Origin of the sequence: Streptomyces niveiscabiei, assembly GCF_033794345.1 — a bacterium.
GTDB classification, from domain to species: Bacteria; Actinomycetota; Actinomycetes; order Streptomycetales; family Streptomycetaceae; genus Streptomyces; species Streptomyces niveiscabiei.
In genome coordinates, this window is record NZ_JARAYJ010000003.1 from 230,687 (window position 1) to 288,357 (window position 57,671).

The 57,671-nt window shown below is 71.5% G+C and carries 48 protein-coding genes and 1 tRNA gene (2 of these 49 running past the window's edge); 32 read left to right on the top strand and 17 right to left on the bottom strand.

Annotated features, from left to right (window positions below; all coding sequences use genetic code 11):
• Window positions 1-161, top strand: the 3' end of a protein-coding gene (locus PV682_RS05405) for an SDR family oxidoreductase (RefSeq protein WP_319724555.1). 535 nt of this gene lie to the left of the window's left edge; the window shows 161 of its 696 coding nt (coding positions 536-696); the start codon falls outside the window, past its left edge; it ends in the stop codon at window positions 159-161.
• 49 nt (window positions 162-210) lie between these two features.
• On the opposite strand, the gene PV682_RS05410 is transcribed toward PV682_RS05405, so the two are convergent.
• The 3 genes from PV682_RS05410 to PV682_RS05420 form a co-directional block, all read right to left on the bottom strand.
• Window positions 211-1,047 (bottom strand): aldo/keto reductase, encoded by an 837-nt coding sequence (locus tag PV682_RS05410; RefSeq protein WP_319724557.1) that lies wholly within the window; start codon window positions 1,045-1,047, stop codon window positions 211-213.
• 95 nt (window positions 1,048-1,142) lie between these two features.
• Window positions 1,143-2,969, bottom strand: coding sequence for an AMP-dependent synthetase/ligase (locus PV682_RS05415; protein WP_319724860.1), 1,827 nt, complete (start codon window positions 2,967-2,969; stop codon window positions 1,143-1,145).
• Window positions 2,970-3,178: 209 nt separating this feature from the next.
• Window positions 3,179-4,042 (bottom strand): LysR substrate-binding domain-containing protein, encoded by an 864-nt coding sequence (locus PV682_RS05420; protein ID WP_319724560.1) that lies wholly within the window; start codon window positions 4,040-4,042, stop codon window positions 3,179-3,181.
• Window positions 4,043-4,221: 179 nt separating this feature from the next.
• Here PV682_RS05420 and PV682_RS05425 point away from each other — a divergent pair, with 179 nt between their 5' ends.
• A complete protein-coding gene (locus PV682_RS05425; protein WP_319724863.1) occupies window positions 4,222-5,247 on the top strand; it encodes a bile acid:sodium symporter family protein in 1,026 nt (341 codons plus the stop codon).
• A gap of 2 nt (window positions 5,248-5,249) precedes the next feature.
• On the opposite strand, the gene fdhD is transcribed toward PV682_RS05425, so the two are convergent.
• Window positions 5,250-6,098, bottom strand: coding sequence for a formate dehydrogenase accessory sulfurtransferase FdhD (gene fdhD, locus PV682_RS05430; protein WP_319724562.1), 849 nt, complete (start codon window positions 6,096-6,098; stop codon window positions 5,250-5,252).
• 138 nt (window positions 6,099-6,236) lie between these two features.
• On the opposite strand from fdhD, the gene PV682_RS05435 reads away from it, so the two are divergent.
• The 4 genes from PV682_RS05435 (at window position 6,237) to PV682_RS05450 (ending at window position 9,593) form a co-directional block, all read left to right on the top strand.
• Window positions 6,237-7,562, top strand: coding sequence for an OFA family MFS transporter (locus tag PV682_RS05435; RefSeq protein WP_319724563.1), 1,326 nt, complete (start codon window positions 6,237-6,239; stop codon window positions 7,560-7,562).
• Window positions 7,540-7,665, top strand: coding sequence for an MFS transporter small subunit (locus PV682_RS05440; RefSeq protein ID WP_262414566.1), 126 nt, complete (start codon window positions 7,540-7,542; stop codon window positions 7,663-7,665). Before PV682_RS05435 ends, PV682_RS05440 begins: the two co-directional genes overlap by 23 nt.
• A 139-nt stretch (window positions 7,666-7,804) precedes the next feature.
• Window positions 7,805-8,743: a beta-ketoacyl-ACP synthase III gene (locus PV682_RS05445; RefSeq protein ID WP_055720411.1), complete on the top strand. Its 939-nt coding sequence runs from the start codon at window positions 7,805-7,807 to the stop codon at window positions 8,741-8,743.
• Window positions 8,744-8,918: 175 nt separating this feature from the next.
• Complete coding sequence (locus tag PV682_RS05450) at window positions 8,919-9,593, top strand: GntR family transcriptional regulator (RefSeq protein WP_319724569.1); 675 nt, start codon at window positions 8,919-8,921, stop codon at window positions 9,591-9,593.
• A gap of 64 nt (window positions 9,594-9,657) precedes the next feature.
• On the opposite strand, the gene PV682_RS05455 is transcribed toward PV682_RS05450, so the two are convergent.
• Window positions 9,658-10,089, bottom strand: a complete 432-nt coding sequence (locus PV682_RS05455) for a DUF4231 domain-containing protein (protein ID WP_319724571.1) — start codon at window positions 10,087-10,089, stop codon at window positions 9,658-9,660.
• A 247-nt stretch (window positions 10,090-10,336) separates the two neighbouring features.
• Here PV682_RS05455 and PV682_RS05460 point away from each other — a divergent pair, with 247 nt between their 5' ends.
• The 14 genes from PV682_RS05460 to PV682_RS05525 all read left to right on the top strand — a co-directional run bounded on the left by PV682_RS05460 (window position 10,337) and on the right by PV682_RS05525 (window position 29,462).
• Window positions 10,337-11,518 (top strand): ROK family transcriptional regulator, encoded by a 1,182-nt coding sequence (locus tag PV682_RS05460; RefSeq protein WP_055720414.1) that lies wholly within the window; start codon window positions 10,337-10,339, stop codon window positions 11,516-11,518.
• Window positions 11,519-11,675: 157 nt separating this feature from the next.
• Window positions 11,676-13,193 carry a sugar ABC transporter ATP-binding protein gene (locus PV682_RS05465; protein ID WP_319724575.1) on the top strand — a complete coding sequence of 506 codons (1,518 nt, stop codon included), beginning with the start codon at window positions 11,676-11,678 and terminating at the stop codon, window positions 13,191-13,193.
• Window positions 13,190-14,209: an ABC transporter permease gene (locus tag PV682_RS05470; RefSeq protein ID WP_319724577.1), complete on the top strand. Its 1,020-nt coding sequence runs from the start codon at window positions 13,190-13,192 to the stop codon at window positions 14,207-14,209. The genes PV682_RS05465 and PV682_RS05470 overlap by 4 nt, the downstream gene beginning before the upstream one ends.
• Window positions 14,210-14,227: 18 nt before the next feature.
• Window positions 14,228-15,274 (top strand): substrate-binding domain-containing protein, encoded by a 1,047-nt coding sequence (locus PV682_RS05475; RefSeq protein WP_319724579.1) that lies wholly within the window; start codon window positions 14,228-14,230, stop codon window positions 15,272-15,274.
• A gap of 77 nt (window positions 15,275-15,351) precedes the next feature.
• The gene (locus PV682_RS05480) at window positions 15,352-16,566 is read left to right on the top strand and encodes a Gfo/Idh/MocA family protein (protein WP_319724580.1); all 1,215 of its coding nucleotides are present in this window, start codon (window positions 15,352-15,354) and stop codon (window positions 16,564-16,566) included.
• 12 nt (window positions 16,567-16,578) lie between these two features.
• On the top strand, window positions 16,579-17,577 hold the full coding sequence (locus PV682_RS05485) for a sugar phosphate isomerase/epimerase family protein (protein WP_319724582.1): 999 nt from the start codon (window positions 16,579-16,581) through the stop codon (window positions 17,575-17,577).
• Between the two features lie 304 nt (window positions 17,578-17,881).
• Window positions 17,882-20,377 carry a PQQ-dependent sugar dehydrogenase gene (locus tag PV682_RS05490; protein WP_319724584.1) on the top strand — a complete coding sequence of 832 codons (2,496 nt, stop codon included), beginning with the start codon at window positions 17,882-17,884 and terminating at the stop codon, window positions 20,375-20,377.
• 16 nt (window positions 20,378-20,393) lie between these two features.
• Window positions 20,394-21,707, top strand: a complete 1,314-nt coding sequence (locus PV682_RS05495; RefSeq protein ID WP_319724867.1) for a ThuA domain-containing protein — start codon at window positions 20,394-20,396, stop codon at window positions 21,705-21,707.
• 74 nt (window positions 21,708-21,781) lie between these two features.
• Window positions 21,782-23,311 carry an inositol-3-phosphate synthase gene (locus PV682_RS05500; protein WP_319724586.1) on the top strand — a complete coding sequence of 510 codons (1,530 nt, stop codon included), beginning with the start codon at window positions 21,782-21,784 and terminating at the stop codon, window positions 23,309-23,311.
• Between the two features lie 536 nt (window positions 23,312-23,847).
• Window positions 23,848-24,789: a sugar phosphate isomerase/epimerase family protein gene (locus tag PV682_RS05505; protein WP_319724588.1), complete on the top strand. Its 942-nt coding sequence runs from the start codon at window positions 23,848-23,850 to the stop codon at window positions 24,787-24,789.
• Between the two features lie 13 nt (window positions 24,790-24,802).
• Window positions 24,803-26,029: an EboA domain-containing protein gene (locus PV682_RS44265; RefSeq protein ID WP_407705603.1), complete on the top strand. Its 1,227-nt coding sequence runs from the start codon at window positions 24,803-24,805 to the stop codon at window positions 26,027-26,029.
• Complete coding sequence (locus PV682_RS05515; RefSeq protein ID WP_319724590.1) at window positions 26,029-26,877, top strand: TatD family hydrolase; 849 nt, start codon at window positions 26,029-26,031, stop codon at window positions 26,875-26,877. Before PV682_RS44265 ends, PV682_RS05515 begins: the two co-directional genes overlap by 1 nt.
• Before the next feature lie 3 nt (window positions 26,878-26,880).
• Window positions 26,881-28,053: a metabolite traffic protein EboE gene (gene eboE, locus PV682_RS05520; protein WP_319724592.1), complete on the top strand. Its 1,173-nt coding sequence runs from the start codon at window positions 26,881-26,883 to the stop codon at window positions 28,051-28,053.
• 239 nt (window positions 28,054-28,292) lie between these two features.
• Window positions 28,293-29,462, top strand: a complete 1,170-nt coding sequence (locus tag PV682_RS05525; RefSeq protein WP_319724594.1) for a sugar phosphate isomerase/epimerase family protein — start codon at window positions 28,293-28,295, stop codon at window positions 29,460-29,462.
• 68 nt (window positions 29,463-29,530) lie between these two features.
• On the opposite strand, the gene PV682_RS05530 is transcribed toward PV682_RS05525, so the two are convergent.
• The 5 genes from PV682_RS05530 to PV682_RS05550 form a co-directional block, all read right to left on the bottom strand.
• On the bottom strand, window positions 29,531-30,901 hold the full coding sequence (locus PV682_RS05530) for an OFA family MFS transporter (RefSeq protein WP_319724596.1): 1,371 nt from the start codon (window positions 30,899-30,901) through the stop codon (window positions 29,531-29,533).
• Between the two features lies 1 nt (window position 30,902).
• Window positions 30,903-32,297 carry an OFA family MFS transporter gene (locus tag PV682_RS05535; RefSeq protein WP_319724598.1) on the bottom strand — a complete coding sequence of 465 codons (1,395 nt, stop codon included), beginning with the start codon at window positions 32,295-32,297 and terminating at the stop codon, window positions 30,903-30,905.
• 122 nt (window positions 32,298-32,419) lie between these two features.
• Entirely contained in the window at window positions 32,420-34,567 is a 2,148-nt protein-coding gene (locus tag PV682_RS05540; RefSeq protein ID WP_319724600.1) for an acetate--CoA ligase family protein, read from the bottom strand.
• A gap of 1 nt (window position 34,568) precedes the next feature.
• The gene (frc, locus tag PV682_RS05545) at window positions 34,569-35,825 is read right to left on the bottom strand and encodes a formyl-CoA transferase (RefSeq protein ID WP_319724602.1); all 1,257 of its coding nucleotides are present in this window, start codon (window positions 35,823-35,825) and stop codon (window positions 34,569-34,571) included.
• Window positions 35,826-35,836: 11 nt separating this feature from the next.
• Window positions 35,837-37,528, bottom strand: coding sequence for a thiamine pyrophosphate-binding protein (locus tag PV682_RS05550; protein ID WP_319724603.1), 1,692 nt, complete (start codon window positions 37,526-37,528; stop codon window positions 35,837-35,839).
• A 440-nt stretch (window positions 37,529-37,968) separates the two neighbouring features.
• Here PV682_RS05550 and PV682_RS05555 point away from each other — a divergent pair.
• The 12 genes from PV682_RS05555 to PV682_RS05610 all read left to right on the top strand — a co-directional run bounded on the left by PV682_RS05555 (window position 37,969) and on the right by PV682_RS05610 (window position 50,805).
• Window positions 37,969-38,056 (top strand) — tRNA-Leu (locus PV682_RS05555).
• A gap of 230 nt (window positions 38,057-38,286) precedes the next feature.
• Window positions 38,287-39,576, top strand: coding sequence for an ABC transporter substrate-binding protein (locus tag PV682_RS05560; protein ID WP_055721221.1), 1,290 nt, complete (start codon window positions 38,287-38,289; stop codon window positions 39,574-39,576).
• Window positions 39,577-39,582: 6 nt separating this feature from the next.
• A complete protein-coding gene (locus PV682_RS05565) occupies window positions 39,583-40,563 on the top strand; it encodes a carbohydrate ABC transporter permease (protein ID WP_319724606.1) in 981 nt (326 codons plus the stop codon).
• Complete coding sequence (locus PV682_RS05570) at window positions 40,563-41,459, top strand: carbohydrate ABC transporter permease (protein ID WP_319724608.1); 897 nt, start codon at window positions 40,563-40,565, stop codon at window positions 41,457-41,459. The genes PV682_RS05565 and PV682_RS05570 overlap by 1 nt, the downstream gene beginning before the upstream one ends.
• Window positions 41,456-44,002: a beta-galactosidase gene (locus PV682_RS05575; RefSeq protein WP_319724609.1), complete on the top strand. Its 2,547-nt coding sequence runs from the start codon at window positions 41,456-41,458 to the stop codon at window positions 44,000-44,002. The genes PV682_RS05570 and PV682_RS05575 overlap by 4 nt, the downstream gene beginning before the upstream one ends.
• A complete protein-coding gene (locus tag PV682_RS05580; protein ID WP_319724611.1) occupies window positions 43,999-45,240 on the top strand; it encodes an ROK family transcriptional regulator in 1,242 nt (413 codons plus the stop codon). Before PV682_RS05575 ends, PV682_RS05580 begins: the two co-directional genes overlap by 4 nt.
• Before the next feature lie 222 nt (window positions 45,241-45,462).
• The gene (locus PV682_RS05585; protein WP_112482488.1) at window positions 45,463-46,656 is read left to right on the top strand and encodes an ATP-binding protein; all 1,194 of its coding nucleotides are present in this window, start codon (window positions 45,463-45,465) and stop codon (window positions 46,654-46,656) included.
• Entirely contained in the window at window positions 46,653-47,054 is a 402-nt protein-coding gene (locus tag PV682_RS05590; RefSeq protein ID WP_010358086.1) for a roadblock/LC7 domain-containing protein, read from the top strand. The genes PV682_RS05585 and PV682_RS05590 overlap by 4 nt, the downstream gene beginning before the upstream one ends.
• Window positions 47,051-47,428, top strand: a complete 378-nt coding sequence (locus PV682_RS05595; protein WP_055722928.1) for a DUF742 domain-containing protein — start codon at window positions 47,051-47,053, stop codon at window positions 47,426-47,428. Before PV682_RS05590 ends, PV682_RS05595 begins: the two co-directional genes overlap by 4 nt.
• On the top strand, window positions 47,403-47,996 hold the full coding sequence (locus PV682_RS05600) for a GTP-binding protein (protein ID WP_319724618.1): 594 nt from the start codon (window positions 47,403-47,405) through the stop codon (window positions 47,994-47,996). Before PV682_RS05595 ends, PV682_RS05600 begins: the two co-directional genes overlap by 26 nt.
• 25 nt (window positions 47,997-48,021) lie before the next feature.
• Window positions 48,022-49,368 carry a cytochrome P450 gene (locus PV682_RS05605; protein ID WP_319724619.1) on the top strand — a complete coding sequence of 449 codons (1,347 nt, stop codon included), beginning with the start codon at window positions 48,022-48,024 and terminating at the stop codon, window positions 49,366-49,368.
• A 288-nt stretch (window positions 49,369-49,656) separates the two neighbouring features.
• Window positions 49,657-50,805, top strand: a complete 1,149-nt coding sequence (locus tag PV682_RS05610; RefSeq protein ID WP_319724620.1) for a tryptophan dimethylallyltransferase family protein — start codon at window positions 49,657-49,659, stop codon at window positions 50,803-50,805.
• A gap of 60 nt (window positions 50,806-50,865) precedes the next feature.
• Here PV682_RS05610 and PV682_RS05615 read toward each other — a convergent pair whose 3' ends face one another.
• From PV682_RS05615 to PV682_RS05645, 7 genes are all read right to left on the bottom strand, one after another.
• A complete protein-coding gene (locus PV682_RS05615) occupies window positions 50,866-52,149 on the bottom strand; it encodes a flavin-containing monooxygenase (RefSeq protein WP_319724621.1) in 1,284 nt (427 codons plus the stop codon).
• 107 nt (window positions 52,150-52,256) lie between these two features.
• Complete coding sequence (locus PV682_RS05620) at window positions 52,257-53,003, bottom strand: GntR family transcriptional regulator (protein WP_319724869.1); 747 nt, start codon at window positions 53,001-53,003, stop codon at window positions 52,257-52,259.
• Window positions 53,004-53,044: 41 nt separating this feature from the next.
• Window positions 53,045-54,046 carry a proline racemase family protein gene (locus PV682_RS05625; RefSeq protein ID WP_319724623.1) on the bottom strand — a complete coding sequence of 334 codons (1,002 nt, stop codon included), beginning with the start codon at window positions 54,044-54,046 and terminating at the stop codon, window positions 53,045-53,047.
• Between the two features lie 151 nt (window positions 54,047-54,197).
• Window positions 54,198-55,097, bottom strand: a complete 900-nt coding sequence (locus PV682_RS05630; protein ID WP_319724625.1) for a dihydrodipicolinate synthase family protein — start codon at window positions 55,095-55,097, stop codon at window positions 54,198-54,200.
• A 50-nt stretch (window positions 55,098-55,147) separates the two neighbouring features.
• Window positions 55,148-56,512: an FAD/NAD(P)-dependent oxidoreductase gene (locus PV682_RS05635; protein WP_319724626.1), complete on the bottom strand. Its 1,365-nt coding sequence runs from the start codon at window positions 56,510-56,512 to the stop codon at window positions 55,148-55,150.
• Complete coding sequence (locus PV682_RS05640; protein ID WP_319724628.1) at window positions 56,505-56,801, bottom strand: (2Fe-2S)-binding protein; 297 nt, start codon at window positions 56,799-56,801, stop codon at window positions 56,505-56,507. The genes PV682_RS05635 and PV682_RS05640 overlap by 8 nt, the downstream gene beginning before the upstream one ends.
• A gap of 43 nt (window positions 56,802-56,844) precedes the next feature.
• On the bottom strand, window positions 56,845-57,671 hold the 3' portion of the coding sequence (locus tag PV682_RS05645; protein ID WP_319724629.1) for an NAD(P)/FAD-dependent oxidoreductase. The gene runs 328 nt beyond the window's last position; only the last 827 of its 1,155 coding nucleotides appear in the window; the start codon falls outside the window, past its right edge; its stop codon occupies window positions 56,845-56,847.

Here is a 57,671-nt window from a genome sequence, read left to right on the forward strand (position 1 = left end):
GCCGCACCGAGACGCCGTTCTGGGACAGCTACGGGAGCCTGCCGCCCGGCCACCTCCTGACGGCGGACCAGATCGCCGACTCGGTGGTCTGGGCGCTGCACCAGCCCGAGGGCGTCGACGTCAACACCGTCGTCGTCCGGCCGGTCGGGCAGCCCGTCTGACGCGAAAGGGGCGGGACGCCGAACGTCCCGCCCCTCACGTCGCCCCAGGTCAGGCGAGGTTGAACTCCGCCGGGTCCGGGCCGATGCGCCGGTCCTCGTTCAGGGCGCTGATCGCCGCCAGGTCCTCGTCGTCCAGGGAGAAGTCGAACACCTCGATGTTCTCCTTGATCCGCGACGGGGTCACCGACTTGGGGATCACGACGTTCCCGAGCTGGAGGTGCCAGCGGATGACGACCTGCGCCGGGGTGCGCCCGTGCTTCTGGGCGATCGCGACGATCGCCGGGACCTCCAGGAGGCCCTTGCCCTGGCCGAGCGGCGACCACGCCTCGGTGGCGATGCCCTGCCGCGCGTGCACCTCGCGCAGCGCGTGCTGCTGGAGGTGGGGGTGCAGCTCGATCTGGTTGACCGCCGGGATCACCGAGGTCTCGGCGATGAGCCGCTCCAGGTGCTCGGCGGGGAAGTTGGAGACGCCGATCGCCTTGACGCGGCCGTCCGCGTACAGCTTCTCGAACGCCTTGTACGTGTCGAGGTACAGGTCCCGCGCCGGGGTCGGCCAGTGGATCAGGTACAGGTCGACGTAGTCGAGGCCCAGCTTGCCGAGGGACTCGTCGAACGCGCGCAGCGTCGAGTCGTAGCCCTGCTCGGTGTTCCACAGCTTCGTCGTGACGAAGAGGTCCTCGCGGGCCACGCCGGAGGCGGCGACCGCCTTGCCGGTGCCTTCCTCGTTGCCGTAGATCGCGGCGGTGTCGATGGAGCGGTAGCCGGCCTCCAGGGCGGTGGCGACCGCGCGCTCCGCCTCGTCGTCCGGCACCTGCCACACGCCGAAGCCCAGCTGGGGCATCTCGACGCCGTTGTTCAGGATGATCGGGGGGACCTTGCTGCTCACGCGCTCTCGATCCTTCGGTTGTCCGTCATGGGTGCTTCCATAGTCAACGATCACGGTACGCGGCGCATTCCTCGCGCCCGAAGCCGGAACCCGGCTCAGGACCGGTACAGCGCCTCGACCTCTTTCGCGTAGGCGTTCTCGATCGCCTTGCGCTTCAGCTTCAGGGACGGCGTCAGCAGGCCGTGCTCCTCGGTGAAGGGCTGCGCGAGGATGCGGAACGTACGGATCTGCTCGGCCTGCGAGACCAGCGTGTTCGCGGCGACGACGGCCCGGCGCACCTCGGCCTCCAGGTCGGCGTCGCGCACGAGTTCGGTGGGGGACAGGCCGGGTTTGTCGCGCATCCGCAGCCAGTGCTCGACGCCCTCCGGGTCCAGGGTGACCAGGGCGGCGACGAAGGGCCGGTCGTTGCCGACGAGGATGCACTGGCCGACCAGCGGATGGTCGCGCACCCGCTCCTCCAGCGGGCCGGGCGAGACGCTCTTGCCGCCGGAGGTGACCAGGATCTCCTTCTTGCGGCCGGTGATCGTCAGGTAGCCGTCGCCGTCGAGGGAGCCGAGGTCGCCGGTGGCGAGCCAGCCGTCGTGCAGGGCCTGGTCGGTGGCCTTCGGGTTGTTGAGGTAGGCGGGGAAGACGTTCTCGCCGCGCAGCCAGATCTCCCCGTCGTCCGCGATGTGCACGGTCATGCCGGGGATGGGCCGGCCGACCGTGCCGTAGCGGGTGCGGCCGGGCGGGTTCGCGGTGGCGGCTGCCGTCGTCTCCGTCAGCCCGTACCCCTCGTAGATCTGCACGCCCGCGCCCGCGAAGAACAGGCCGAGCCGCCGGTCCATCGCCGAGCCCCCGGACACCGCCTGCCGGACCCGGCCGCCCATCGCGGCGCGGACCTTCGCGTACACCAGCTTGTCGTAGATCTGGTGCTGCATCCGCAGCCCGGCGGACGGCCCGGGGCCCGTCCCCCACGCCTTCGCCTCCACGGCCTCCGCGTACGCGACGGCGATGTCCACGGCCTTCTCGAACGGCCCCGACCTGCCCTCGCGCTCCGCCTTGCGGCGGGCGGCGGAGAAGACCTTCTCGAAGATGTACGGCACGGCCAGGAAGAACGTCGGCCGGAACGCGGCGAGGTCGGGCAGCAGGACGGCCGCCTGCATCTGCGGCTGGTGCCCGAAGCGGACCTTGGCCCGGAGCGCGGCGACCTGCACCATCCGCCCGAAGACGTGCGCCAGCGGCAGGAACAGCAGCGTCGCCGGCTCGTCGCCGCGCCGGGAGCGGAAGATCGGCTCCCAGTAGCGGATCACCGTGTCCGCCTCGAACATCAGGTTGCCGTGCGTGATCACGCAGCCCTTGGGGCGGCCCGTCGTCCCCGAGGTGTAGATGACGCTCGCCACCGCCTGCGGGGTGACGGCCTCGCGGTGGCGGTGGACCACCTCGTCGTCGAGGTGCGCGCCGCCGTCGTACAGCTCCCGTACGACCCCCGTGTCGAGCTGCCACAGCTCGCGCAGGCGCGGGAGGCGGTCGATGACGGTGGCGATCGTCATCGCGTGGTCCTCGTGCTCGACGACGGCGGCGACGCATTCACTGTCGTAGAGCATCCAGAAGCACTGGTCGGCGGACGACGTCGGGTACACCGGCACCACGTGCGCGCCGATCGTCCACAGGGCGTAGTCGAACAGGGTCCACTCGTAGCGGGTGCGGGACATGATCGCGACGCGGTCGCCGAAGCGGATACCGCGCGCGAGCAGGCCCTTGGCCAGCGCGAGGACCTCGTCGCGGAACTCGGCGGCGGTGACGTCCCGCCACTCACCCCCCTCGTCGCGGCGTCCCAGCGCGATGTGCCGGGGGTCGTCCTCGGCGTACCGGAACACGGAATCGGCGAGGCCGCCGACGGGCGGGGGCAGCGCCAACGCAGGGCTGGTGAACTCGCGCAACCTCACACCCCGCTTCTTCCCGGCCGTTTTGCGCGGTGAAAGCTACCCCACGGGGACGAAGGGCGGGAGGGGGCCGAAAGCGGAGTGATGCTCCGATACGGGGTGGTCGGGGCGGGAGAAAGGTGCACACAGGGGAAGAGAACGGACAGAAAACTGACGGTTCGGTAAGTTTCGGCGCCGCAATCTCCACGGAATCTGCGCGCGGCCGATCACTGTCGGTGCAGGCGGACACCGCCCGCGAGGATCGCCGCCGCCAGCGCGTCCGCCGCCTGAGTCGCCGGGGGCCTGCTCCGGCCGTGCACCAGCACGAAGTCCACCGGGCCCAGCTCCGGCAGCCCGAACCGGTCCGGTACGCGGACCAGGCCCGGCGGCATCACCGTCCGCGAGTGCGCCATCACCCCGAGCCCCGCCCGCGCCGCCGCGACCAGCCCGCTCAGGCTGCCGCTCGTGCACACGATCCGCCACGCCCGGCCCTGCCGCTCCAGCGCCTCCAGCGCGAGCGCGCGCGTGATGCCGGGCGGCGGGTAGACGATCAGCGGTACGGGGCGCTCCGGGTCGAGCCTGAGCCGCTCGGCGCCGATCCACACCAGCTCGTCGCGCCAGACCAGCTCACCCCGCGGGTCCTCCAGGCGCCGCTTGGCGAGGACCAGGTCCAGCTTCCCGGCGGCCAGCCGCTCGTGCAGGGTGCCGGACAGCTCGACCGTCAGCTCCAGGTCCACCTCGGGATGTTCGTACCGGAACCCCTCCAGGATCTCCGGCAGCCGGGTCAGCACGAAGTCCTCCGACGCGCCGAACCTGAGCCGGCCCCGCAGCCGCGTGCCCGTGAAGAACGCGGTCGCCTGTTCGTGCACCGCGAGGATGCGCCGCGCGAAGCCGAGCATCGCCTCGCCGTCCTCCGTCAGCTCGACGGAATGCGTGTCCCGGCTGAACAGGGTGCGGCCGACCGCGTCCTCCAGACGGCGTACGTGCTGGCTGACGGTCGACTGACGCAGCCCGAGCCGCCGGGCGGCCTGCGTGAAGCTGAGGGTTTGCGAGACGGTGAGAAAGGTACGCAGGTGGGACGGGTCGTACATGGGGTCCAGGGTAGTGGTTATCGCCGGACGCGATAACAGTGAGTGCCGTATGGCGGATTCCCGATCACGGGCGGAGGGAGCAGCATGGAGAGGGGCGGTTGCGCCCTCGTTCTCTGTACGGACAGCACCTACGAACGCGCACGTGGAGCACAGTGAAACGCCTGCGATGGCCCAGCCGGATGCCGATCGACCCCTACATCCTTCTCCTCCTGGGGACCGTGGGCCTCGCGGCGCTGCTCCCGGCCCGCGGAACGGCCGCCGACACGGTCTCCGGCTTCTCCACCGGCGCCATCGCCTTCCTCTTCTTCCTGTACGGCGCCCGCCTCTCGACCCGCGAGGCGCTGGACGGCCTGCGGCACTGGCGGCTGCACGGCACCGTCCTGGCCTGTACGTTCGTGATCTTCCCGCTGCTGGGCCTCGCGACCGGCGCGCTCGTCCCGACGATCCTGACGCACCCCCTCTACCAGGGCGTCCTCTTCCTCACCCTGGTCCCCTCGACGATCCAGTCCTCCATCGCCTTCACCTCGATGGCCCGCGGCAACGTCCCGGCGGCCATCTGCGCGGGCTCCTTCTCCTCCCTGATCGGCATCGTCCTGACGCCCGTGCTGGCGGCCACCCTGCTGGGCAGCGCGGGCGGCGGCTTCTCGGCGGACTCCCTGCTGGAGATCGTCCTCCAGCTCCTCGTGCCGTTCCTCGCCGGGCAGCTGACCCGGCGCTGGATCGGGGGGTTCATCACGCGGCACAAGAAGGTCCTCGGACTCGTCGACCGGGGCTCGATCCTGCTGGTCGTCTACTCCGCGTTCAGCGAGGGCATGGTCCGGGGCATCTGGCACCAGGTGAGCCCCGGGCGGCTCGGGGCGCTGCTCGTCGTCGAGGCCGTGATCCTCGCGGTGATGCTGGCGCTCACCTGGTACGGCGGCAAAGCGCTCGGCTTCGGCCGCGCGGACCGGATCGCGATCCAGTTCGCGGGCTCCAAGAAGTCCCTGGCGTCGGGGCTGCCCATGGCCAGCGTGCTGTTCGGGGCGCAGGCATCCCTCGCCGTGCTGCCGTTGATGCTGTTCCATCAGATGCAGCTGATGGTGTGCGCGGTGATCGCCAAGCGGCGGTCCAGGGACGAGGTCGCGGACGAGGTCGCGGAGGAGGCTCCGGAGGAGAGCGCGGTCGTGTCGTCCGATCGCGCCCGGCCCCGGATCGAGGCGCGGTAGGGCTATGACAGGTGCGCGACGCCCGCCGTCTCGACCCGTTCCGCCCCCGCGTACACGTTCATGGACTTCCCCCGCAGGAACCCGACCAGCGTCAGCCCCGTCTCCTCGGCCAGATCCACCGCCAGGGAAGAAGGCGCCGAAACCGCCGCCAGCACCGGGATCCCCGCCATCACCGCCTTCTGCGCCAGCTCGAACGACGCGCGCCCCGAGACCAGCAGAACACTGCGGGACAGCGGCAGACCGCCGTTCTGGAGGGCGCGTCCCACCAGTTTGTCGACCGCGTTGTGCCGGCCCACGTCCTCGCGGACGTCCAGGAGTTCACCCTGGTCGCTGAAGAGGGCGGCGGCGTGCAGACCGCCCGTGCGGTCGAAGACCCGCTGGGCCTCCCGCAGCCGGTCGGGCAGCGCGGCCAGCAGGTCGACGCCGATCCGGACCGGCGGGTCGTCGGAGATGGGCCAGCGCGCGGTCGTCCGTACCGCGTCGAGGCTGGCCTTCCCGCACAGGCCGCACGACGACGTCGTGTAGACGTTCCGTTCGAGCGTGATGTCCGGTACGACGACCTGGGGGGTGGTGCGGACGTCGACGACGTTGTACGAATTGCCGCCGTCGACGGTCGCGCCCGCGCAGTACACGATGTTCTGGAGATCCCCCGCGTGCGCCAGGACGCCCTCGCTCACCAGGAAACCCGCGGCCAGCGCGAAATCGTCGCCCGGGGTGCGCATGGTGATCGCCAGGGGCTTGCCGTCGAGGCGGATCTCCAGCGGCTCCTCCGCCACCAGCGTGTCTGCGCGCGTGGACACGGCCCCGTCCCGGATACGGACCACTCTGCGGCGTTCGGTGACTCGTCCCATGCCGTTCATTGTCCCGCAGGGCCCCCGCGGGGCGGAACGATCGGTCCGACCGTTCGGCGCTCGGTGCATACCGCTCACCGCATACGGTCGACTCAGTGCCTTCTCAAGTGGCCGGAAGATTCCTACGGTTCCGGATTCATGAGTCCCCCCATCGCGCCGCCCGGCTGGAGCCGCTGGCTCGTTCCCCCGGCCGCCCTCTCCGTACACCTCTCGATCGGCCAGGCGTACGCCTGGAGCGTGTTCAAGCCGGCGCTGGAGTCCGCGCTGGACCTCAGCGGGACACAGAGCGCGCTGCCGTTCCAGCTCGCCATCGTGATGCTGGGCCTGTCCGCCGCGTTCGGCGGCACCCTCGTCGAACGCAACGGGCCGCGCTGGGCGATGACCGTCGCGCTGGTCTGCTTCTCGACGGGGTTCCTGGTCTCCGCGCTGGGCGCCGCGACCGAGCAGTACTGGCTGATCGTGTTCGGGTACGGGTTCATCGGCGGGATCGGGCTCGGCATCGGCTACATCTCCCCGGTGTCGACGCTGATCAAGTGGTTCCCGGACCGGCCGGGCATGGCGACGGGCATCGCCATCATGGGCTTCGGCGGCGGCGCGCTGATCGCCTCGCCCTGGTCGGCGCAGATGCTGGAGTCGTTCGGCAGGGACAGCGAGGGCATCGCGCTCGCGTTCCTCGTCCACGGGCTGACGTACGCGGTGTTCATGACGCTCGGCGTGCTGCTCGTACGGGTGCCGAGGCCGGCGGAGACGGCGTCGGCGGTCTCCGTCGCTGTCTCGGGGCCGCAGGTTTCCGCGAGCAGCGCTGTGCGGACCCCGCAGTTCTGGTGCCTGTGGGTCGTCCTGTGCATGAACGTGACCGCCGGGATCGGCATCCTGGAGAAGGCCGCGCCCATGATCACGGACTTCTTCGCGAACACCTCGCAGACGGTCACCGCCACGGCCGCCGCCGGGTTCGTGGCGCTGCTGTCGGCCGCGAACATGGCGGGCCGCATCGGCTGGTCGTCGGCGTCCGACCTGATCGGCCGCAAGAACATCTACCGCGTGTACCTGGGCGCCGGCGCGCTGATGTACGCCCTGATCGCGACGTTCGGCGACTCCTCGAAGCCGCTGTTCGTGGTCTGCGCGCTGGTCATCCTCTCCTTCTACGGCGGCGGGTTCGCCACGATCCCCGCGTACCTGAAGGACCTGTTCGGCACCTACCAGGTCGGCGCGATCCACGGGCGGCTGCTCACCGCCTGGTCGACGGCCGGCGTCCTCGGTCCGCTGATCGTCAACTGGATCGCCGACCGGCAGGAGGAGGCCGGCAAGGACGGCGCCTCCCTCTACACCGTCTCCCTGTTCATCATGATCGGCCTGCTCGCCGTCGGCTTCGTCGCCAACGAGCTGGTCCGCCCCGTCCACCCCCGTCACCATGTGACGGCCGCTCCCAAGGAGGCCGCCGATGTCCGAGCAGAGTCCGCCTGACCGGCGTCCGCTGATCGTCTTCGCCTGGGTGTGGGTGGGGGCGCCGCTGGCCTATGGCCTGTACGAGCTGGTACAGAAGGCCACGAAGCTGTTTACCGGCTAGTAGAGCCTTGGGGCGCCGCAGTTGTGAGGGAAGCTGACAACAGGTGCGCCCGTTTCCTGTCGCTTCACCTGCCCGCCTACCCGTGAGTCACTGACCAGACTGGGGAATCCCGCTACCCAAGGCCACGAGGGGACCCCAGATGAACGGCTCTCGCATCGCCGCCGTCGGTCACTATCAGCCCGCCAGGCTGCTCACGAACGCGGAGCTGGCGGGCATGGTCGACACCAGTGACGAATGGATCTCGTCACGGGTGGGCATCCGCACCCGCCATATCGCCGGCCCCGACGAACCCGTCGACGAACTCGCCGCGCACGCCGCCGCCAAGGCCCTCGCCGCCGCCGGGCTCGGCCCGGGCGACATCGACCTCGTGCTCGTCGCGACGTCCACGGCCGTCGACCGCTCGCCCAACATGGCCGCCCGGGTCGCCGCCCGCCTCGGCATCCCCGGGCCCGCCGCGATGGACCTCAACGTCGTGTGCGCCGGGTTCACCCACACGCTGGCCACCGCCGACCACATCGTGCGCGGCGGTGGCGCGAGCCGGGCGCTGGTCATCGGCGCCGACAAGATGTCCGAGGTCACCGACTGGACCGACCGCACGACCTGCGTCCTCGTCGGGGACGGGGCGGGCGCCGCCGTCGTCGAGCGGTCCGAGGAGGCCGGGATCTCGCCGGTGCTGTGGGGGTCGGTGCCGGAGATGGGGCACGCCGTGCGCATCGAGGGGCAGCCCGCGCGGTTCGCGCAGGAGGGGCAGAGCGTCTACCGGTGGGCCACGACCCAGCTGCCGCCGCTCGCCCGGCAGGCCTGCGAACGCGCCGGGCTCGCGCCGGCCGACCTCGCGGCCGTCGTGCTGCACCAGGCCAACCTGCGCATCATCGAGCCGCTCGCGGAGAAGATCGGGGCGGTGAACGCGGTGGTCGCGCGGGACGTCGTCGAGTCCGGGAACACGTCCGCCGCGAGCATTCCGCTGGCGTTCTCGAAGCTGGTGGAGCGGGGGGAGATCTCCAGCGGGGATCCGGTGCTGCTGTTCGGGTTCGGGGGGAACCTGTCGTACGCGGGGCAGGTGGTGCGGTGCCCGTAGGGGGGTGGTGCCTGTGGGGTGCGGTGCCCGTAGCGGGTGCCTGATGGGTGCTCGTGGCGGGTTCGCGGCCTCGGGGCGGGCCGTTTCGCGCCGTAGACTGTAGACGAAAGACAATCGATACTGGCTCTCCGATGCAGGCGCGTGATGCTTGGGGCGCTGCCCAGGAGGGGACGCGATGTTGACGTCTGGACTGCCGCACGGTTCGGTGCCCCGGCTGGAGCGGCCCGGGCCCCTGCGGGACCGCGTCTACGAGGCGCTGCTCGAACTGATCATCACGCGCGCGCTGCGGCCCGGCCAGCACCTCGTCGAGAGCGAACTCGCCGGGCACCTCGGGGTCTCGCGCCAGCCCGTGCGGGAGGCGTTGCAGCGGCTGAACACCGAGGGGTGGGTGGACCTGCGGCCCGCGCAAGGGGCGTTCGTGCACGAGCCCACGGAGGAGGAGGCCGACCAACTCCTCACGGTACGCACGCTGCTGGAGGCCGAGGCGGCCCGGCTCGCCGCCGCGCAGCCGACCGACGCGGGGCTCGCGGAGCTGCGGGACATCCACGAACAGGGCCTCGACGCGGTCGCCCGCGACGACGTGGACGCGGCCGTCGCCCTCAACGCCCGCTTCCACGCGGTCATCATGGACCTGGCCGGCAACACGGTCCTCGCGGGGCTCGCGGCGCAGGTCGACCGGCGGGTGCGGTGGTACTACACGCCGATAGCGCGGCAGCGGGGGCGCAAGTCCTGGGACGAACACCGGGAGTTGATCGCGGCGATCGCGGAGCGGGACGAGGAGCGGGCCACGCGGTTGATGCGGGAGCACACGGAGCACACGCGGCGGTCGTACCACGAGCGGGAGAAGTAGGGGCGCGGGGAAAGGGCCGGGGCGCGGGGAAGGGACCGGGGCGGCCGGGCGGGGCCGGGGGTGGCTACTCCTCGCGCGTGCTGGCCAGTTGGACCCACACGCCCATCTCCTGCTGCTCCACCCTGGTCACCGCCGCCGCCAACCGCCGGTCCCTGGACGCCGGTTCGTCGTACGGTTCGCCGCCCGTCCGGTACAGCCTGCGCTCCGCCTCGATCGCCTCGCGGGCCTGGCTGAAGCGCAGGAAGTCGTCCTGCCAGTGGAAGACCGAGCGCAGCCCGGTGAGGACGACGACCAGCCCGCCCAGGACCGCGGGGACCTTGGCGTCGCCGGGGGAGAGGACGGCCGCCACGGGGATCGCGGCGCCGAACACGATCTGGAGGCACTCGGAGATCCGGTAGTACTTCCGGGCCTTCGTGGCGGCCTCGCGGTACCAGTCGTACGACGCGTTCGCCAGCGCCATCGCGTACCCCGGCTCCTCGCCCGTCCCCTGCGTCATGCGCGCGCCCCCTGTATGTGATGGGCCATCAGCTGTATGCGATGGGCCATCAGCGTAGCCAACTCCCCGGACATTTCCCCCTCTTCGGAACCGGCGGACGATCTCGCACCGATCTTTGTCCTGTGAGTGGAGAAAGTCGGCGGTAATTCCCGCACAACTTCTTCCCAGCTTCGGCGCCCGCTGCTACGTTCCCTTCGAAAGCACGAACGGACGGCCGACGTGAGGCGGGGAGGGGCACGTGAGACGGATGACGGCACGGCCCGCGAACGCCCATCAGGCCAGGCTGCTGCACCTGTTGCGGGACGGCGGCCAGAGCTCCCGGGCCCAGCTCGGCGACCAGGTCGACCTCTCCCGGTCGAAGCTGGCCGTGGAGGTGGACCGGCTCCTGGAGACCGGACTGGTCGTCGCCGACGGCCTCGCTGCCTCCCGGGGCGGACGGCGCTCGCACAACGTGCGCCTCAACCCCGAACTGCGCTTCCTGGGCGTCGACATCGGCGCGACCTCGGTCGACGTCGCCGTCACCAACGCCGAGCTGGAGACGCTCGGTCACCTCAACCAACCGCTCGACGTCCGCGAGGGACCCGTCGCGGTCTTCGAGCAAGTCCTCGCCATGACCGCCAAGTTGAGGGCCACCGGCCTCGCCGACGGCATCGACGGCGCGGGCATCGGCGTCCCCGGCCCGGTCCGCTTCCCCGAGGGCGTCCCCGTGGCGCCGCCGATCATGCCGGGCTGGGACGGCTTCCCCGTACGGGAGGCGCTCAGCCAGGAACTCGGCTGCCCGGTGATGGTCGACAACGACGTGAACCTGATGGCGATGGGGGAGCAGCACGCCGGGGTCGCCCGGTCCGTCGCCGACTTCCTCTGCGTCAAGATCGGCACCGGCATCGGCTGCGGCATCGTCGTCGGCGGCCAGGTCTACCGCGGTACGACCGGCAGCGCCGGCGACATCGGTCACATCCGGGCCGTACCGGACGGCAGGCCCTGCGCCTGCGGGAACCGGGGCTGCCTGGAGGCCCACTTCAGCGGCGCGGCGCTGGCCCGGGACGCGATGGAGGCGGCGCGGCAGGGGCTGTCCGCCGAACTCGCCGAGCGGCTCGCGGTGAGCGGCACGCTGACCGGCGCGGACGTCGCCGCGGCGGCGGTCGCCGGGGACACCACCGCGCTCGACCTGATCCGTGAAGGGGGGAGCCAGGTGGGGCAGGTCATCGCCGGGCTCGTCTCCTTCTTCAACCCCGGCCTGGTGGTGATCGGCGGCGGGGTGACCGGCCTCGGCCACAACCTGCTCGCCGCGATCCGTACCCAGGTCTACCGCCAGTCGCTGCCCCTGGCGACCGGCAACCTGCCCATCGTCCTGGGGGAGTTGGGTCCCGCCGCCGGAGTCATCGGCGCGGCCCGGCTGATCAGCGACCACCTGTTCTCTCCCGCGTAGGCGGCGTCCGCCGCCCCTCTGCACAGCGCCGCTCCCGTTCTGCCGTGACCACTCCGCCGTAATCGCTCAACCGGCATGTCCAGTAACGGAGTTCACCCGTCCGGGAGTTCCGCCACGCCCTGACACCGGCCCGCACCGCCCGCCGAGGGGATCCACCATGGCACCTCAAGCACCGCTGCTCAGCATGTCCGGCATCACCAAGTCGTTCCCCGGCGTCCGGGCCCTGGACGGCGTCGACCTCGACGTCCAGGCCGGTGAAGTGCACTGTCTGCTCGGCCAGAACGGCGCGGGGAAGTCCACGCTCATCAAGATCCTGGCCGGCGCCCACCAGCCCGACGGCGGCACGATCCGCTGGCGCGGCGAGGAGGTCACGCTGCGCTCCCCGATCGCCGCGATGCGCCTCGGCATCGCGACCATCTACCAGGAACTCGACCTCGTCGAGCACCTGTCGGTGGCCGAGAACGTCTACCTGGGCCACGAGCCGACGGCCGCCGGGTTCGTCGTCCGCTCCAGGTCGGCGAAAGCGGCGACCGCCGCCCTGCTCAAGCGACTTGGCCATCCGGAGGTCCAGCCGGGGAAGCTGGTCGGGGAGTTGTCGGCGGCCCAGCGGCAGATCGTGTCGATGGCCCGGGCCCTCTCGCACGACGTACGGCTCATCGTGATGGACGAGCCGTCCGCCGCGCTCGACCCGGACGAGGTCGACAACCTGTTCCGGATCGTCGCCGACCTCACCGCCGACGGGGTCGCCGTCGTCTACATCTCGCACCGGCTGGAGGAGATCCGCCGGATCGGGGACCGGGTGACCGTCCTCAAGGACGGCCGCGCGGTCGCCGGAGGGCTGCCCGCCGAGTCGACGCCCACGAGTGACGTGGTCGCGCTGATGACCGGCCGCAACGTCGAATACGTCTTTCCCGAACGGCCCGTTGACGCACCGTCAGGGACTCCGGTGCTCGAAGTGCGCGGGCTCGCCCGGGACGGCGAGTTCGAGCCCGTCGACTTCGAGGTGCGGGCCGGGGAGATCCTCGGACTCGCGGGCCTGGTCGGCTCCGGGCGCTCCGAGATCCTGGAGACCGTGTACGGCGCCCGCAAACCGACGGCCGGTCACGTCCTCGTCGAAGGCAGGCAGTTGAGGCCGGGCAGCGTACCCGCCGCCGTCCGCGCCGGGCTCGGGCTCGCCCCCGAGGAACGCAAGGCGCAGGCCCTGCTGATGCTCCAGTCCGTCACCCGCAACGTCTCCGTCTCCACCCTCTCCCGCTTCGCGCGGGCCGGCTGGATCGACCGCACCGCCGAACAGGGCGCCGCCCGCGCCGCGACCCGCGAACTCTCCCTGCGCCCCGACAACCCGTCCGCCGCCGTGCGCACCCTCTCCGGCGGCAACCAGCAGAAAGCGGTCCTCGCCCGCTGGCTGCTGCGCGGCTGCAAGGTACTCCTCCTCGACGAGCCGACCCGCGGCGTCGACGTCGGAGCGCGCGCCGAACTCTACGCCGTCGTACGGCGGTTGGCCGACGAAGGGCTCGCCGTGCTGCTCGTCTCCAGCGAGGTGCCCGAAGTCCTCGGCCTCGCCGACCGCGTCCTGGTCCTGCGCGAGGGCCGGGTCGTGCACACCGCCCCCGCCCGCGAACTCGACGAACACCGTGTCCTCGACCTCGTCATGGAAGGAAGCCCCGCGTCATGACGCAGCCCGTCTCCCCGCCGCGGGACAGCGCCGACAAGGTGCCCGCACTCGATCAACACCCCGGCTGGCGCGCCGTGTTGGTCCGCGCGGACGTCCGTACGCTCTCCCTGGTCGGCGTCCTCGCCGTCCTGATCGCCATCGGCGGGATCACCAAGCCCGACGAGTTCCTCGACACCCGCAACCTCCAACTCGTCCTCACCCAGGCGTCGGTGATCGGTGTCGTCACCGTCGGCATGACCTTCGTCATCATCTCCGGCGGCATCGACCTGTCCGTCGGCGCGATCGTCGCCCTCTCCTCGGTGTGGGCGACCACCGTCGCCACCCAGGAGTACGGCTTCGCCGGCGTCCTGTTCACCGCCGTCCTCGTCGGCCTCGGCTGCGGACTCGTCAACGGGGTGCTCATCGCCTACGGCGGGATGGTGCCGTTCATCGCGACCCTCGCCATGCTCGCCTCGGCGCGCGGACTCGCCCTCCAGATCACCGACGGGCAGACCCAGATCGTCACCATCTCCGGCATCCTCGACCTCGGCGAACGCGACTCCTACGTCCTCGGCATTCCGCCGCTCGTCCTGGTGTTCGCGTTCGTGACGGTCGTCGGCTGGCTGCTGCTGAACCGGACCACGTTCGGGCGCCGGGCCGTCGCCGTCGGCGGGAACCCCGAGGCCGCGCGGCTCGCCGGCATCGACGTACGGCGCCAGCGCCTCTACCTCTACCTGCTGTCCGGGCTGTGCTGCGGGATCGCCGCGTTCCTGCTGATCATCCTGTCCGGCTCCGGCCAGAACACCAACGGCAACCTGTACGAGCTCGACGCCATCGCCGCCGCCATCATCGGCGGAACCCTGCTCAGCGGGGGGCGTGGCACCATCGTCGGCTCCGTCCTCGGCGTCCTGATCTTCACCACGATCACCAACATTTTCGCCCTGAACAACCTCCAGACCGACGTCCAGCAGATCGCCAAGGGCGCGATCATCGTCGCCGCAGTCCTCGTCCAGCGCCGAACCGCGAACGCGACCTGAGGAAAGGTTCTCACCGCCATGGCACACATCCCCAGCCGCAGAGGGCTGCTCCTCGGGAGCGCCGCCGTCTCGGCCGCCGCCGTCCTCACCGCTTGCACCAGCAACGAGGCGAGCGACGACAAGGACCAGGCCGCTGACAGCGGACAGCCCGCCGCCGACGACAAGCCCGGCAAACAGGTCACCGTCGGCTTCGCCGGGCCCCAGGCCGACCACGGCTGGCTCAACGCGATCAACGACCAGGCCAAGAAGCGCGCCCAGAAGTACTCCGACGTCACGCTGGAGATCACCGAGGGCTCCAACGACACCGCCCAGCAGATCGGGCAGATCGAGACCCTCATCAACAAGAAGGTCGACGTCCTCGTCATCCTGCCCGCCGACGGCAAGGCCCTCACCCAGGTCGGCCTCAAGGCGATGCGCGCCGGGATCCCCGTCGTCAACCTCGACCGGATCTTCAACACCCCCCAGGCGTACCGCTGCTGGATCGGCGGCGACAACTACGGCATGGGCTTCAACGCCGGCCGCTACATCGGCGAGAAACTCAAGGGCAAGGCGAACGCGAAGGTCGTCGAACTCGCCGGCATCGACAACCTGGAGCTGACCCGCCAGCGCACCCAGGGCTTCGACGACGCCCTGAAGAACTATCCGGGCATCCGCAAGGTGGCCCGCCAGGCGGCCGACTTCACCGTCGAGTCCGGACAGGCCAAGATGGCCCAACTCCTCCAGGCCCAGCCCCAGTTCGACGCCCTGTGGAACCACGACGACGACCAGGGCGTGGGCGCCCTGCGCGCCGTCTCGCAGGCCGGGCGCGACGACTTCCTCATGGTCGGCGGCGCGGGCGCGCTCTCCGCGATGCAGGCCATCAAGCAGGACAACGGCGTCCTCAAGGCGACCGTCCTGTACCCGCCGACGATGGCCGCCTCCGCGATCGACCTCGCCCGCGCCCTCGGCCAGGGCAAGGGCGTCGGCGGACTCGCCGAGTTCGAGATCCCCGCCTCGATCACCCTGTACTCCGCCGTCGTCGACAAGACCAACGTCGACCAGTACCTGCCCACCGGCTTCAGGTGACAGAACCGGCCGGGCCCAGGGGAGCGGCCCGGCCCGCATCCCCCCACCGCGCGCACCACGACGAGGAGGACCACCGCATGGAACAGCCGCAGGAGCCGAGGGAGTCGGCCGCGGAACCGGGGAAGCCGCCGCTGCGCGTCGGCATGGTCGGCTACGCCTTCATGGGCGCCGCCCACTCCCAGGGCTGGCGCACCGTCGGCCGGGTCTTCGACCTCCCCCTCACCCCGGTCCTCGCCGCGATCTGCGGGCGCGACCCGGACGCGGTACGCCAGGCCGCGGACCGGCACGGCTGGGAGTCCGCCGAGACCGACTGGCGCGAGCTGATCGCCCGCGACGACATCGACCTCGTCGACATCTGCACCCCCGGCGACAGCCACGCCGAGATCGCCCTCGCGGCCCTCGCGGCCGGCAAGCACGTGCTGTGCGAGAAGCCCCTCGCGAACACCGTCGAAGAGGCCGAGGGCATGGTCCGCGCCGCCGAAGAGGCGTACGGGCGCGGGCAGTTGGCCATGGTCGGGTTCAACTACCGCCGGGTTCCCGCGACCGCGTTCGCCCGGCAGCTGGTGGACGCGGGCCGGCTCGGCAGGCTGCGCCACCTGCGGGTGACGTACCTTCAGGACTGGCTCGTCGACCCGGAGTTCCCGCTCACCTGGCGGTTGCGGAAGGAGCTGGCCGGGTCGGGGGCGCTGGGGGACCTCGGTGCCCATATCGTCGATCTCGCCCAGTACTTGGCGGGGGAGCGGCTCGCCGGGGTGTCGGCGCTGACCGAGACGTTCGTCCGGGAACGTCCGCTGCCGGGTGGCGCCACGAGCGGCCTGTCCGCCGGGGGCACTTCCTCGGGCACGGGGACCGTCACCGTCGACGACGCCGCCCTGTTCACCGGGCGGTTCGCCTCCGGTGCCCTCGCCTCCTTCGAGGCCACCCGCTACGCCACCGGCCGCAAGAACGCCCTGCGCATCGAACTCAACGGCGAGAAGGGCTCGTTGTGGTTCGACCTGGAGCGGCTCAACGAACTCTGGTTCCACGACGGCACGCTGCCCGACACCGAGGGCGGCTTCCGCCGCATCCTCGTCACCGAACCCGACCACCCCTACCTCGGCGCCTGGTGGCCCCCGGGACACGGACTGGGCTACGAGCACACCTTCGTCCACCAGGCCCGCGACCTCGTCCACGCCGTCGCCGAACTCCGCGCCCCCGAACCGTCGTTCGCCGACGGGCTCCAGGTGCAGCGGGTGCTCGCGGCGGTCGAGGAGAGCGCCGAGAAGAACTCCGTCTACACCCCGGTCAACTGAGGAGGCCCGAGCATGCCGCGCCCGTTCACCCTGTTCACCGGACAGTGGGCCGACCTTCCCCTGGAGGAGGTCTGCCGGCTCGCCCGCGACTTCGGCTACGACGGACTCGAACTCGCCTGCTGGGGCGACCACTTCGAGGTCGACAAGGCCCTCGCCGATCCCTCGTACATCGAGTCCCGGCGCCAACTCCTCGACAAATACGGCCTGAAGTGCTGGGCCGTCTCCAACCACCTGGTCGGGCAGGCCGTCTGCGACGCCATCATCGACGAGCGGCACCAGGCGATCCTGCCCGGCGACGTGTGGGGGGACGGCGACCCCGAGGGCGTACGGCAGCGGGCCGCCGAGCGGATGCGGGACACGGCGCGGGCCGCCGCCGCGTTCGGGGTCGACACCGTCATCGGGTTCACCGGGTCCGCGATCTGGCACCTCGTCGCCATGTTCCCGCCCGCGTCCGAGGCGATGATCGAGCGGGGGTACGAGGACTTCGCCGCGCGGTGGAACCCGATCCTGGACGTCTTCGACGCGGAAGGGGTGCGGTTCGCGCACGAGGTGCACCCCAGTGAGATCGCCTACGACTACTGGACCACCCATCGCGCGCTGGAGGCCGTCGGGCACCGGGCCGCGTTCGGGCTCAACTTCGACCCCTCGCACTTCGTGTGGCAGGACCTCGATCCCGTCGGGTTCCTCTGGGACTTCCGGGACCGGATCTACCACGTGGATTGCAAGGAGGCGCGCAAGCGGCTGGACGGGCGCAACGGGCGGCTCGGGTCGCACCTGCCGTGGGGCGACCCCCGGCGTGGGTGGGACTTCGTGTCGGCCGGGCACGGGGACGTTCCCTGGGAGGACGTGTTCCGGATGCTGCGGTCCATCGACTATCAGGGGCCGATCTCCGTCGAGTGGGAGGACGCCGGGATGGACCGGCTCCAGGGGGCGCCGGAGGCGCTGGCCCGCTTGAAGGGGTTCGACTTCGAGCCGCCGTCGAGTTCGTTCGATGCGGCGTTCTCCAGCTGAGGGGGGTGAGGTGGGCTGGGTGGAGGGGGGCGGTGGCTGAGCCATTTGGCCACTGAGCCACTCGGCCAGCGAGCCACCGCACCGGCAGGAGTGGCTGAGCCACTCGGCCACCGAGCCACCGCACCGGCAGGAGTGGCTGAGCCACTCGACCAGCGAGCCACTCAGCCACTCACCCACCGATCCACCGATCCACTCGTCTTGTCCGGGCCGGCCGCGTCACCCCGCAGCCGGCCCCGCACTCCCCGCTCCGGGATGACGGCGCATCCCGGCGTACGCACCCGCCCGCACCACCCTGGAGGCACCCGTGCACGGGAACGACCCCACCAACCGCACCCCGAGAAGACGTACCGCGCTGCGCAAAGCCGTCGCGCTGGCGACCGGCGCCCTGCTCGCGGGGGCGTCGCTCAGCCTGACCTCACCCGTCGCCGGCGCAGCCGTCGCCCACGACCCCGCCCCGGCACCGTCCGCCGCCGAGGACTTCCAGCAGGTCACCCTCGCGAAGGGCGAGGCGGAGGTCGGTGAGCCGATGTCGCTCGCCGTCCTGCCGGACCGTTCTGTCCTGCACACCTCCCGCGACGGCGAACTGCGCCTCACGGACGCGGCCGGCAACACCCGCCTGAGCGGCAAGCTCGACGTCTACTCCCACGACGAGGAGGGCCTCCAAGGCATCGGCGTCGACCCGCAGTTCAGCACGAACCGCTTCATCTACCTCTACTACGCACCCAAGTTGAACACCCCGGCCGGCGACGCCCCCGAGACCGGCACCGCCGCCGACTTCGCGCCCTTCGACGGGGTCAACCGCCTCTCCCGGTTCACGCTGAACGCGGACGGCACCCTGAACACGGCCAGCGAGAAGCAGATCCTGGACGTCCCCACCACACGCGGCCTGTGCTGCCACGTCGGCGGCGACATCGACTTCGACGCGGCCGGCAACCTGTACCTGTCGACGGGCGACGACACGAACCCCTTCCAGTCCGACGGGTTCACCCCCATCGACCAGCGCGAGGGCCGCAACCCCGGCTTCGACGCCCGGCGTTCGGCCGGCAGCACCAACGACCTGCGCGGCAAGATCCTGCGTATCAAGGTGAACGCGGACGGCTCGTACACGGTCCCCGACGGCAACCTGTTCGCGCCCGGCACGGCCAAGACGCGGCCCGAGATCTACGCGATGGGCCTGCGCAACCCGTTCCGCTTCAGCGTCGACAAGGCCACCGGGTACCTCTACATCGGCGACTACGGCCCCGACGCGGGCGCCGCCGACCCGAACCGGGGTCCGGCCGGGCAGGTCGAGTTCAACCGCGTCACCGGCCCCGGCAACTTCGGCTGGCCGTACTGCACGGGCGCGAACGACGCGTACAAGCAGTACGACTTCGCCACGAAGACCTCCGGCGCGGCCTTCGACTGCAACGCCCCGAAGAACACCTCCCCGCACAACACGGGCCTCGTCGACCTGCCCCCGGCGCAGCCCGCGTGGATTCCCTACGACGGCGCCTCCGTACCGGAGTTCGGCGACGGATCCGAGTCCCCGATGGGCGGCCCGGTCTACCACTACGACGCGAACCTCGACTCGCCGGTCAAGTTCCCCGAGGCGTACGACGGGGACTTCTTCGCCGGGGAGTTCGGCCGCCGCTGGATCAAGCGCATCTCCAGCGACGCGAACGGCACGGTCCAGTCCATCAAGGACATCCCCTGGTCCGGCACCCAGGTGATGGACATGGCGTTCGGCCCCGACGGCGCGCTGTACGTCCTCGACTACGGCCTCTCCTGGTTCGGCGGCGACGAGCACTCCGCGCTGTACCGCATCGAGAACGCGACCGACGGCCACTCGCCCGTGGCCCAGGCAGCCGCCAACAGGACATCGGGGCAAGCCCCGTTGAAGGTGAGGTTCTCCTCGGCCGGGACGTCCGACCAGGACGGCGACGCGCTCACCTACCGCTGGGACTTCGGCGACGGCGCGACCTCGACGTCCGCGAACCCGTCGCACACGTACCGCAAGAACGGCACGTACACGGCGACGTTGACCGCGAAGGACCCCGACGGCCGTACCGGCAGCGCGAGCGTCCAGGTCATCGTCGGCAACACCGCGCCCACCGTCGTCATCCAAACCCCCCAGGACGGGCAGCTGTTCAGCTTCGGTGACGCGATCCCGTTCACGGTGAAGGTCACCGACCCCGAGGACGGCAAGGCGATCGACTGCTCCAAGGTCACCGTCCGCTTCATCCTCGGCCACGACAGCCACGGCCACCCGATCACCTCCGCGACCGGCTGCACCGGCACCCTCCAGACCAGCGCCGACGGCGGCCACGACCCGAACGCCAACATCTTCGGGGTGCTCGACGCCGAGTACACGGACAACGGGGGCGGCGGCCAGGCCGCGCTCACCTCGCACGACCGCAACGTCCTCCAGCCCCGGCACCGGCAGGCCGAGCACTACGGCAACTCCAGTGGGGTGACGGTGACTTCGCGGACGTCCGCGAACGGCGCGAAGACCGTCGGCGCCATCGAGAACGGCGACTGGATCTCGTTCACGCCGTACGCGCTGCGGGGCGCGAAGTCGGTCACGGCGAGGGTCGCCTCCGCCGGAGCCGGCGGCACTCTGGAGATCCGTGCGGGATCGGCCAGGGGCACCCTCCTCGGGAAAGCCAAGGTGCCGGTGACCGGCGGCTGGGAGACCTACCAGGACGTCACCGCGAAGCTGTCCAGGGCACCGCGCGGGACCACCGCCCTCTACCTCGTCTTCAAGGGCCGCAGCGGTCAACCCCTGTACGAGATCGACGACTTCACCTTCACCACCAACTGAGAGGCACGCCCCCATGATGCGCGCACTGAGCGCGGTCGCGGGCGCCACCCTGCTCCTCGGCGCTCTCGCCGAACCAACTGCCCTGGCCCGCCCGGACGATACGGCGCCCCGCGTCCTCGTCTTCTCCAAGACGGCCGGCTTCCGGCACGACTCCATCCCCGACGGCATCAACGCGATCCGTGAACTCGGCGCCTCCAGCGGCGAGTTCAGGGTCGACGCGACAGAGGACGCGAGCGCCTTCAGCGCCGCGAACCTCCGCCGCTACGCCGCCGTCGTCTTCCTCTCCACCACCGGGAACGTCCTCGACGAACCCCAACAGGCTGCGTTCGAGCGGTACATACACAAAGGAGGTGCCTACGTAGGCGTCCACGCAGCCGCCGACACCGAGTACGACTGGGCGTTCTACGGCGGCCTCGTCGGCGCCTACTTCCGCGGCCACCCGGCGATCCAGCCGGCCGACATGGTCGTCGAGGACCACGCCCACCCGGCGACGTCCGGTCTCCCGCCGACCTGGCACCGCACCGACGAATGGTACGACTACCGCTCCAACCCCCGTTCGTCCGTACGGGTGTTGGCATCCCTGGACGAGTCGTCCTACACCGGCGGCGGCATGAACGGCGATCACCCGATCGCCTGGTGCCAGACCTACCAGGGAGGCCGCGCCTTCTACACCGGCGCCGGACACACCAAGGAGTCGTACACGGACCCGGGTTACCGGGCGCACCTGCTCGGCGGGATCCGGTACGCGATCGGCGCGGCCCAGGCCGACTGCCGTCCGGAGAGCGGCTACACGAGCCTCACCGACGGCGACTGGAGGCAGGCCGGCCCCGGCTCCTTCACCCGCTCCACGGACGGGACCTGGACCTCGTCCGGCGGGATGGGGCTCCTCTGGTACGCGGGGCGTGCCCTCTCCGCGTACTCGCTGAAGCTCGACTGGAAGGTGACCGGCGACTCCAACTCCGGTGTGTTCGTGGGGTTTCCGGCCTCCGACGACCCCTGGTCGGCCGTCGATCACGGGTACGAGGTGCAGATCGACGCCACCGACGTGCCCTCGCGGACGACCGGCGCCGTGTACGGGTTCAAGTCCGCCGACCTGAGGAAGCGCGACCGCGCGCTGAATCCGCCGGGGGAGTGGAACACGTACGAGATCCGGGTGGAGGGCGAGCGGCTGCGCGTCTGGCTCAACGGCGTGCGGATCAACGACTACACCAATCGTGACCCCGCGCGCAGCCTGCGCGACGGACACATCGGGCTCCAGAACCACGGGCCCGCCGACGAGGTGTCGTTCCGCGACATCCGCGTCAAGGAACTGCCCGCCGAGGGCCGTTGAACGGCGGCGGGCGGGAGACGCCGGACTCCCGCCCGCCGTCCCTCGCAACTCACGTACACCGCAAGGAGGTTGCCATGCCCGACGTAGGCGTCTGGCTGATCGGCGCACGCGGCTCCGTCGCCACCACCGCCGTCGCGGGCTGCGCGGCCGTGACCGCCGGACTGCGTCCCCCGACCGGACTCGTCACGGAGAAACCGGAGTTCACGGACTCGGGCCTGCCGCCGCTGACGTCACTGGTCTTCGGGGGCCACGACATCTCGGACACCCCCCTCGTGAAACGGGCGGAGGAACTGGCGGCGGAGGGGGTGCTGCCGACGGGGCTCGCGGCGGCGGTGGAAGCCGAACTGGCTGCCGCTGAGCGGGAGATCAGGATGGGGCGGGGTCGGGGGGAGGCTGGTGCTGGTGCTGGTGGCGATGCCGGTCGTGGTGGCGGTGGTGGCGTGGATGCCGTACGTGTCGACGCCGGTGGCGGGTACGAGGCGGGGGAGCCGTCGGTTCCCGGTGACGGCGTCGCCGGTGGTGGAGGTCCTTCCGGGCTGCTGGAGAGCGACGAGGCGTGCGTTGCCGCTCTCGCCGCTGACATCCAGGAGTTCGTACGGCGCAGGGGGCTCGCCCGCGCGGTCGTCGTGAACGTCGCCTCCACCGAGGCGGCTCCCGACGGCGCTGCCCTGCCGCCGAGTTCGCTGTACGCGGCGGCGGCTCTGCGCGCCGGCTGCCCCTACGTCAACTTCACGCCCTCCACGGGGCTGCACCACCCCGCGCTCGCGGGGCTCGCGGAGGCGCGCGGGCTGCCGTATGCCGGGCGGGACGGGAAGACCGGGCAGACCCTGCTGCGCTCCGTCCTCGGTCCGATGTTCAACCGGCGTGCGCTGGAGGTCCGTTCCTGGTCCGGCGTCAACCTCCTCGGCGGTGGGGACGGTGCCGCGCTGGCCGATCCCGGTGCCGCCGCCGCGAAGAACGCGGGCAAGGAGAGGGTCCTCGCCGACACGCTGGGTACGACCCCCGAGGGCCGCGTCCACATCGACGACGTACCCGCCCTCGGCGACTGGAAGACCGCGTGGGACCACATCGCCTTCGACGGCTTCCTCGGCACGCGGATGACCCTCCAGACGACCTGGCAGGGCTGCGACTCCGCCCTCGCCGCACCTCTGGTCCTCGACCTCGCCCGTCTCGCGCTACGCGCCCACGAACGCGGCCTCTCCGGCCCACTGCCCGCCCTGGCGTTCTTCTTCAAGGACCCGGTGGGGGAGGCGGCTGCGGGGCTGGAGGAGCAGTGGGGGGAACTGGTGCGGTTCGCGGGTGAGTTGGGGGCGGAGGGGGATGGTGCCGGGAGGGGGTTCGTGGCGGAGGGGATGGATGGTGATGGTGCCGGGCGGGGGGCTGTGGGTGCGGGTGCGGGTGCGGATGGCGATGGTGCCGGGCAGGGGGTCGCGGGTGCGGAGGCGGGTGCGGGTGCGGGTGCGGGTGCGGATGGTGATGCTGTCGGGCAGGGAGCCATGGCGGCGGGTGCGGATGGTGATGCCGCTAGACGGGGGGCCGTGAGGACGGGAGTGGATGGCAGTGCTGTCGGGCGGGGGTCCGAAGCAGGGGGTGAGGGAGCGTGAGCGGGGTTGGGGGGCGTGGGGCTGTGGTTGGTGTGCGAGGGGCGGGGAGGGGCGGTGTGCGCGAGGGCGCGCTCGGGGTGGCCGGTGGCTGTGGGGGCAGGCGCGGGGCTAGGCCGGCCGATGGCCGCGTGCCCGAGGGCGAGGCCCAGGCGGAGGGTCGTGACCTCCCCAGTGCCCGGGCCGAGTCGGGCAGTGGGGCGTACGGTGCCGAGGAACTGGTGAGTGGAGCGCCGCAGGCGGGAAGCGATCACCTTTCCGCGTCCCACTGCGAGCCGGGTTTCCGCACCTCCGGGTCTCCCAGCGAGCTGGGCGACCCCTTCTCCGTGTCCCGCAGTGAGCCGGGTTTCCGCTCCCCAGGGGCTCTCAGCGAGCCGGGCTCCTGTTCTTCCGTGTTCCGCTCTTCCGCGTCCCGCAGCGAGCTGGGCGACCGCTCTTCCGCGTCCCGCAGCGAGCTGGGCGACCGCTCCTCTGCGTCCCGCAGTGAGCAGGGCTCCGGCTCCTCCGGGTCTCCCCGCGAGCCGGGTTCCCGTTCTTCCGTGTCCCGCTCCTTTGCGTCCCGCAACGCGCCGGGTTCCCGCTCCTCCGAGTCCCGTCCCGCGCCGCACGCCTCCCTCCAGGCCCGGCCCCCGGCCCCTCACCCCCTCCGCTTCGGCTACGGCACCAACGGTCTCGCCGACCTCAGGCTCGACGACGCTCTCGCCCTCCTCGCCGACCTCGGCTACGACGGGCTCGGCCTGACGCTCGACCACATGCACCTCGACCCCCTGGCGCCGGACCTGATGACCCGTACCCGGCGGCTGGCTCGCCGGCTCGACGTGCTCGGGCTGGCCGTGACCGTGGAGACGGGGGCCCGCTACGTCCTGGACCCGCGCCGCAAGCATGGCCCCTCGCTGGTCGACGCCGACCCACAGGACCGTGCCCGCCGGACCGACCTGCTGATCCGCGCGGTGGACGTCGCAGAGGAGCTGGGCGCGGAGGCCGTGCACTGCTTCAGCGGCGTACCCCCTGAGGCCACCCCGGACGACACGGCGTGGAAGCGGCTCACGGAGAGCCTCGCGCCCGTCCTGGAGCGGAGCGCCACCGCCGGTGTCCCCCTCGCGATCGAACCCGAACCGGGCCATCTGCTCGCCACCCTCGCCGACTTCCACCACCTGCGCGGCCTCCTGGACGACCCCGCCGACCTGGGTCTGACCCTGGACATCGGCCACTGCCAGTGCCTGGAACCCCTCCCGCCCGCCGACTGCGTCCGGGAAGCCGCACCTTGGCTGCGGCACGTCCAGATCGAGGACATGCGGCGCGGCGTCCACGAGCACCTCCCCTTCGGTGAGGGCGAGATCGACTTCCCGTCCGTCCTCGCGGCCCTCGCCGCGAGTGGCTACCGGGGCCTGACGGTCGTCGAACTCCCCCGCCACTCCCACGAGGGCCCTCACCAGGCCATCCGCTCCCTCCCCTTCCTCGAATCCGCGGCCACTCCCTGAAGGAGGCCCCCCGATGCCCCACCCGCGCCGCCCGTCGTCCCCACGGGCCTCCGAGAACACCCCCACCCCCCACCCGGCGACCACTGAAGCCGCCCCACGCCCGGGCGCGGTACCCCCTGGCGCAGGGCTCTCCGCTGCCGAAGAAACGCCCCCCGCCCCCCGAGCCGAAGCGAAACCCCCCGAACCCGACCCCCACCCGGCCACCGAACTCCCCACCGCAGCCGACCCCCGCGAGCCTGCAAACCTCCATGTCGCAAGCGAACCCCGCGACCCCGCAAACCTCCCCACCGCCACCGAACCACCCGTACCCGGCACCCCCACCGCCGCCGAACCAACCGCCCCCGCACACCCCCTCACCCCCGACCCCCCGTCCCCCGCCCACACCCCTCCCCCCACGCTCCACGACCACCTCCGCACCCACCTGCCCCCCACCCCCTTCGCCTGGCTGAACCAAGCCCTCACCCAACTCCCCTCCTGGGAACGCCACTTCACCGAGGCCGCCCGCCGCTGCGGCCCCCGGTACGCCGACGCCGCCCGGGTCCTCCTCCTGCACGCGGCCCACCCCGACACCCCCGCCCTGACCCGCCTGTACGCCCACGCCACCCCGCCCGAACGCCGCGCGATCCTGCACGCGCTCCCGCACCTCACCGTCACCCCCGACGCCCTCCCCCTGGTCGAGGACGCCCTGCGGACCAACGACACGACCCTCGTCGCCGCCGCGCTGGGCCCGTACGCCGCCCGCCACCTCGACGCGCACGCCTGGCGCCACGCCGTACTGAAGTGCCTGTTCACCGGCGTCCCCGTGGACGAGGTGGCCGGCCTGGAGGACCGCGCCCGGGGTGACACGGAGCTCGCGCGGATGCTCCGCGACCAGGCGGCGGAACGCACCGCGGCGGGCCGCCCGGTCCAACCGGACCTGCGCAGGGTCCTCGCCCTGGCCGAGACCCCGAGGCCCGGCCCCGAACAGCCACGGCACCCGGCAGGGCCGGCACCGAAGACCGAAACCCCGGCGCCGAAACGAGAGCCCACCCCACCGAAGCCCTCGACACAAGCACCGAACCTCCCGCCGCAGCCCGCGACACAAGCACCGAACCTCCCGCCGCAGCCCGCGGCGGAAGCGCCGAACCTCCCGCCGCAGCCCGCGGCGGAAGCGCCGAACCTCCCGCCGAACCCCCCACCGCAGCCCCCGGCCCAAGCACCGACCCCCCCGGCCCAAGCCCCCCGACGGACGGAGCCGTGATGCGCCTCTTCGACCCCCACATCCACATGACGTCCCGCACGACGGACGACTACGAGGCCATGCACGCGGCCGGCGTCCGCGCCCTCGTCGAACCCGCCTTCTGGCTCGGCCAGCCCCGAACCTCCCCCCAGACCTTCTACGACTACTTCGACGCCCTCCTCGGCTGGGAACCCTTCCGCGCGGCCCAGTACGGCATAGCCCACCACTGCACGATCGCCCTGAACCCGAAGGAGGCGAACGATCCGCGCTGCACCCCCGTCCTGGACGAACTGCCCCGCTACCTCGCGAAGGACCACGTCGTCGCGGTCGGTGAGATCGGCTACGACAGCATGACCCCCGCCGAGGACACCGCCCTCGCCGCGCAGCTCCAGCTCGCCGCCGACCACGGCCTGCCCGCCCTCGTCCACACCCCGCACCGCGACAAGCTCGCGGGCCTGCACCGCACCCTCGACGTCCTGCGTGAATCCGAACTCCCCCCGGAGCGCGTCCTGTTGGACCATCTGAACGAGACGACGGTCACCGCGGCCCTGGACAGCGGCTGCTGGCTCGGCTTCTCCGTCTACCCGGACACGAAGATGGACGAGAAGCGCACGGTCACCCTCCTGCGCCGCCACGGCCTCGACAGGATGCTCGTCAACTCGGCGGCGGACTGGGGGAGGAGCGACCCCCTCAAGACGCGCGCGGTCGCCGACCTGATGCTCGGGGAGGGGTTCACCGAGGACGACGTGGACCGCGTCCTGTGGCGCAACCCCGTCGCGTTCTACGGCGCGAGCGGCCGGCTCGACCTGGACGCCGGCGCCCCCGAGCCCACCCACGAGGGCAACTCCGTGCTGCGCGGAGGGGAGTGACCGATGCGCTTCCGCCACCCCGACGGCTCCACCGTCCACCTCGCGTACTGCACGAACGTCCACCCCGCCGAGACCCTCGACGGCGTCCTCGCGCAACTGCGCGACCACTGCGAGCCCGTACGGCGCCGCCTCGGCCGCGACCGCCTCGGGATCGGCCTGTGGCTCGCGCGGGACGCCGCGCACACCCTGGACACCGACCCGTCCGCCCTGCGCACCCTGCGCACCGCCCTCGACCGGCGGGGCCTGGAGGTCGTCACCCTCAACGGCTTCCCGTACGACGGGTTCGGCACCGGCGAGGTCAAGTACCGCGTGTACCAGCCGGACTGGGCCGACCCCGAACGCCTCGACCACACCACCGCCCTCGCGCGGGTCCTCGCCGGCCTGCTGCCCGACGACGTCACCGAGGGCAGCGTCTCCACCCTGCCGCTGGCCTGGCGCACCCGCCTGGACGAGGAACGCGGCGACAAGGCGTACACCGCGCTGCGCACGCTCGCCGAACGCCTCGACGCGCTGGAGGACCTGACGGGCCGGTCCGTACGCGTCGGACTCGAACCCGAGCCCGGCTGCGTCGTCGAGACCACCGCCGACGCCCTCGCCCCGCTCGCCGCGATCGCGCACCCCCGCATCGGGATCTGCGTCGACACCTGCCATCTCGCCACCTCCTTCGAAGATCCGCACACCGCCCTGGACGCCCTGGCCGCGGCCCGCGTCCCCGTCGTCAAGTCCCAGCTCTCCGCCGCCCTGCACGCCGAGCGGCCCGACCTCCCCGCCGTCCGCGAGGCCCTCGCCGCCTTCGCGGAACCCCGCTACCTGCACCAGACCCGCACGGTCACCGAGGCCGGCCTGCTCACCGGCACCGACGACCTCGCGGAAGCGCTCACCACCGACGCCCTGTCCCGTACGGCGCCCTGGCGCGCGCACTTCCACGTCCCGCTGCACGCGACGCCCGCCGCGCCCCTCACCTCCACGCTCCCCGTCCTGCGCGCCGCGCTGACCCGCCTCGTCGGCGGCCCGCACCCGCTCACCCGGCATCTCGAAGTCGAGACCTACACCTGGCAGACCCTCCCTCCCGCGCTGCGGCCCCGCACCCGCGCCCAGCTCGCCGACGGCATCGCCGCCGAACTGGCCCTGGCCCGCGACCTCCTGACCGGCCTGGGCCTCAAGGAACTCCCCTGAGACCTGCTGAGACCCGGGCCGAGCCCCGGCAGCCGACCCGTTCGACCGCCGTGACTCAACGTAACCACACGCCACTGACAACGGGGTCCGCCGACCGTCGGGCAGCCCCCGCCCTCCGCCGGACGAACCCCAGGTCACCGGCCGGAGAACCGATACGTCACCCCCCGTCGGACAGTCCGCACCACCGACCCGAGAGCGACCCGGAACCGACCCGAAAACCGACCCGAAAGCGAGACACCGTGACCGCGTTCAACGACGAATCCGGCACCGCCGAGGCCCTGCGCCGCACCCTCGGCATCGGCCGCCGCCGCTTCCTCAGCACCTGCACCGCCGCCGCGGGCGCCGCGATAGCCGCCCCCGTCCTCGGCGCCGCGCCGGCCGCCGCCCAGAACCTCGACAGAGGCCAGGGACACGGCCACGGCCACGGCCGTGACGCCCTCGTGCCCGCCAACCGGCGCGGCCTCATCCTGTACACCGTCCGCGACGCCACCGGCCGCGACCCGCTCGCCTCCGACCTGCCCTCCGGGTTCCGCGAGGTCTTCAAGCAGCTCTCCCGGTTCGGCTACCGGCAGGTCGAGTTCGCCGGGTACGGGCAGCACGCGAACGCGCCCGGCGGGGCGAACCTGGAGTCCGTGCAGGGGGCGCGGCTGCTGCGGTCCTGGCTCGACGAGTACGGGCTGCGGGCCCGCGGCAACCACGGGTACATCCCGCCGTCCTGGCCGCTCGTGCCCGCCGAACTGGACACGTTCAAGAAGCACCTGGAGATCGCGAACATCCTCGGCCTGGGGCACATGGGCACCGGCGCCGACCCCACGAGCAGCTCCCACAAGGCCGACTGGGACGTCGCCGCCGACAAGTGGAACGCCCTCGGCGCGATCGCCCGGCGCGCGGGCGTCAAGCTGTACACGCACAACCACGACGCCGCCTACGGCTTCCTCCTCGACTCCGGCCCCCTCGACGCGCAGGGCAGGCCGACCCGCAGCTCCGGCATCCGCAGACTGGAGTACTTCCTCAAGGCCACCGACCCCCGGCTCGTCTGGCTGGAGCTGGACGTCTTCTGGGCCCACGTCGCCCAGTACAAGTTCCACACGTACACCGCCCCCGACGGCTCCACCCGCGAGAAGGTCTTCGACCCGGCGGCCCTGGTCGCCCGCAACAGCCGCCGCTACCCCCTCTTCCACGCCAAGGACGGCACCGTCAACACCACCAACGGCATGGGTTACGACATGGTCCCCTTCGGCACCGGCGACATCGACTACACGACGTTCTTCTCCCGCATCGGCGACCCCGCCTACCGCAACCCCATGGTCGAACAGGACAACGCCCCCAGCACCACCGACCCCGCCCAGTCCCTGACGTACGCCCGCATCGGCTACGACAACCTGGCCTCCCTCAGACGCTGCCGCTGACACACACGCACGCGCGCGTGGACGGCGGAAACGGCCTCCACGCGCGCGTGCTGTCCACCGGCCCGCTCTCAGCCGACCCCGCTCGGTGCGGCGGCCCGGCCCGGCTGCCGCAGCAGCAGGGCGATCACCGCCGCCACCATCGACACGCCTCCCGCGAGCGCGTACGCCCCGTCGTAGCCCCAGGAGGCGACGACGAGGGAGCCGAGGCCGCCCCCGAACAGCCCGCTGATCAGCTTGCCGCTGTACACCAGGCCGTAGTTGGTCGCGTTGTAGTTCTCGCCGAAGTAGTCGGGGGTGAGGGCGGCGAACAGCGGGTAGAACGCGCCCCCGCCGAACCCGGAGAGGAACGCGAAGAACAGGAACAGGGCCTCGCTGCGGACGTCGCCCGCCCAGATGACGCCGAACTGGGCGAGGCCGAGGACGACGATGACGAAGACGAGGGTGGACTTGCGGCCCCAGCGGTCGGAGAGCCAGCCGACGACACCCCGGCCGACGCCGTTGACGACCGCCATGACGCCCATCGAGGAGGCGGCGACGAGCGGGCCGAAACCGACCTCCTTGGCGTAGTCGACCTGGAAGGAGATGCCGAAGATCGAGACACCGGCGGTCATCACCACGGACAGCCACATCAGGGGCAGCATGCCGGTGCGGATGGCCTCCTTGGGGGTGAACTGCCGTACGGCGGGCGGGTTCTTCGCGAGACTCCCCGAGGCCGGCCCGGCGCCCGCGTGCGCGAGCGGATCGACGTCGGCGGGCCACCAGTTCTTCGGCGGGTCCTTGAAGAAGAACGCGCACCCGAACACGACGATCATGATGTAGCAGCCGATGAGGTCCAGTACCCGGTGGTAGTTCGCGGTGTCGAACCCGTAGTTGAAGACGAAGATGAACGGCAGCGACCCGTACGCGAACCCGCCGTTGACGAACCCGGTCCGCGCCCCGCGCCGCTCGGGGAACCACTTGCCGACCATGTTGATGCAGGTCGCGTAGACGAGCCCGGCCCCGATGCCGCCGACCACGCCGAAGCCCACAATCGCCAGCAGGACGTCGTCGAGGTGCGAGAGGGCCAGGAACCCCACGAGACACAGTGCGGAGCCCGCGTACATGGCCTGACGGGCCGTGAGGAGGCCCTTCTCGCGTAACCAGCCGGCCGGGAAGGCGACGCCGGCCTGGAAGAACACCCAGACGCTGAGGATCCAGAACGTGTTCGACTGCGTCCAGCCGTGCGCGTGGGACAGCGTGTCCTCCGCCGAGCCGTACGCGTACTCGAAGACGCTGATCGCCATCATCGCGAGCCAGGGAAGCCAGATCATCAGCTTGCGGGAGTGCCCGAGGATGTCCCGGTCGCTCTCGCCCACGCGGTACACGCGCCCGCGCGCGTCGGTCACTTCACGGTAGGAGACGTTCCGGGAGGAGCGTGCTGCGTACGGATCTGCCGTCATGTCAGGCCATTTCCTCACCGAGCGGATGCGGATTGGGAACGATGCGACGCCGGGCGTGCGGCCTTCCCGGAGCCCTCAGGAACAGCGCCAGGACGGCGGACGCCAGCCCGATCGACCCCGCCAGGACGAACGCGCCCTCGTAGTCCCAGACGCCGACGACGATCGAACCGACGCCGGAGCCCACGAGACCGGAGACGAGCTTGGAGCTGTAGACCATCCCGTAGTTGCTGGCGTTGTTGTTCTCGCCGAAGTAGTCGGCCGTCATCGCGGCGAACAGCGGGAAGATCGCGCCCCCGCCGAACCCGGAGACCATCGAGCAGAACAGAAAGAACGGCATGCTGCCCATCTGTCCGGAGACCAGCACCCCGAACTGGGCGGTGCCGAGGACGACACACACGACGACGAGCGTGTTGCGCCGCCCGTACCGGTCGGAGATCCAGCCGATCACCCCGCGCCCGGTGCCGTTGACGATCGCCTTCAGGGACATCGCGGTGGCCACGATCCCGCCCGCAAACCCCATGTCCTTGCCGAACGGCACCTGGAAGGCGATCCCGAAGATGTTGATCCCGGCCGTGCACAGCAGGCAGAACCACATCATCCACAGCACGGGCGTGCGCGCGGCCTCCCGGGGCGTGTACTGCCGCACCGCGGGCGGGTTCTTCAGCAGCGCCCGCCGGATCTTCGGGTCGTCGGTCATCCGTAACGGATCGACGTCCGCGGGCCACCAGTTCTTCGGCGGGTCCTTGAAGAACCACCCCGCGACCGCGACGACCGTGCAGCAGACCAGCCCCACGGCGATCAGGACGCCCTTGTAGTTGCCGAGGTCCATGTACGAGGTGAACAGGAACACGAACGGCACCGAGCCGTAGGCGAACCCGCCGTTGACCATGCCGGTCTTGCCGCCCTTGCGCTCCGGATACCACTTGCCGACCATGTTCACGCAGGTCGCGTACACCAGGCCGGCGCCGATGCCGCTGCACATCCCGAAGCCCAGATAGGCGACCGTGACGTGCGGCGCGTACGCCAGCGACAGATAGCCCAGCACCGTGCCCAGCGCGCCGAGCAGCATCGCGTACCGCGCGGGGAGCCGTCCGCTCTCCCGCAGCCGGCCCGCGGGGAAGGCCACGGCCGCCTGGAAGAACACCCAGACGCCCATCAGCCAGAAGATGTGCCCGCTGCTCCACAGATGCGCCTCGTGGAGCGTGTCCTCGGCGGACGTGAACGCGTACTCCGAGGAGCTGATGCCGAGCATCCCCATCCAGGGGAACAGCACCATGGTCCAGCGGGGCCGCCCCATGACGTCCCGGTCGCTCTCCCCGATCCGGTACACGCGCCCGTGCCGGTCCGTCACCTCCCTGTAGGGAACGGCTGCGGAGTCGTACCTGGTGGTCTTCATCTGAATGTGCACCCCTTGGCGTCGAAAGAACCGGTAGCCGTCCGTGGCCCATGCCTTCCGTGCGCGAACGGGTCCCGGAACCGGCCGACGCGCACCGTCGGCCGGCCCCCGACCGCCTCACCTCATGAACCACCCCCGAGGAGCCCCGCCGCGCGCGCCCACCGGTACTTGGCGCCCAGCACGGCGACCGGCCGCTCGGTCGTGTACGGGTACGCCACGACCCCCCGCTCGAAGAGGTACTGGCACGCCTCCTCCACCTCGACGTCCCCCGCGAGCGACGCCACGACGGGCTTGTCGACGCCCCGCGCGCGGAACTCGGCCACCACGCGCGCGGTGAGCTCCGCGAAGACCATCGGCGGCGTGACGATCGTGTGCCAGTAACCGAGCACCAGCGCGTGCACGCGCGGGTCCTCAAGACCGAGCCGGATCGTCGCCTCGTACGTCGCCGGAGGCTCGCCGCCGGTGATGTCCACCGGGTTGCCGGCCGCCCCGAACGGCGGGATGAACCGGCGGAACGCCGCGTCGAGGTCCGGCGGGATCTCCATCAGGGACAGCCCGTTGTCCGTCACCGCGTCCGACAGCAGGACGCCGCTGCCGCCCGCGCCCGTGATGATGACGACGTTGTCGCCGCGCGGCGTCGGCAGCACCGGCAACGCGCGCGCGTACTCCAGCATGTCGTGCAGCCCCGGAGCGCGGATCACCCCGGCCTGGCGCAGGATGTCGTCGTAGACGGCGTCGTCGCCCGCCAGCGCGCCCGTGTGCGAGCCCGCGGCCCGCGCGCCCGCCGCCGTCCGCCCGGCCTTCAGGACGACGACCGGCTTCACCGGCACGGTCGCCCGCGCGGCCTCCACGAACGCCCGCCCGTCCTTCAGGTCCTCCAGGTGCATCGCCACGCACTCGGTGTGCGGGTCCTGCGCGAACCACGTCAGCAGGTCGTCCTCGTCCAGGTCCGACTTGTTGCCGAGCCCCACGATCGCCGACACGCCCGTGCGCGTACTGCGCGCGAACCCCAGGATCGCCATCCCGATGCCGCCCGACTGCGAGGTCAGCGCCACCCCGCCCTTCACGTCGTAGGGCGTGCAGAACGTCGCGCACAGGTCCTGCCAGGTCGAGTAGTAGCCGTAGATGTTCGGCCCCAGCAGCCGTACGCCGCAGCGCTCGGCGATCTCCACGATCTCCGCCTGGAGGGCGTCCTCCCCGGTCTCCGCGAAGCCGGAGGGGATCAGCACGGCGTTCGGGATGCCCTTGCGGCCCACCTCCTCCAGGGCGGCGGCGACGAACCGCGCGGGGATCGCGAACACGGCGACGTCCACCTCGCCCGGCACGTCCAGGACACTCCGGTACGCCTTGCGCCCCAGGATGTCGTCCGCCTTCGGGTTGACCGGCAGGATGTCCCCCGCGAACCCGCCGTCGACCAGGTTGCGCATCACCGAGTTGCCGATCTTCCCCGGCACGTCGGACGCCCCGATCACGGCCACCGACCGGGGCCGCATCAGCCGCCCCATCGACGCGAGGATCTCCTCGCGCGTGTAGCGCCGCCGCTCGCGCGCGGGCGCGTCGGACAGGATGATCCGCACGTCCGCCGCGCGCGCCCCCTCAGGGGTCGCGATCACCGGGTTGAGGTCCACCTCGGCGATCTCCGGGAACTCCGCGACCAGCAGCGACACCCGCCGGATCTGCTCAGCGAGCGCCCACCGGTCCACGCCGGGACGTCCCCGCACCCCCTCCAGCACAGGAGCCGCCCGGATCGACGACAGCATCGACAGCGCCTCGTCCGCGCTCACCGGAGCCAGCCGGAACGTGACGTCCTTCAGCACCTCGACGAGCACCCCGCCGAGCCCGAACGCCACCACCTTCCCGAACGTCGGATCGGTCACCGCCCCGACGATCACCTCCTGCCCCTCGGGCAGCAGCTCCTGGATCTGCACGCCCGTGATGCGCGCCTGCGCGTCGTACGCGCGCGCGTTGTCGACGATCCGGTGGAACGCGGCCCGCACCCCTGCCGCCCCCTCGACGCCGACGACCACCCCGCCGGCCTCCGTCTTGTGCAGGATGTCCGGCGACACGATCTTCATCACCACCGGCCCGCCGAACCGCGCCGCGTGCGCCACCGCCTCCTCGACGTCGCGGGCCAGCTCCTCGCCCGGTACGGCGATCCCGTACGCCTCGGCGACCTCCTTGCCCTCCGGCGCCGTCAGCGTCGTGCGTCCCTCGGCGCGCACGGCGTCCAGCACCGCGCGCACGCGTGTCTCCCGGTCCTCGGCGAGCACCTCAGATCACCCCGTCCGACTTCAGCAGCCGCAGTTCGTCGGCGCCGAGGCCCAGCTCGGCGGCGTAGATCTCCTCGTTGTGCTCGCCGAGCAGCGGCGAACTTCTCACCTCGACCGGGGAGTCGGACAGCTTCAGCGGGCTGCCGACCGTCACGAACTCGCCCCGCTCCGGGTGCTCGACGCGCACGATCATCTCGTTCGCGATCAGCGACTCGTCCTCGACGATCTCCTTCGTCGACAGGATCGGCCCGCACGGCACGCCCCGGGCGTTCAGCCGGTCCAGGACCTCCCACTTCGGCAGGGTCGCCGACCACTCCTCGATCAGCTGGAACATCTTGCCCAGCTTCGGGAGCCGGGCCTGCGGGGTCGCCCACTCGGGGTCGTCGGCCAGCTCCGGACGCCCGATCAGCTCGGCGATCGGCCGCCAGCCGACGGGCTGCACGATGACGTACACGTAGTCGTTCGGACCCCCCGGGGCACACCGCACGGCCCAGCCCGGCTGGCCGCCGCCGGACGCGTTTCCGGACCGGGGAACTTCCTCGCCGAAGTCGTCGTTCGGATATTCGGAGAGCGGCCCTCGTGCCAGGCGCTGCTGGTCCCGGAGCTTCACCCGGCACAGGTTGAGTACGGCGTGCTGCATGGCCACGCCGACCCGCTGACCACGCCCGGTTTTCTCGCGCTGGAGCAGGGCCGCGAGGATCCCCGCCACGGCGTGCACCCCCGTCCCCGAGTCCCCGATCTGGGCCCCCGTCGCCAGCGGCGGCCCGTCCTCGAACCCCGTGGTCGACATCGACCCGCCCATCGCCTGAGCGACCACCTCGTACGCCTTGAAGTTGGTGTACGGGCCGTCCCCGAACCCCTTGATGGAGGCATAGACGATCCGTGGATTGATCTCCTGGACCCGCTCCCAGGTGAACCCCATCCGGTCCACCGCGCCGGGCCCGAAGTTCTCGACGAGGACGTCCGAGCGCCGGATCAGCTCGGTGAGGATCTCCTTGCCGCGCTCGGTCTTGGTGTTGAGGGTGATGCTGCGCTTGTTGCAGTTCAGCATCGTGAAGTAGAGCGAGTCGACGTCCGGGACGTCGCGCAGCTGGCTGCGCGTGATGTCCCCGGAGGGCGCCTCCAGCTTCACGACGTCCGCGCCGAGCCAGGCGAGGAGCTGGGTGGCGGAGGGGCCGGACTGGACGTGGGTCATGTCGAGGACCCGGATGCCGTCGAGCGCCTTGCCGGTCGCGCCGGCGGTCAGGGGAGTGGTCATGGGTGCCGACCTCACTTGTACATCGTCTGGTTCATGGTTCCGGGGGCGTACGCGTCCGGGTCGACCCAGACGTTGATCAGCGAGGGCTTGCCCGACTCGCGGGCGCGCCGGAGCGCCGGGCCGATGTCGGCGGGGTCGCGGACCTCCTCGCCGTAGCCGCCGAGCATCCGCGCGAACTGGTCGTAGTGGACGTCGCCGAGGGTGTTGCCGACCCGCTGGCGGGCCTCGCCGTACTTGCGGGCCTGGCCGTAACGGATCTGGTTCATCGAGGAGTTGTTGCCGACGATGCCGACGAAGGGGAGGTCGTAGCGCACGAGGGTCTCGAAGTCCCAGCCGGTCAGGGAGAACGCGCCGTCCCCGAACAGCGCGACGACCTCCTTGTCGGGGCGGGCCTGCTTCGCGGCGAGCACGAAGGGGACGCCGACGCCGAGGGTGCCCAGGGGGCCCGGGTCCATCCAGTGGCCGGGGGACTTGGGCTGTACGACCTGCCCGGAGAAGGTGACGATGTCGCCGCCGTCGCCGATGTAGATGGAGTCCTCGGTGAGGAAGTCGTTGATCTCGCTCACCAGCCGGTAGGGGTGGATCGGCGAGGCGTCGGACCGCAGTTGCGGCAACCGCTTCTCGATCGCGGCCTGTTCGACGGCGCGCAGCTCGTCCAGCCACTCCTTGCGGCCCGCCGCACCGCCGTTGAGGCGCCCCGACGCGGCCTCCGTGACCTGCTTCAGGACCAGTCCCGCGTCGCCGACGATCCCGAGGTCGATGTCCCGGTTCTTGCCGACGGTGCGGTAGTCGAGGTCGATCTGGACGACCGTCGCGTCGGGGGAGAGGCGCTTGCCGTACCCCATCCGGAAGTCGAACGGCGTCCCGACGATCACGATGACGTCGGCGCCGGAGAAGGCGTACCGGCGGGAGAGCTGGAAGTGGTGGGGGTCGCCGGGCGGGAGGGTCCCGCGCCCGGCGCCGTTCATGTAGGCGGGGATGTTGAGGGTGCGGACCAGGTCGATCGCCGCCTCGGTGCCGCGGGTCGTCCACACCTGGCTGCCCAGCAGGATCGCCGGTTTCGCGGCGTGCACGAGGAGGTCGGCGAGCCGTTCGACCGCCTCGGGGTCGCCGGCCGAGCGGGTCGAGGCGCGGTAGGCGCCGGTCTGCGGGACGCGGGCCTTGTCGACGGGGACCTTCGCGTCCAGGACGTCGCGCGGGATCTCCAGGAAGGCGGGGCCGGGGGCGCCGTGGTAGCACTCGCGGAACGCCATCGACACCATGTCGGCGGCGCGGGCCGTGTCCGGGACGGTCGCCGCGAACTTCGTGATCGGCGCCATCATGTCGACGTGCGGGAGGTCCTGGAGGGAGCCCATCTTGTGCTGGGTGAGCGCCCCTTGACCGCCGATCAGGAGCATCGGGGACTCGGCGCGGAAGGCGTTCGCGACGCCGGTCACCGCGTCCGTCGTACCCGGTCCGGCGGTGACGACCGCGCAGCCGGGCTTGCCGGTGATCCGTGCGTAGCCGTCGGCGGCGTGGGCGGCGACCTGCTCGTGGCGGACGTCGACGACTTCTATTCCCTCGTCCACGCAGCCGTCGTAGATGTCGATGATGTGGCCGCCGCAGAGCGTGTAGATGCGGTCGACGCCTTCGGCCTTCAGCGCCTTGGCGACGAGATGGCCGCCGGAGACGGTGCTCCCGGTGTCCTGGGTGTCCTCGGGCATGGCGGAACCTGTCCCTTCGTAGGGGTGGTCGCAGGAGGAAGGAATGCCGTATGCGGCACATTGCATACAGTCGACGAATACTGTATGGACCTTGTTATCCCGCATCCCGGGGGTGCTGTCCAGGGGGTGTGCGGCACTTTCGGACATCCGGATTCCGGCCTCGCGGAGGGTGCCGGGGCGGTGGCCGCCGAGATCGCCGGGCGTGCGCCCCGTGCCGGCCTGCCCCTTCGCGCCCACCGAGGAGGGCCGGAACCCGGCACCCCGCCGCCGGGGCGGTCTTGACGGGCCCGGGTGACCGTGCGATCACTCCCGGTCGCCCGGCCTCGCCGCCTCCCCGCCCAGCCCCCGGCCTGCGGATACGCAGGTGAAACGCACCCCGAAACCTTGGTATTGTTGTCCATGTCGCCGCGGGGAACACCCCCGCGAACGGCAGACACCTTGTCCGGGTGGCGGAATGGCAGACGCGCTAGCTTGAGGTGCTAGTGCCCTTTATCGGGCGTGGGGGTTCAAGTCCCCCCTCGGACACCAGCGAAGACCCCAGTTGATCTGGGGTCTTTTTGCTGTCCCGGGCCGACGTGACCGACCGCGTGACCAACCCGGCGAGGGCCCGCCGAAGCGGAACCTTCCCGAAACTCCTGGGGAACAAGGGCTTGTGGCTCGATTTGATCGAGGGTTAATTTAACCGCCACGCAAAGCCGCGGCTGGCTGTCGTCACCACCTTTCCTGTGCGCTCCCGCACCTCAACCAGGGGATGAGCCATGCCAGTTGACAGAATGCAGATGTCGCGCCGAGGGTTCCTCGGCATGAGCGCAGCGGCCGGGGTCATCACGCTCACGGCCTGCGGGAACTCCGCCTCGGGCTCCAGCGGCGGCCCGCTCGTGATGACGGTGTGGGGCGGCGACAACGACCGCAAGGCGTACCAGGCCCGCATCGACCTGCTGGTCAAGAAGTACCCGGACCTCAAGGTCAAGGTCCAGCTGATCCCCGGCGACTCGTACCCGCAGAAGGTCCAGACGATGATCGCCGGCGGCAACGGGCCGGACATCATGCAGGTCGCCGAGAGCGTCAACACGTACTCCAGCAAGAACCAGCTCCTGCCCCTCGACGACCTCGCCAAGGCGGCGAAGCTCGACCCCGAGCAGCGCTTCGGCCCGGTCGGCTCGCTGTACTCGTACCAGGACAAGCTGTACGCGATCCCGGACCGCTCCGGCGCGGTCACCGTGTTCTACAACAAGGACATGTTCGACAAGAAGGGCATCAAGGCGCCCACCGCTGACTGGACTTGGGACGACACCCTCGCGGCGTTCAAGGAGCTGACGGTCCCCGGCAAGGTGTGGGGCTACAGCGGGGCCGAGTGGTTCCCGCAGTGGTGGAGCCTCGCCTACCAGAACGGCGGCACCATCATCGACGCGAACGGCCGCCCCGCCGTCGACAGCGACGCGGTCGTCGAAGCGCTCCAGTGGGCAGGTGACCTGGTCTTCAAGCACAAGGTCGTGCCCAGCAAGGCGGACTACGCCGACATGGGCCCCGACATCGGCGGCGACCAGGCCTTCCCCAACCAGAAGGTCGCCACCCACGCCAACGGCTTCTGGGTCATGTCGGGCCTGACGAAGACGACGTTCGCCTGGGACATCGCCCCCATGTGGCGCGGCAAGAAGCAGGCCGTGTCGGCGTTCGGCAGCGGCCTCGCCATCTCCCGTACGTCCAAGCAGCGCGACAACGCGTTCAAGGCGATCGACTTCCTCACCTCTCCCGAGGCACAGACGGAGATCATCGCCTCCGGCCAGGACGTGCCGGCCAACCTGGAGGTGCAGAAGAGCCAGGCGTTCCTGAAGCCCGCGTGGATGAAGACCCAGGTGGACATGGGCGTGTTCGCGGAGTCGAGCGCGTTCGTCTTCCGCGCGCCCTTCATCCCCGAGTGGCAGCAGATGATCGACACCATCTCCAACGGCCTCGCCGACTTCTGGCTCGGCAAGGAGCGCAGCGCCAAGAAGGCCCTGACCGCCGTGCAGAAGGACCTTGAGGCCCTCATCAAGTCCGGGTCATGACCGACGATGGCGACCACGACCGCACCGACCCCGCCGCCTGAAGCCCCGGCGGCCACGAAACCCCCCACCGCACCGGGGAAACCGAAGCTCTCCAAGCGCCGGCGCCGCGAGGCCCTCGCCTTCTACCTGTTCATCTCGCCGTGGGTGATCGGCTTCCTGGTCTTCCTGCTGGGGCCGATGATCGCGTCGGTCTACTACTCCCTGACCGACTGGGACTCCTTCAACTCGCCCCAGTGGGTCGGCTTCCAGAACTACACCAGGCTCCTCACGGACGACCCGGTGTTCTGGAAGGCCCTGTGGAACACCCTCTACTACGCGGCGATCTCGGTCCCCCTCGGCCTGATCCTCGGCCTGTGGCTGGCGAACCTGCTCAACAAGCAGATCCGCGCCCGCAAGCTGCTGCGCACCCTGATCTACCTGCCCACGCTGATCCCGCTGGTCGCCACCGCGATGATCTTCCGGATGGTGCTCGCGCCCAACGGCCCGATCAACGACTTCCTCGGCCTGTTCGGCGTCTCAGGCCCCAACTGGCTGTTCGACGGCCCCTGGGTCAAGCCCGCCCTCATCCTGATGTCGGCGTGGGGCGCGGGCGCCGCGACCGTGCTGCTGCTCGCCGCGATGAAGGGCATCCCGCGTGAGCTGTACGAGGCGGCCGAGGTCGACGGCGCGAGCGCGACCCGGCAGTTCTGGAGCATCACGCTGCCGCATCTGACGCCCATCATCTTCTTCAACCTGATCATGGGCCTGATCGGCGCCTTCCAGGTGTTCTCGCAGGTCTACATCCTGGTCTCCAAGGGCAAGAACCCCGCCGGCTACGACGCGGCCCAGACGATGGTGCCGTTCCTGTTCGACCAGGCGTTCGGCTACTACAAGATGGGCTACGCCTCGGCGATCTCCTGGCTGCTGTTCCTGGTGATCCTCGTCTTCACGGTGATCGCCTTCCGCACCACCCGGCGCTGGGTGTTCTACGAGACCGAGGTGAAGTGATGGCGACCCTCGCCACCCCGCTGCGCAGGAAACGCCAAGAGGCCCCCGCCGTACGGGCGTTCCGCGCGACCCCGTTCACCTACGGCACCCTGCTGATCGTCGCGGCGGTCCTGACCACCCCGCTGGTCTTCGTCGGCTCGATCGCGCTGTCGAGCGACGCCACCGTGAACTCCGGCTCGTTCACGGTCATCCCGCGGGAGTTCCACTGGGACAACTTCTCCCGGGTCTTCAGCACCGACCTGCCGGTGGGCACCTTCCTGCTCAACTCCGTGCTCATCTCGCTGTTCTCGGTGGCGGGGCAGATCCTCTCCAGCGGCCTCGTCGGCTACGCCTTCGCCCGCCTGCGGGCGCCGGGCAAGAACGCGATGTTCCTGATCGTCATCGCGACCATGATGATCCCGACGCAGATCACGATGATCCCCCAGTTCATCCTCTTCCGGGACCTCGGCTGGGTGAACACCTTCCTGCCGCTGATCGTGCCGAACTTCTTTGCCAACGCCTTCAACGTGTTCCTGGTACGGCAGTTCGTCTCCCGGCTGCCCAGCGAGCTCGACGAGGCCGCGATGATGGACGGCCTGGGCTTCTTCGGCATCTACCGGCGGATCATGTTCCCGATGCTCAGGCCGGTCCTGATCGCCATCGGCATCTTCACCCTCACTCACACCTGGGGCGACTTCATGGGCCCCCTGATCTACCTCAACGACGAGTCGAAGATGCCGCTCGCGCTGGGCGTGCAGTACATCACCGCGACCTCGCAGGCCGGTCAGGCACCGCCCTGGAACCTGGTGATGGTCGGCTCGATCCTGCTCGCCCTCCCCATGATCATCGTCTACTACATCGGACAGAAATACCTCTACGAGATGGACATCAGCGGCGGAAGCGCGGGAGTGAAGTGACCACCATCCATGCGGACGGCCGGGCGGTGTGGATCGACGGCCGCCCCCGCACCCTCCTGTGCGCCTCCCTCTTCTACTTCCGCCTCCCCCGGGAGCAGTGGCGCGCGCGCCTCGCCCAGGTGAAGGCGTCCGGCTACACCTGCGTCGACGTCTACCTGCCGTGGAACTTCCACGAACTCGCCCCGGGGCAGTGGTCGTTCGAGGGCCGCCGGGACGTCGCCGCGTTCCTCGACCTCGCCCACGAGCAGGGCCTGTACGTCATCGCCCGCCCCGGCCCCTACATCTGCTCGGAGTGGGACGGCGGCGCGCTGCCCGCCTGGCTGGGCCTGGACCCGGAGTTGAGGGTCCGTCAGAACGAGCCGCGCTACCTGGAGCAGGTCACCGCCTGGTTCGACCAGGCGCTGCCCCTGCTGGCCGAACGCCAACTCCCGTCCGGCGGGCCGGTGATCATGGTGCAGCTGGAGAACGAGCTGGACTTCTTCGACTGCGCGGACCGGGAAGGGTACGTAACCGCCCTGCGGGACACGGCACTTCGGCACGGCATCACCGTCCCGCTGATCGCCTGCTCCGGGCAGGGCGACATCGCGGGCGCCACCGGTGACGTCGACGGGGTCGTACCGGCCTGCAACTTCTACCCCGACGACGACTCCCCGGACATCGAGCCCGAAGTCCGGCACTACGCCGACCTGTTGGCGCGGCGGGACGTCCCGCTGCTGGTCACCGAGACCAACCGGCGCCACCGCACCCTGCGCCGGCTGCTCGCGAGCGGGGCCAAGCTGATCGCGCCGTATCTCCAGGCGTCCGGCTGGAACTTCGGCTACACCCCGTCCACCGGGAACTGGGGCAGCCCCGGCAACTTCATGAGCCACGGCTACGACTTCGGCGGCTACGTCTCCTCGACCGGCGTCGAACGTCCCGAGTTCACCGAGGCCAGGCTCCTCGCGAAGGTCCTCGACACCTGGGGCGACCGCCTGGCCCTCGCGACGCCGGGGGATCAACTCCCGGACGTCCACTGCGACTTCGCGACCAGCTCGACGGCCGCCACGCTCGACCTGCCGGGCGGCGGGCACCTCGTCGCCGTACCGCACCTGGGGACGGCGGAGGGTACGGCCGTCGTCGGCGGCACCTCCGTCGCCGTCGCCCCCGACTCGTGCCCCCTGATGGCCGTCGGCGTCCCCCTGGACCCCTGGGGGATCGACGCCACGCTGGCCCTCGCCTCGGCGGACCTCGTCGCGGCCGGGGAGGGCACCCTGGTGTTCGCCTCCACGGTCCCGGTGACCGTCGTCATCGGGGAGGAGCGCGTCCTCGTCCCCGTCCCGGGGCGGGCGGAGGTCGCGGGAGCGACGGTCGTCGTGCTGGCGCCGGACGAGGCGGTGCGGGTGCGCGAGGTCGGTGCGGGCGGCGCCGTCGGCCTCGCCGACGCCGTACCCGCGCCGGTCGTCGAAGAGCCGGCCGGGGTGGAGGAGGTGCGGGTGCGGACGGAGTCGGCGCCCGAGAAGGCGGCCGGGGTGCACGCGCTGCCGCCCGCCCTTGAGGCCCTCGGCGTGTACCGGGGGCGCGGCGCCTACCGGGCCGTCACCGACCTGACCGGCGTCGACGAACTGCTGCTCACCGGGGCCGCCGACATCGTGGACCTGACGGTCGCGGGGCGCGCCCACCCGACGCTCACCGGGTTCGGGGCCGCCCGTTCCATCGGCGTACGGGACGTGACGGGCACCGTCGCCGTCGAGGCCGTCGTCGAGATCTGGGGGCACGCCAACTTCGACGACGCCCGGCTGCCCGCGCTCAGGCTCGGCGCGCTGCGGGGGCTCGGGCGGCTGTGGAAGGTCCGCGAGTCGGCCGACGTGTCCGCGGTGTGGACGGTCGCCGGCCACTGGGCGGGCGGGCCCGCGCCGCTGCGGACGCTCGGCGGCTGGAGCAGCACACGGGTCGGGACGCCGGTCACCTACACCCGTACCGTGCACGCCGCGAGCGATGCCGCGTTGCAGGTGCAAGGGGTCGTGGAGCCGATCACGGCGCGCGTCGACGGAGGTGAGCCGCAGGTCCTGAACGCCGAGAACCCGTGGCTGCTGCTGTCCCCCGGCACCCATGCCATCGCCCTGACCTGGCCGCATCACCCGAGCGGTCCGGGGCTGCGGGCGCGGCTGCTCGGCCTGGACGCCGTCGAGGAGTGGTCCTGCGCGGTGCAGGACGACGTGCTGCTCACCGAGTTCGCGGGCACACGCGGCCTCGCGGAGGTCGTACGGCTGCCGCTGGCGCTGAAGCCGGGCGAGGAGCGGTGGATCGACCTCGATCTCCCGGACGACACCGGGCGGTTGATCCGGCTCGACGCCTCGCAGGTACGGGTCACCGGGTGGGCCGGCGGGGAGTGCCTGGGGCGGGTCTGGGCCGGGGAGCGGCCCGAGTTCTCCGGCGGGAACCCGGACGCGCTGTGGGTGCCGCGCGGCTGGCCGGGCCCGGTCACCCTGCTCGCGCGGGGAATGGAGGGGCGGGGCGAGCCGGAGATCCGTACCCTGACGCTGGAGCCGGCGACAAGAGAATGACCGAGGGGGAGCGCGTGGCGCGGCACACGGCACGGGACCTGCGCGGCGAGAACCGGTTCGCGGTGCTGCACGCGCTGTTCGACCTCGGTCCCTCCTCCCGCCAGGAGCTGGCCCGGCACACCGGGCTCAGCCAGGCGACCGTCACGACCCTGGTCGGCGAGTTCCTCGCGGAGGGCGTCCTCGTCATCGCGGCGCGCGAGCGCGGCGGCGTCGGCCGGCCCTACGAGCGGCTCGCCATCGACCCCGACCGGGGCCGGATCGTCGGCGTCGACGTCGCCGAGACCTACGTCGACGCCACGGTCTACGACCTGACCCTGGGCGTCCTCGGCCAGGGTGAGGTGGCGCTCGACGAGCACGAGAACGGGCAGGGGTACGTCGTCGACGGCATCGTCTCCGCGATCGGGCGGGCCGTCGAGGCGGGCGGCGTCGCGCGGGAGCGGATCGTCGGCGTCGGGGTGAGCATGCCGGGCCATGTCCACCCCGGGGCGGGCGTCTCGGTGTTCGCCCCGAACTGGGCCTGGCACGACGTACGGATCGAGGAACTCCTCGCCGCCCGGCTGGAGTTGCCCGTCCACGTCGACAATCCGCTGAAGGCGGTCGCGCTGTCCGAGATGTGGTTCGGGGTGGGGCGGAGCGTCGACAGCATGGCCGTCGTCAACCTCGGTACGGGCGTCGGCGCCGGCCTCGCCCTGGGCGGCTCGCTGATCCGGGGCGCCACCAACAACGCGGGGGAGTGGGGGCACACGCTCCTGGAGCTGGACGGCCGCCCGTGCCGCTGCGGGCGGCGCGGCTGCGTCGAGGCGTACGTCGGGGCGGCCGGCCTGGAGGCGACGCTCGCCGCGATCGCGCCGGACCACCCGGCACTGCGGCGCAGGGGGCAGCGGGACTTCGTGGTCGCCGTCGCCGAGGGGCTCGCGGCGGGCGACCCCGCGGTGGCGGAACTCCTCGCGCGCACCGCGCGTTATCTGGGCGCGGCGCTCGGGGACCTGGTCAATCTGCTGAACGTGCCGACGGTCACGCTGACCGGCTGGATGTCCCGCGCGCTGGCCGACCGGCTCGTCCCGGCCGTCCGCGAGGAGCTGCCCCGGCACGTCCTGCCGGGCTCGCTGCCGGGGCTGACGGTCCAGGCGTCCCCGGTGCCGGGGAACGCCGTCGCGCTGGGCATGGCAGCGTTCACGCTGGAGGGGTTCCTGGAGCGGCTGGGGCTGGCGAGCCCGGCACGCGCGCGGGTCCAGTAGGCCGTCTCGCCGCCCTCCGCCACCCCGCAACTGACTGACCGTCAATGTCCGTTCAGGCCACGGGATTGGCGGTTCTTGACCGGTTCTCGCGGTGATACGATCACGGCGCTTGCAGAGCGGGCGGATGGGTGCACGACGATGCCCCCGGTGCGGGCGGTCTGCCGGTCCCCCCGCATTGACGGGAATTCAGCTACTGGCCGTCAGTCGCCTGAAGAGAGTCTTATGACGCATTACATACAAAGCCCGGCTTTTTGGGCTCTCCTTGCCTTGCTGGCGCTCCTGGCCCTCGCGGTCGCCGTCATCGGCCGCCTGCGCCAGACCGCCCGGGGGCTGAGGCAGGAGGTCGCCGGCCTCAGAACGCATTACTCCGAACTGGAGAACCAGTACACGGAATCCGTCGAAGCCGCCCAGGAAAGGGCGGAAGAGGCGACGAAAACCGTACTGAAATCCGCGATGCGCACCCTCCAGGGCCTCGCCCTGGAACAGCAGCTCATCGTCTCCCGGCTCCAGAACAAATACGGCGACTCGGTCATGCTCCAGGACCTCCTGGAGATCGACCACACCAACTCCCAGTTCGGCCGCCGCGCCCAGTCCATCGCGGTGCTCTGCGACGGCTGGCTCGGCCGCCAGCGCGACGTCGCCTCCGTCTACGACGTCGTGCGCAGCGCCCAGGGACGTGTCCGGCACTACCGGCGCATCGAGATCCTCTCGCAGGTCGACTTCGGCATCACCAGCCGCGCCGTCGAACCCGTCGCGCTCGCCCTCGCGGAAATCCTCGACAACGCCACCAGCTATTCCAGCCCGGACACCGTCGTCGAGATCAACATTCGAACCGTCCCCAAGGGAATCTGCATAGTCGTCGACGACGCCGGTGTCGGCATGAACGACGAGGAACGCGTCAAGGCGGAGAAACTCCTCTCCAGCGAACGCGTCACCGGAGTCTCCGCGCTCGGGAATCCCCCGCAGTTCGGCTTCGCGGTCATCGGCGTGCTCAGCGAGCGCTTCGGCTTCGAGGTGTCCGTCGACTCCTCCTCCCCGTACGGCGGCGTCCGCGCCGTCCTGCTCCTGCCGCACGACCTCCTCACCGGCGCTCCTCAACAGAAGGAGCCCGCGCCGGTCGTCACCACCGTCACCGCGCCCGAGTACGGCGGGCCCGAGGCGACGCCGCTCGCCACCGCCACGACCTCCGACGGCCTGCCCAAGCGGCGCCGCAAGCGGCCGATGGCGATCGTGCCGGGCACCTCGGACGACACCGCCTCCCGCTCCACCGGCCGCGGGCGGTCCGGCGCCGAGACCGCCGCGATCATGGGCGCCTTCCAGCGCGGCACCCAGTCCGGCCGGGCCGGCCGCGGCGACGGTCCGGACCAGACGAGCAGCACAAGAGGTGCGAGCAGCGAAGGGCATGATGTCTCGTGAACGCCGATCTGTCATGGATGCTTGACAGCGCCCTGGAGATTCCAGGCGCCCTGCACGCCGTCCTGATCTCCGCCGACGGGCTCCTGATGGCCCGCACCAAGGAGTTCGACAAGGACAACGCCGACCGGGTGGCCGCCGCGATGAGCGGTGTCCAGTCGCTCAGCCGCTCGCTCGCGTTCTTCTGCGAGGACCGCTCCCAGCAGTGGCGCCAGACCCTCGTCGAGTTCGACGGCGGCTGGGTCTTCCTCATCTCCGCCGGGGAGGGCGCCTACCTCGGCGTCTCCGCGACCCCCGAGGTCGACATGCAGGACATCACGTTCCGCATGCAGCAGCTCGTCGGCCAGCTCGGCAAGGCGCTCACCACGCCGCCGCGCGAGAACATCGGCGTCCAGGCATGAGCGGATACGGCGAACTCGAACCCCAGACGCCGGAGTTAGTGCGACCGTACGTCATCACCAGGGGGCGCGGACTGCCCGACGAGGGCCAGCTCTCGCTCATCACCCTGGTCACGGCCGCCCCCGGCGACCGGCGCCGCCCGACCCGGCTCACCCCCGAGGAACAGAGCCTCCTCGACATCTGCGACGCCGGCTACCTGTCCGTCGCCGAGATCGCCGGCCACACCCAACTGCCCCTGGGCGTCGTGAAGATCCTCCTCGCCGCACTCGTCGAGGCCGGTCATCTCGTCACCCGACCGCCCGTCCAGCGGGCCCCCCTCGCCGACCGGGAAATCCTGGAGGAGGTGCTGAATGGTCTCCGCGCAAAGTTTGGATGAGACGGCGTACGTCCGCGGCGGCGAGCAGCAGACGGCCGTCAAGATCCTCGTCGTCGGCCACTTCGCGGTGGGCAAGACCACGTTCATCGGGGCGATCTCCGAGATCGAGCCGCTGACCACCGAGGAGACGATGACCCGGGCCGCCGAGTCCGTCGACGACCTCAAGGGCGTCCAGGGCAAGACCACCACCACGGTCGCCATGGACTTCGGCCGCCTCACCATCAGCGACCGCGTCGTGCTCTACCTGTTCGGCACCCCCGGACAGCAGCGCTTCGTCCAGATGTGGGAGGACATGGCGCGCGGCGCCCTCGGCGCCCTCGTCCTCGTCGACCCCGAACGGCTCGCCGACTCCTTCAACGTCATCGACCTCATCGAGCAGTACGGCCTCGACTACGCCATCGCCGTCAACCACTTCGACGGCACGCCCCCGCGCGACGAGGCGGCCCTGCGCGAGGCGCTCGACCTGCTGGCCGAGACCCCGATCGTGACCTGCGACGCGCGCGACGAGAAGTCCTCGGCCGAGGCGCTGATCAAGCTGGTCGAGTACCTGATGGCACGCTCCCACTGACACCCACGAGGCAGACCAAGCAGACATGGACGACGACCGATCCACCACCCCGGTGCCCCCGCCCGGGTGCCCGGCGCACAACTCGGGCGGCCGAGTGCCGCTGTACGGGCCGGAGTTCGCGGCCGACCCCCAGGCGTACTACGGCTACCTGCGCCACTACGGGCCGACCGCCCCGGTGGAACTCGCCCCCGGCGTCGAGGCCACCCTCGTCACCGACTACGCCACCGCCCTCCAACTCCTCCAGGACACCGGCTCGTTCCGCAAGGACGCGCGCCGCTGGCGGGACTTCAACGACGGCAAGGTCGCCCCGGACAGCCCCGTGGCCCCGCTGCTCGCCTACCGGCCCAACTGCATGTTCAGCGACGGCGCCGAACATCTGAGGCTCCGTCAGGCCGTCACCGACAGCCTCGCCAGGATCGACTCCCGGGCGCTCGGCCAGAGCATCGAGCGGATCTCCGGCTACCTCATCTCCCAGTTCTCCACGCGCGGTTCGGCCGACCTCCTCGGCGACTACGCCAAGCAGCTCCCGCTGTTCGTCTTCAACGAACTCTTCGGCTGCCCCGCCGACATCGGCGACCGCGTCCTGTTCGGCATCTCCGGCATGTTCGACGGCGTCAACGCGGAGAAGAGCGCCGAGGTCCTCTACCAGGCCATCGGCGAACTCGTCGTCCTCAAGCGCTCCCGGCCCGGCGAGGACGTCACCACCTGGCTGATGCGCCACCCGTCCGCGCTCACCGACGAGGAGATGGTCCACCAGCTCGCCCTCCTCCTCGGCGCCGGCATCGAACCGCTGCGCAACCTCATCGGCAACACCCTGCACCGGCTCCTCACCCACGACCGGTACGGCGGGGGCGGCGGCCTCATCGAGGAGGCGATGGACGACACCCTGTGGGAGAACCCCCCGATCTCGAACTTCGCCGCCCACTACCCCTCCGCCGACCTGGAGTTCGCCGGCCACCAGGCAGCCGAGGGCGACCTCGTGCTCGTCAGCTTCACCGCCGCCAACACCGGCCCCGCGCTGAGTGCCGCCCGGCAGGCCGGCAGCAACCGCGCCCACCTCTCCTGGAGCGCGGGACCGCACGCCTGCCCCTCCAAGGAGCCTGCGCGGCACATCGCCGTCGCCGCCATCGAGAACCTCCTCAACCAGCTCCCCGACGTCGAACTCGCCGTCCCCGAAGGCAGCCTGACCTGGCGTCCGGGGCCCTTCCACCGGGCGCTCGCCGCGCTGCCCGCGCGCTTCACGCCGGTCCAGCCTGTGCACAAGCCCGCGCCGCAGCCGCGTACGCAGGCCCCGGCGCCCAGCGCCGACGCCGGGCGGCGGCCCGAACGCGGGGGCGTGTGGAGCCAGTTCCTCAACTGGCTCACAAGGTGATTCACACAACATCCACAGGGTTCGCCCCAACCGCATGAAGGTTCGTCACCGGGGGTAGTGAGCAACGCGGTATCCGTGTTGCTCATGAGACGAAGGAGGTGTCATGGACCTCAGGTTCCGCGACACCACTGCGCTCCGGCGCCCCGTACGGCAAGCCCGCAGCGGACCGTACATAACCGGGGGGCGGTCGCACGCCCCCACCCCGACGGACCAACTCCACAGCAGCGACCGCGAGATACCCGCCCGACAGGGCGGGTATTTCCACGTCGGCGGTCCGGAGGTGGCGCGATGAACACCACCGCGCCCCGGCCCGGCGACGGCGCGCCCACCCTCGGGGCCCTCACCGTCGGCCAGTTGCTGCGCCTGTGCGACGTCTCGGGGCTCGCCCCCGCCGACGCCGAGCACTACGCCGCCGTCCTGCTCACCGCCCTCGGACCCGTAGCCGAACGGCCGTTGGACCTGCCGCCGCCCACCCGCACCTTCCTCTCCGACGACCACACCCCCGTCGAGTTCTCCCTCGCCCACCTCCCCGGCAGGCCGCCCGCCCTGCGCGTCCTCATCGAACCCGGCTGCCTGGAACCGGACTTGGCAGGCAACGGCCGTACCGGGCTCGCCGTCGTCCGTGAACTCGCCCGCGCCTGGGACTTCTCCACCGGTCAACTCGACGCGCTCACCGACCTGTTCCTCCCCGACGACCCCCACGGGCCGCTGGCCCTGTGGATCGCGCTGGAACTGCGGCCCGGTGGGGTCCCGGCCGTCAAGGTCTACCTCAACCCCTCCGCCCCGGGCCCCGAGCACGCGGCGGCGACCGTGCGCGAAGCACTTCAACGCCTGGGCCACGACAAGGCGTTCGCGTCGCTGCCCGACGCCGACGGTTACCCCTTCCTCGCCCTCGACCTCGGCGACTGGGACACACCCCGGGCGAAGGTCTACCTCCGGCACGACGACCTCACCGCCGCCCGCGCCGGGACCCTCTCCAGGACCGTACCCGGGCCGTCCGCCGGGGAGATCGAGGAGTTCCTCACGCTCGCCGGGGGCTTCGACGAGGCTCCGGGCGACGCCCGTCTACACGTGCCACTGGCCGGACGGCCCGGGCTGACCTGCCACGCGTTCACCGAGAACCGGACCGGGCGGCCCAGCGGGTTCACCCTCCATGTCCCGGTCCGTGACTACGTCCGCCACGACGGGGACGCCCTCGGCCGCGCGGCCCGCGCCCTGCGGCGGCACGGCATGGACCCGGCGGGCCTGCGGCGGGCCCTGGGCGCGCTCACCTCGCGGCGGCCCGAGGACGGCGCCGGGCTCATCGCCTATCTGGCGCTCGTCCATCAGGAGGGGCGGCCGACGCGGATCACCACGTATCTCTCGGCCGAGGCGTACGAGGTGCGGGCGCCGCTGGTGCGGATGCCGGCGCGTGCCGGGGTGCTGTCCGACATCTGATATGTCATGAGCATGGCATGAAATGCCGAGGGGAGTGGGGGACTCCCCTCGGAGCGCGGCTCACTCCGCGCGCAGTTCCTCCAGGTACTCCGCCACGCCGACCTGCGTCGACGAGCCTTCCGTCCGGCCGTACTGGCCTGCGATCCCGGCGAGGTAGTCCGCGATCTCCTTGCGCATGACCTCGGGGGCCGGGAGGGACGCCTCGCCCGTGAGGACGCGGGCGATCCAGCGGGCCTGCGCCTCGACGAGGCGGGTGATGGAACCCAGCGGGCGGACCATGCCGGTGAAGTACAGGCCCGGCCGGTCGGCCGCGACGACCCGCTTGTACAGCTCCACCGCGCCGCCCGGCCCGGTCGGGCAACCGGCGGGCAGGAACGGGAAGTCCATGCGGTAACCGGTGCAGTAGACGATCGTGTCGGCGGCCACGGACGTGCCGTCGGTGAACACGACCCGGCGCCCGTCGAGGCGCTCGACCGCCGGTTTCGCGGTCACCTCGCCGTGCTGTATCCGGCTGAGGATCTCGTCGGAGATCGTGACCGCCGACGCGAACAGCGGGTGGTCGGGCTCGGGGAGGCCGTAGTCGGAGATCTTGCCGCGCACGACGAGCAACGCCTGCTCGATCAGGCGCCGTTGCTCCTCCAGCGGCATCGCCGTCCACCAGGGCGCGTCCGCGATCTCGTCCAGGGACATGCCGAAGAGCTGCTTCGGCAGGACGTGCAGCCCCCGGCGCACCGAGATCACCGTGTGCGCGGCGTGCCGGGACAGGTCGGCGGCGATGTCCACCGCCGAGGCGCCGAGGCCGACGACCACGGCCCTGCGGCCGGTGAAGTCGCTGCCGTCGCGGTAGTCCAGGGCGTGCAGAATCGTTCCGTCGAAGGTGTCGGCGCCGTCGGGGAGGGCGGGCATGACCGGCTGCGTGTTGTGGCCCGAGGCGACGATCACGTGGCTGAAGCCGCGTGTCGTCGTGCCGTCCGGGCCCTTGCTGACGACCGTCCACGAGCCGTCGTCCTCCTGGTGGACCGACTCGACCTCGGTGTTCAGCTCGATGTGGTCCAGCAGGTCCGCCCACTCCGCGAACGACCGCAGGTACGCGGCGACCTGGCTGTGCCGGGGATACAGCGGGTACGAGGCCGGCATCGGGAAACCGGCGTAACCGGTGAGCTGCTTGGCCGTGTTGAGGTGCAGCGACAGGTAACCGGGGCCGCGCTCACCGGCGTCCGGCATGCGCCACAGGCCGCCGACGTCCGGCGCCTTCTCCAGGCAGACGAACTCGACGCCGTGCTCCTTGAGTTGGCGCGCCGTCGCCAGTCCCGACAGGCCCGCACCGATCAGGCAAACTCGCACGCTGCTTTCCCCACTTCCCGCACAGGAACGGCACGATCCTCTCGCTCAACGGGGATTGACATGCCCATACGGCACTTGAGTCACGCGTGTCACGTCAGCGACAAGGATCACAGGAGGCGGTCTTGTGCGGGGGCGGGCGGCAGGGGTGGCGCGGGCGGCAGGGGTGGCGCGGATGGTGGGGGTGGCGCCGTCGCCCACAACCCCCGTACGTGGCCCAAGTGCTGGGTCATGATCGTGCGGACGGCCTGCTCGTCACGGGCCGACAGGGCGTCCAGCAGGGCGAGATGCTCGGCGGCGGACGCGGGGAGGCGGCCGGAGGCGGCGAGTGCTTCGAGGCCGTACAGGCGGGAGCGGCTCCGCAGGTCGCGGACCACCTCCACCAGGTGCGCGTTGCCCGCGAGCGCGAGCAGGGCGAGGTGGAAGCGGGTGTCCGCCTCGACGTACGCGACGAGGTCGCCCGCCGCCGACGCCGTGACGATCTCCTGCGCGGCGGGGCGCAGCGCCTCCAGGGACGCCGGGTTCGCGGTACCGGTGAGGGCCACCACCGTGGGGATCTCGATCAGCGCCCTGATCTGCGTGTACTCGTCGAGCTGCGCGTCGGAGACCTCGGTGACGCGGAAGCCCTTGTTCGGGACCGGGGCGACCAGGCCCTCCTTCGCCAGCTCCAGCATCGCCTCGCGCACGGGGGTGACCGAGACACCGAACCGCGCGGCCACGCCGGGGGCCGAGTACACCTCGCCGGGGCGGAGTTGGCCCGCGATCAGGGCGGCTCGGAGGGCGTCGACGACTTTCTGCCGGTAGCTGCTGCGGCGGGCCAGGGCGGGGAGGTTCTCCGGCGCCGGATTCCCCGGCACGGGGGCGTCTGGCGCGGGAGTGTCGGGCACAGGGCTCTCGGTCACAGGACGAATCCCGCCGGGAAGGGGTCCGTCGGGTCCAGGAGGTACTGGGCCGTCGCCGTGATCCAGGCGCGGCCGGTGAAACTCGGGAGTACGGCGGGGAGTCCGGCCACCTCCGTCGTGCCGAGGAGGCGGCCGGTGAAGCTGGTGCCGATGAAGGACTCGTTCACGAACTCGGTGTGCAGGGGGAGTTCACCGCGCGCGTGCAGCTGGGCCATGCGCGCGCTCGTGCCCGTGCCGCAGGGGGAGCGGTCGAACCAGCCGGGGTGGATCGCCATCGCGTGCCGCGAGTGACGGGCCGTCGAACCGGGCGCGATCAGGTGGACGTGATGGCAGCCCCGGATCGACGGGTCCTCCGGATGCACCGGCTCCTCCTCGGAGTTGATCGCCTCCATCAGCTCAAGACCCGCGCGCAGGATGTCGTCCTTGCGGGCACGGTCGAACGGCAGCCCGAACTCGTCCAGCGGCAGGATCGCGTAGAAGTTTCCGCCGTACGCCAGGTCGTACGTCACCGTACGGCCGTCCCCGAGCGTGATCTCGCGGTCCAGGGCGACCGCGTACGACGGGACGTTCCGCAGCGTCACCGCCTTCGCCGCGCCGCCCTCCACCTCGACCTCCGCGACCACCACGCCGGCGGGGGTGTCCAGGCGGATCGTCGTGACCGGTTCCGTCACCTCCACCATGCCGGTCTCCACGAGGACGGTCGCCACGCCGATCGTGCCGTGTCCGCACATCGGGAGGTAGCCGGAGACCTCGATGTAGACGACGCCCCAGTCGCAGTCCGGGCGGGTGGGGGGCTGGAGGATCGCGCCGCTCATCGCCGCGTGCCCTCGGGGCTCGTTCATCAGCAACTGCTTGATGTCGTCGCGGTGTTCACGGAAGTAGAGGCGCCGCTCGTTCATCGTGGCGCCGGGGATGGTGCCGATGCCGCCGGTGATCACCCGGGTGGGCATGCCCTCGGTGTGCGAGTCGACGGCGTGCAGGACGAGTTTGCTGCGCATGGCCGGGGGCCTTTCCGTGGGGTGGGGAATCGGCGGCGGGGTACGGGAGTTGGGCGGCGCGCGGGGTGTGCGGGGGCCGGGGTGGTGCGTCAACCTCCCGGCCCTCGCGCCGAGGTGGTCAAGTCGCCGGTGATGTGCGGGAGTTCGCGTGTCACGCGAGTCCGGCCGCGACCGCCTTCTCCGTCGCCGACCGGACGGCCGCCTCCTGCTCCGGCAGCAACGGGACGCGGGGCGGGCGGCATCGGCCTCCGTGGCGGCCCGCGATGTCCATCGACAGCTTGATCGCCTGGACGAACTCGACGCGGGAGTCCCAGCGGAGCAGCGGGTGCAACTGGCGGTACAGCGGGAGCGCCGTGGTGAGGTCGCCGGCCACCGCCGCGCGGTACAGCTCGACCGAGGCGCGCGGCAGGGCGTTCGGGTAGCCGGCGACCCAGCCCTTGGCCCCGGCCACGGCCAGCTCCAGCAGGACGTCGTCCGCGCCGATCAACAGGTCGAGGTCCGGGGCGAGTTCGGCGAGACGGTAGGCGCGGCGGACGTCGCCGGAGAACTCCTTCACGCCCTGGATGAAGCCCTCGCCGTGGAGTCGCGCGAGGAGTTCCGGCACCAGGTCGACCTTGGTGTCGATGGGGTTGTTGTAGGCCACGACCGGCAGCCCCGCCTTCGCGACCTCGGCGTAGTGGCCGAGCACCGCACGCTCGTCCGCGCGGTACGCGTTCGGCGGGAGCAGCATCACCGCGCCGCAGCCCGCCTCGGCCGCGCGCTCGGCCCAGCGCCGGGACTCCGCCGCGCCGTACGCGGCGACGCCGGGCATGACCCGGTCGCCGCCGATCGCCGCGACCGCCGTCTCCATGACCTTGGTGCGCTCCTCGGGGGTGAGGACCTGGTACTCGCCGAGGGAGCCGTTCGGGACGACGCCGTCGCAGCCGTTGGCGACGAGCCAGGCGCAGTGGTCGGCGTACTTGTCGTAGTCGACGGAGAGGTCGTCGGTCAGGGGGAGGGCGGTGGCGACGAGGACGCCGTGCCAGGGGCGGGGGGTGGTGGGCGTTGCCATGAGGGCCTCCGGGGCAGGTGAGGGGGGTGTGTCGGGTGACAGGTCGTACGTCACGTGTCGTCGTCCGCCGCGTCGTCCTCCTGCGCCAGGACCCCGAGCGGCACGGGGCGGGCCAGCAGGCGTCGGCCGGGGACGGGTGTGCAGCCCGCGACGCCGGCCACTCCCGGCTCGCACATCCGGCCCTGGCACCAGCCCATCCCGGCCCGCGTCAGCAGTTTCACCGTCCGCAGGTCGCCCGCGCCGTGAACGCTCACGGCAACGCGCACGGCGCCGGCGGTGACCTCCTCGCAGCGGCACACGACCGTGTCGTCCGTGACCTGGCCGGGCCAGTGGGCGGGCGGGGCGTAGGCGTCGTCGAGCGCGGCGAAGAACGCGCGCAGGCGGGTCCGGGTCCGGGCGGCGGGCGCCCAGGCGGTGGGGTCGGGGTCGGTTCCATGGAGGCGGGCCGCCGCCGAGCGGCCCGCGATGTGGCCCTCGGCGAGGGAGAGGGCCGCGCCGCCGATGCCGGTGGCCTCCCCGGCCGCCCAGACGCCGGGTACGTCGGTGCGCTGCTCGGCGTCGACGCGTACGGCCGGGCCGTCGAGGGTGCAGCCGAGGCCGTCGGCGAGGTCGGTGTGCGGGAGCAGGCCGTGGCTGACGGCGAGGGTGTCGCAGGGGATGGTGCGGTTCGACCGGCCGTCGGTGACGGTCACGGCCTCCAGACGGTCGGTGCCGTGCGCCTCCACAATCGTGTGACGCATCATCATCTTCGTTCTGTGGCGCAGGAGTCGGGCCGCGTACCCCGCCCCCTCGGCGAGCTTGGCCGGCTCCCGGACGAGGGCGCCCGTACGCCGTACGAAGGCCCGGGGGTCGGCGGAGTCCACCAGCGCGACGACCCGCGTACCCGCCGCCGCGAGCCCGGTCGCGACCGGCAGGAGGAGCGGGCCGGTGCCCGCGACGACGGCGGTGCGGCCGGGGACGACGAGGGCGCCCTTGAGCATGGCCTGGGCGCCGCCCGCCGTGAGGACGCCGGGGAGGGTCCAGCCGGGGAAGGGGAGGACCTTCTCGTATCCGCCGGTCGCGAGCAGGACGCCGTCGGCGCGCACCGCGACGGACCGCTGCTGCTCGGGACCGAGGAGCGCGTGCACGGTGAATCCGGCCGACTCCCGTTCCACGCACCAGACATGATGGTCCGTCAGTTGTGTGACGCCGTGGGTTTCGAGGCCCGCGCGCAGGCGTTTCCAGGTGCGCCACTGATGGTGCAGCGCCTGTGGGCGGCGAGCGCCGAGAGCGGGTGCGGGCTGGCGGTAGAACTGGCCGCCGGGTCCCTGGCCCGCGTCCACGAGGGTGACGCGTACGCCGCGTGCGGCGGCGGCCAGGGCGGCGGCGAGGCCCGCCGGTCCCGCGCCGATCACCGCGAGGTGGGGTTCAGTCATGGCCCGTTCCCGTCTGGGTGCGGATGTCCGCGCCGGGTTCGGCCGGGACGAGGCAGGCGCGCTGGTTGGCGCGGCCGTCGACGGTGACGAGGCAGTCGTGGCAGACGCCGATCCCGCAGAAGACGCCGCGCGCCGCGCCGCTGCCCCGGGTGGTGCGCCAGGACACGACCCCCGCCGTCCAGAGCGCGGCGGCGACCGTCTGGCCGGGCAGCGCCTCGACGGGCCGGCCGTCGAACGTCAGGGTGAAGGCGGTGCCGGGGCGGGCGCGGACCAGATCCAGGGGGTTCATGCGGCGGCGCCTCCTCGGGGGAGCGGGGGCGGGGCGAGGTGGATCACGTGGTGGCCTCCTCGGTGAAGCGGTCCGGGCGGAACGGGGTCAGGTCGAGCTCGGGGCTTTTGCCGCCCAGGAGTTGGGCGAGGAGGTGGCCGGTGCCGGTCGCGAGGCCGATGCCCGCGCCCTCGTGGCCGCAGGCGTGGTAGAGGCCGGGGGCTCTCGGGTCGGCGCCGATGGCCGGGAGGTGGTCGGGCAGGTAGGGGCGGAAGCCCAAGTAGGTGCGCATCGCCCGGACTTGGGCGAGGAACGGGAACAGCCGGGTGGCGCCCGCCGCGAGGGACCGTACGACGGGCAGGGCGAACGAGCGGTCGAAGCCCACGCGTTCACGGCTCGCGCCGATCAGCACGGGCCCGGCCGCCGTGCCCTCGACGACCGGCGAGGTCTGGAGCGCCGCCGAGTCGCTGGCGACGTCCGCGACGTAGTCGGCCGCGTACACCTTGTGCCGGATACGGCGCGGCAACGGCTCGGTGACCAGCACGAATCCGCGTCGGGGGAGGACCGGGAGGTGGACTCCGGCGAGGCCGGCGACCTCGCCGCCCCAGGTGCCGGCGGCGTTCACGACGGCCGGTGCGTGCAGGTCGCCCCGGTCGGTGCGTACGCCGCGTACGGCGCCGTCGGGCGTGCGCAGGATCCCGGTGACGGTCCGCCCGGTCTCGATGCGGGCCCCCGACGCCCGCAGCAGGTGGGCGGCGGCGAGGGTCGGCATCACCTGGGCGTCCTGGGGGTACAGCACTCCGCCCGCCAACCCCGGAGCCAAGTAGGGCTCCAGAGAAGGGAGTTCGTCCGAGGCGACGTGGACTGCCGTCACCCCGGACGCGCGCTGCG

What these genes read in the sequence shown, in the direction of transcription:
- PV682_RS05440 (WP_262414566.1), top strand. Translation starts at nt 7,540, where the DNA reads ATGTCCGAGCAGAGTCCGCCTGACCGGCGTCCGCTGATCGTCTTCGCC.
- fdhD (WP_319724562.1), bottom strand. Translation starts at nt 6,098, where the DNA reads ATGGGACGAGTCACCGAACGCCGCAGAGTGGTCCGTATCCGGGACGGG.
- PV682_RS05515 (WP_319724590.1), top strand. Translation starts at nt 26,029, where the DNA reads ATGCGCCTCTTCGACCCCCACATCCACATGACGTCCCGCACGACGGAC.
- PV682_RS05550 (WP_319724603.1), bottom strand. Translation starts at nt 37,528, where the DNA reads ATGCCCGAGGACACCCAGGACACCGGGAGCACCGTCTCCGGCGGCCAT.
- frc (WP_319724602.1), bottom strand. Translation starts at nt 35,825, where the DNA reads ATGACCACTCCCCTGACCGCCGGCGCGACCGGCAAGGCGCTCGACGGC.
- PV682_RS05470 (WP_319724577.1), top strand. Translation starts at nt 13,190, where the DNA reads ATGACGCAGCCCGTCTCCCCGCCGCGGGACAGCGCCGACAAGGTGCCC.
- PV682_RS05560 (WP_055721221.1), top strand. Translation starts at nt 38,287, where the DNA reads ATGCCAGTTGACAGAATGCAGATGTCGCGCCGAGGGTTCCTCGGCATG.
- PV682_RS05480 (WP_319724580.1), top strand. Translation starts at nt 15,352, where the DNA reads ATGGAACAGCCGCAGGAGCCGAGGGAGTCGGCCGCGGAACCGGGGAAG.
- PV682_RS05485 (WP_319724582.1), top strand. Translation starts at nt 16,579, where the DNA reads ATGCCGCGCCCGTTCACCCTGTTCACCGGACAGTGGGCCGACCTTCCC.
- PV682_RS05595 (WP_055722928.1), top strand. Translation starts at nt 47,051, where the DNA reads ATGAGCGGATACGGCGAACTCGAACCCCAGACGCCGGAGTTAGTGCGA.
- PV682_RS05600 (WP_319724618.1), top strand. Translation starts at nt 47,403, where the DNA reads ATGGTCTCCGCGCAAAGTTTGGATGAGACGGCGTACGTCCGCGGCGGC.
- PV682_RS05625 (WP_319724623.1), bottom strand. Translation starts at nt 54,046, where the DNA reads ATGCGCAGCAAACTCGTCCTGCACGCCGTCGACTCGCACACCGAGGGC.
- PV682_RS05475 (WP_319724579.1), top strand. Translation starts at nt 14,228, where the DNA reads ATGGCACACATCCCCAGCCGCAGAGGGCTGCTCCTCGGGAGCGCCGCC.
- PV682_RS05455 (WP_319724571.1), bottom strand. Translation starts at nt 10,089, where the DNA reads ATGACGCAGGGGACGGGCGAGGAGCCGGGGTACGCGATGGCGCTGGCG.
- PV682_RS05570 (WP_319724608.1), top strand. Translation starts at nt 40,563, where the DNA reads ATGGCGACCCTCGCCACCCCGCTGCGCAGGAAACGCCAAGAGGCCCCC.
- PV682_RS05445 (WP_055720411.1), top strand. Translation starts at nt 7,805, where the DNA reads ATGAACGGCTCTCGCATCGCCGCCGTCGGTCACTATCAGCCCGCCAGG.
- PV682_RS05495 (WP_319724867.1), top strand. Translation starts at nt 20,394, where the DNA reads ATGCGCGCACTGAGCGCGGTCGCGGGCGCCACCCTGCTCCTCGGCGCT.
- PV682_RS05530 (WP_319724596.1), bottom strand. Translation starts at nt 30,901, where the DNA reads ATGACGGCAGATCCGTACGCAGCACGCTCCTCCCGGAACGTCTCCTAC.
- PV682_RS05420 (WP_319724560.1), bottom strand. Translation starts at nt 4,042, where the DNA reads ATGTACGACCCGTCCCACCTGCGTACCTTTCTCACCGTCTCGCAAACC.
- PV682_RS05500 (WP_319724586.1), top strand. Translation starts at nt 21,782, where the DNA reads ATGCCCGACGTAGGCGTCTGGCTGATCGGCGCACGCGGCTCCGTCGCC.
- PV682_RS05580 (WP_319724611.1), top strand. Translation starts at nt 43,999, where the DNA reads ATGACCGAGGGGGAGCGCGTGGCGCGGCACACGGCACGGGACCTGCGC.
- PV682_RS05465 (WP_319724575.1), top strand. Translation starts at nt 11,676, where the DNA reads ATGGCACCTCAAGCACCGCTGCTCAGCATGTCCGGCATCACCAAGTCG.
- PV682_RS44265 (WP_407705603.1), top strand. Translation starts at nt 24,803, where the DNA reads ATGCCCCACCCGCGCCGCCCGTCGTCCCCACGGGCCTCCGAGAACACC.
- PV682_RS05425 (WP_319724863.1), top strand. Translation starts at nt 4,222, where the DNA reads ATGCCGATCGACCCCTACATCCTTCTCCTCCTGGGGACCGTGGGCCTC.
- PV682_RS05565 (WP_319724606.1), top strand. Translation starts at nt 39,583, where the DNA reads ATGGCGACCACGACCGCACCGACCCCGCCGCCTGAAGCCCCGGCGGCC.
- PV682_RS05435 (WP_319724563.1), top strand. Translation starts at nt 6,237, where the DNA reads ATGAGTCCCCCCATCGCGCCGCCCGGCTGGAGCCGCTGGCTCGTTCCC.
- PV682_RS05635 (WP_319724626.1), bottom strand. Translation starts at nt 56,512, where the DNA reads ATGACTGAACCCCACCTCGCGGTGATCGGCGCGGGACCGGCGGGCCTC.
- PV682_RS05450 (WP_319724569.1), top strand. Translation starts at nt 8,919, where the DNA reads ATGTTGACGTCTGGACTGCCGCACGGTTCGGTGCCCCGGCTGGAGCGG.
- PV682_RS05605 (WP_319724619.1), top strand. Translation starts at nt 48,022, where the DNA reads ATGGACGACGACCGATCCACCACCCCGGTGCCCCCGCCCGGGTGCCCG.
- PV682_RS05630 (WP_319724625.1), bottom strand. Translation starts at nt 55,097, where the DNA reads ATGGCAACGCCCACCACCCCCCGCCCCTGGCACGGCGTCCTCGTCGCC.
- eboE (WP_319724592.1), top strand. Translation starts at nt 26,881, where the DNA reads ATGCGCTTCCGCCACCCCGACGGCTCCACCGTCCACCTCGCGTACTGC.
- PV682_RS05585 (WP_112482488.1), top strand. Translation starts at nt 45,463, where the DNA reads ATGACGCATTACATACAAAGCCCGGCTTTTTGGGCTCTCCTTGCCTTG.
- PV682_RS05610 (WP_319724620.1), top strand. Translation starts at nt 49,657, where the DNA reads ATGAACACCACCGCGCCCCGGCCCGGCGACGGCGCGCCCACCCTCGGG.
- PV682_RS05640 (WP_319724628.1), bottom strand. Translation starts at nt 56,801, where the DNA reads ATGAACCCCCTGGATCTGGTCCGCGCCCGCCCCGGCACCGCCTTCACC.
- PV682_RS05460 (WP_055720414.1), top strand. Translation starts at nt 10,337, where the DNA reads ATGACGGCACGGCCCGCGAACGCCCATCAGGCCAGGCTGCTGCACCTG.
- PV682_RS05535 (WP_319724598.1), bottom strand. Translation starts at nt 32,297, where the DNA reads ATGAAGACCACCAGGTACGACTCCGCAGCCGTTCCCTACAGGGAGGTG.